The sequence below is a fragment of the Staphylococcus sp. GDB20D11A genome, from assembly GCF_016893255.1.
GTDB lineage: Bacteria > Bacillota > Bacilli > Staphylococcales > Staphylococcaceae > Staphylococcus > Staphylococcus aureus.
On the sequence record NZ_JAFEPJ010000026.1, the window covers coordinates 1 to 57,671 of the forward strand.

Genomic DNA, 57,671 nt, shown 5'->3' on the forward strand with positions numbered 1-57,671 from the left:
CACAATTATACGGACTTTATCCAACTAAAGTACAAACTAGCTTTTCATCTACTTTATTAGTTAGATTGTCTAAAAACAACTTGAAATAAGTCATTGAATTAAGTAATGCTTTTTCATCTTCATCTCTAAAATCTTTGTCTAGCTCTTTGGCTTCTAATATGTCTAAGTAGTAATTATCTGAAACAAAGTTCAATGATGCCACATCACTTTCCATTTGTTGTACAAAATGATTGTTTTCTTCTATCCAACTATTAATTAAGTGGATTACATTGTTAATTAAATCTTCATAATCTATGAAATTATTAAGATTAGATGTGCTGTTAATAATAGACGTTAGCGTATGTGTAATTTCATATATACTTTGCACTGCGTTATAATGTTTTTTTGTATTTAAAGGAGTAAAGCTTAAATTAAATATATTATCAATTAATGTCGCTACTTCTAGTTGTTTATCATGATTAATTTCGCCTTTAATTTTTGTCCATATAAAATCAGTTAAGTCATCAGCAAAAGTTATACTTTTATCTATAATAAAGTCGCTCATGTGTAAAGGTAAATTCGCAAAATATTTTGTAAGTGTATTAAAATCATAAATTTTTCTTGAAGAAAATTTTTCTACGTTTATCATCTTTATGTATGGATTTTTGTAGAAATTAGCTATAGCTGAAACAATGACGAATTCGTGGAAAGCTAATTTTTTATTATTAAATTTTTTGTAAATAGTTCCATTTGAAAGGGATTCTTTTTTGGAAGAATGTATATCATATGCTGAAAAATTTTTAACATCAGATAAATTGAAATGTATGTTATCATTCACAATCTCATAGAATTCATTGTCAATATACTTCATGATATTATTTAAGGCAAAAACAGATTCAGGATTGTATTCAAACGAATCTTTAACTGTTTCGTTATTATTTATTAAATTCATTAATTCGGGTAATTGTGGTTCTGTTATGTTTTGTATATCTCCATTAATAAATTCTTCAAGAATCTCTTGAATATCATCTTCATCTTTTTCATTGTCTTTAATCGTTTGATCTGAAAAATCAAAATATGGTGAAACAAAAGAATCACCAAAACTTTTGTTGATTTCAGTATGTCTCTGTATTCTTTCTTTTTTCTTCTCAATATCTCCCACTGAATGTTTATTCAAATAATCATATTCAAACATCATCTTAGGTAAAGTTAACGAATGTTTGTCAACAAATTTAGTTTTAAAAAAATTAAGTGTTGCTCTTTCAAAGTTATTCCATAAGTTTAATATGGTCTTCTTATCTAAATCATTTTCTAAAGCATCATAAAGTGAGTCTAAAACACGACGAATTAATAATTTATAAGCAACCTGTAAATTGCTGTTTTTGACCATAGACTTTATATCTTTATCACATATATAAATCATAATTCCGTTACAAATATATTCTTCAAAATGTTCCTCTTTTGTTAGCTGTTTTATAGAAATATATAAAGTTTTATTAACATCTAAAGTTTTTAATGACACTCTACAATAATCTAGAACATATCCTAAAAAGATATTTTTATTACTCTCAGTTTGTTTATATTTCAAATCCATTAAAATCACCTCTTAATATTATATAATGTCAATTTTTTTGCTCAAACTAATTATACTTTTCACGCTTAAAGTGGAATAGCGAGCCGATCCAAAGAAGGTATATTATTATCAACTTAAGTTTTCTGCTTGAGTAAAATTTTAAGGAGGTTTTCTAATTATGAAAACATTTGATAAGACAGAAAAATATATACAGGACGATGATGTTCATCACTTTGAAATTAAAACTATAATAGGTAACCAGTTTAAGTATACAACACAATTTACATTAACGAGTGATTGTAAAAATTTAATTTCGTTATTGATTGGTCAGGCTTTAATGTTACCACGTGAAACTGAGTTTTCAGTATATGACTTATTAGATATAGTTGGTGACGAAGTTTATGGAGATATTTATGATGATGAAATTTTTGCTGTTGATACTATTCTTGAAATGTATTTTGAGGAACATTTCATGCTATACGAACTACAACAACAAGAAGGTACGAGTAAAAAATTGAAAATTTTCAAGAGATAAATAATCAATCTAGGAGGACAAGAATATGCAAATAAAAACAGATACATTTTTAATTTCAATAGAAGGTAATAAAAGTTATGCATCAATTCACACCGACTTAAGTCAGTATGCGGTTGACGTGTTACATCAATTAATTACACAAGGAATACAGGCCCTACACGGAGAAGAGTTTTCATTTAATGACTGTTCAAATCAATTAGGATTGGATTTAATCAATGAATTTGAATATCAAATTGAATTTAAAATGGTTGATACTTTGTTTCATCTTTTCTTTTATGAATATAACGGCTGTTATCTTCAACCTGGAGCAGATGAAGATATTTTTATTCGAATGAGATGAGGTTGAAAAAATGAGTAGAGATTTGTTTATAAAGTGTAAGTTAGAAGCATTAAGTAAAAGAGCAAATGAAAACTTCACTATTAAAGAGTTATTGGTAGATATAGGTATAGAGCTACCAACAGTACAGTTAATAGAAAATGTAGAGTGTCGTTTTCGAAATTATGTGATGTTAAGTGAAACATCACAATTTGAATTAATTTACAGTGGAACACAGCGTATTTTTATAAGACTAACAGATTTTTACATTGTTGATTAAATTTAGCTAGTACTTAAAATTAAAATATCAATTTGGGGGTTAAAGTAGGATGAAATATGAAAATGACGAGTATTTAATTGATAAAAAAGGTTGTTTTAAAAAAGTGAATGGCAAAGATGAGAAGCTAGTTAAACTAGCTTCTCCAATTTTTATAGTCGCTAGATATAAAGATCCAATTCATAAAAAAGAGCAAATTATCATACAGGATCAAGACGGTGATGAGTACATTTTAGATTCAAGCATTTTAAGTTCCCGTAATTTGTTTAAATTAATAGAAATGGGTTTCTCCATTAATGAAAATCATATTAAGGAATTGAGTAATGCTTTACAAGATGCTAGAAATAGTACAGTTAAAAGCAGCTTTTATAAAGGTGTTGGTGTTATGTCTACTAACAAAGGTACAGTTATTGTGCTAAATGACCTTCATTTTAGTCCTTCAATGACCGAAGAGGATATGAGCCAAATTATTTGTGATAATAAATATGATTTAATGCCTAATGGCAACTTAAATGATTGGTTATCAATGTTTAAGGAACAAGTGAATGGCAATGTTGTTTTGGAATTAGTAGCTACCTTTGGAGTGAGTGCCTTAGTTACAAGGTACTTATTCTTTTTAAATGAAATTGAATTTACTGGCATAATTTATTCGTTGACAGGACAGTCATCAAGTGGAAAAACCACAGCGGCCATGTTAGCGGCATCAATTGCAGGAAACCCCAATAAAGGTGATAAGACTTTATTTTGTAGTTGGAACGCAACAAAAGTTGGAATTGAAAATAATGTAAGTTCCAATTTTGGTGTACCAGTAATATTTGACGAATTATCAACTTCTACTATTGGTAGTTTGACCAACTTGTTATATTCCATAAGTGAAGGACAGGGTAGAGAGCGTGCAGATAAAAATGGTAATACACGAGAAAAATTGAATTGGGGGACTTCAATAATATCAACGGGAGAGTATAGCATTTTTAATAATTCTGCGAAAAATGATGGGTTAAGAGTACGTATTATTGAAATAAATGATGCAATAACATCATCATCGTCGAATTCAGATGCTATCAAAAAAGTTGTGCGAAAGAATTATGGTCATGTTTTGCCAATAATATCCGATTACTTATTAAATAATGAAGAGCAATTAGTGGCTATGTATGAAGAACATAGAAAGTGGTTTGAAGCAGCATTAGCAAATGAAAAAAGTAAAACAGGAATTCGAATGATAAGTAGGTATGCTGTTATTTTAACTTCGGCAACAGTATTTGAATGTGCATTAGATTTAAATTTGAATAAAGAAGAAATGAAAAACTACCTTTTAAATTATCATGAAAATACAATATCAGAGCGTTCTTTAACCGAAAAAGCAATGGAAGCTATTATTCAATATATTGCAGTAAATACAGGTAAGTTTAGCCAAGATAGACCATTATCTAATATGATTGAAAACAACGGGACCATAATAGTTCAAAATGATTATGTTGAAGTAAAGATTATACGTTCTATTTTCGAACGTATATTAAAGGATAATGGATTTGAGGATGCGAAAAATGTAATCAAAGCATTGGATAATGACAATAAATTAGTTACGGATAAAGACAGAAAAACAAATCAAAGGAAGGTAAAAAATGATAATGATGAGTTGGAATCAATTGTTTTTTACCACATAAAAATTGATAAAAAATTTGCTGAAACGTTTAATTTAAATTTGAATTTTGGATAATAATTTATAATAAATTGCTTGTAAAATTAAATAAAGAAAGGCGAAGAATAATTTGAATAACCAACAAATTGAAGCATTTGTAGAGGTTCTAGTACCTATTGTAGAAGATCGAATCAATATAAGAAAATAAAGCAGTAATGCACTACGGATTTCGGTCTGTAGTGCACATATTTTAAAGTAGTGAAAGTGATAAAAAGAAACGTGCTTATAAATATATATTATCAATTTGATGTTATTAAGACCGACGGTCTATTAAAAAGGAGAGTAATGATATGAATAAGAAAATTGCACTATACTCAAGAGTGAGTACATCTGAACAATCTGAGCGTGGTTATTCAATACATGAACAGGAGCAAGTATTAATTAAAGAAGTAGGTAAAAATTTCCCGGGCTATGATTATGAAACTTATATTGATTCAGGTATTTCAGGTAAAAACATTGAAGAACGTCCGGCCATGAAACGTCTATTATGCGATGTTAAAAATAACAAAATTGAAATGGTTCTAAGTTGGAAATTGAATCGTATTTCTCGCTCAATGAGAGATGTGTTTAATATCATTCATGATTTCAAAGAACATGGCGTGGGATATAAATCGATTTCAGAAAACATTGATACATCAAATGCTTCGGGTGAAGTACTTGTTACTATGTTTGGCCTTATAGGATCTATAGAGCGCACAACTCTTATCAGTAATGTGAAAATGTCAATGAATGCTAAAGCGCGCAGTGGAGAAGCTATTACAGGTAGAGTGTTGGGCTATAAGTTATCACTTAACCCACTTACACAGAAAAATGATTTAGTCATAGAAGAAAATGAGGCTAACATTATTCGAGAAATATTCGATTTGTATTTAAATCATAATAAAGGACTTAAGGCGATTACAACGATACTGAATCTAAAAGGATATCGTACCATCAATAAAAAACCATTTTCAATATTTGCCGTCAAATATATTCTTAATAACCCAGTTTATAAAGGGTTTGTAAGATTTAATAATCATCAAAATTGGGCAGTTGAACGTCGAAGTGGTAAAAATGACGAAAAAGATTTGATTTTAGTGAAGGGAAAACATGAAGCAATCATAAGTGAAGAAATATTTGACCAGGTTCATGAGAAATTAGTAGCTAAAAGTTTCAAACCAGGACGTCCAATCGGTGGAGACTTCTACTTCAGAGGGCTTATCAAGTGTCCAGAATGCGGTAATAATATGGTATGTCGACGTACCTACTACAAAACAAAAAAATCAAAAGAACGGACAATGAAACGCTATTACATTTGTTCATTGTTCAATCGTTCCGGCAGTTTAGCATGCCACAGCAACGCTATTAATGCCGAGGTTGTAGAAAAAATCATTAACGTTCATCTTAATCGTATTCTTTCCCAACCAAATGTTATTAAGCAGATAGCGACAAATGTTATAGCTGAATTGAAACGAAAGCATAAAAATCAAGATAATATCATGATTAATATAGATAGTTTAGAAAAACAAAAATCTAAAATCAAAACACAACAAGAGCGATTATTAGAATTGTTCTTGGATGATCAAATGGATAGTGAAATGTTGAAAGAAAAACAGCATCAATTGAATAATCAACTTCAAACACTTGAAGAACAAATAAAAAAGGTTCAACAATGCAATCAAGTAGAAACAAAAATTCCAGATTTCGATAAATTGAAGAGTCGCTTAACCATGATGATTAGCCGGTTTAGTATTTATTTAAAAGAAGCAACACCAGAAGCAAAAAATCAACTTATGAAGATGCTGATTGACTCTATTGAAATTACTACAGATAAAAAAGTGAAGCTCGTACGGTATAAAATTGACGAAAGTCTTATCCCTCAATCTTTGAAAAAAGATTGGGGGTCTTTTTTTATGCCAAAAATTCATTTTGTAATTTATGGTACAGAAAAATATTCTATCGACAAAATTACCACTTTTGCCACTTAATAAACAGTGATAAAAGTGAGCGTAATGAAACAAAAAATAGATATATATTATTAATAAGATGTAGCCCATGTATACATCAAACAAATACACTAGGAGGTCATGACAATGACACTGGAACAACAACTCAAGCATTATATAACAAACTTATTCAATCTACCCAAAGACGATGTATGGGACTGTGAAACAGTCGATGAAATGGCTAATGATATTCTTCCTGAACAATACGTAAGACTTGGTCCATTAACCAACAAAACACTTCATACGTATACCTATTATTCCGAAATACTTCACCAAAGAAACATCTATCCTTTCATTCTCTATTTTCAAAAACAACTCGTAGCTATTGGCTATATCGATGAAAATCATGATATGGACTTCTTATTCCTTCATAACACAGTGATCACACTTTTGGACCAAAGACACTTACTACAAAAAGGAGAATCAGAAATATGAATAAATGGATACGTGTTGCACAAATCAGTGTTACTGTCATTACTGAAGTAATTACAATGATGAAAGATGTGGAAAAGGAGAAATCATAATGGAACTCTATATTACACGAGGTATTGCTACTAACTTACCAGTAACACTACAACAACAAATATGGAAATTAGTAGCTCAACGCGAACAAGAAGAATCAGAAGAAAATGAACAGGATATCGATTATTTTCATATATTTCAGTTCAACACTTACAAAAATCAATTATATATCAAACACAAACAAGAACGTCCAGAGTACGTCAAAATTCATAAAGGAAATTATTCAAAAGCGGTCAATATCAGTAAGGTCTATATTATCAGAGAAGATGACGTAGACCTTTCTTATTATGTCATGTTATTACCGAAAGAATATTAAAAAAGGAGCCATCAATTATGCAAAATATCCAAAGTATATTAGAAACTGAAGCGATTATTAGTGATGATAAACAACATCGTTACTTACTTAAGAAGACATGGGATAAAGAAAAGAAGGTATTAACTATCATCACAATGTATCCTCATTATGATGGTGTGCTCAATATAGACTTAACGACACAACTGATTATGAACAAAATCTCTGAAATGGATGGATTTGGTTCAATCCATTTTGTGAATCTATACTCTAATATTACAACACCTATCAATTTAAAACATTTAGAAAATAGCCATGATAAGCATACAGATATTCAAATTATGAAAGCAGTGAAAGAATCTGACGAAGTGATATTAGCTTGGGGCTCCTATGCTAAGAAGCCAGTTGTTGAAGCACGTGTCAATGAAGTATTAGAGATGTTGAAACCACATAAAAAGAAAGTGAAACAACTCATCAACCCAGAAACGAATGAAATTATGCATCCACTCAACCCTAAGGCACGTCAAAAATGGATTTTGAAATCATAGCAAATACATGGAGGTCAATATGGAAACAAAACAAATCAACATCGTTTCACTGCAAATGATTAAAATAGATACTTTGAGTTATCTTAAAAGACGAATTACGAGTCCCCACCAAATTGTAAAGTATTCAAATAGAGTTTTTTTAATAAGCATAGATGATACATTTATTTTACTTTAATTATAATTAGCTGAAAAATTATATACAAGAAAGGTTCAGTCACTAACTCATTTATAGTGTATGATGATGGAAAATTAATTAAGAATAAAAAAACGTTGACCAATATTGACCTTTAGTTTAGAATAAGCTTAATTATATGGCGAAGGGTGATAAAATGATTGTTGGTAATTACCATTACAATGAGGTTTATGATGAATATACTAGTTTGAAAGTTTGGAGGTACATGGAAAGTGAGGATGTTGATTTAGAAACAGCATTAAATCATCTAGGACTAGATTATATAGATGCATTACCAGATGAAGAAGATATTCCTGAACTTGAGAAGGAAAAACAAAAATTAATTGAACGAGGATACTAATAAATGCGGTTAGAGAAATGTTTCTCTAACCGCATTATGATTTATTTTTTTATTGCTGACTTGCCATTAATTCTGCTTGCTCGACAACTTGTTCCACAGCCATTTTTTGAAGATCTGGTGGATAGCCATATTTCTTTAATAGGCGTCTAACTTGAACTCTCATTTTAGCTTTAGCACTGTCTCGTTTAGACCAATCAACACTCATATTATCCTTAACTGTTTTAGTTAACTCATGTGCAATGGCTCTTAACTCTTTATCGCCCAAAGCTTCTTTAGCTGTTTCATGTGAAGCTAATGCATCATAAAAAGCAATTTCTTCTGTACTTAAACCTAAATCTTTTCCTCGTTGTTGCTCTTGATTAATTTCTTTTGCCATTTGTATTAATTCTTCAATAACTTTAGAAGCTTCTATAGACCGATTGTTGTATTTTTGAATAGATTTACCTAGCATCTCAGAAAATTGTTTAGATACGGTTGCGTTCGTTTTCATTAAAGACTTAACTTGGCCTTTAAGTAATTTATTCAATAATTCAACTGCTACATTTTTCTGTTGTAATCCTTCTACATCTTTTAAGAAATCGTCAGATAAAATAGAGATATCTGGGTTTTCTAAACCGAGTGTTTGATATATATCCACTACTTCTTCAGTTACAACGGATTTTGATATCAACTGATTAATTTCAGCTTCAACTTCAGCGGGAGACTTATTAGTGCCATCGTCTTCAGTTGGGGGCGCTAATAGTTTAACGATGCCTGCTTTAACAGCTTTTAAGAACGCAATTTCACTATTTAATTCTTGAGCTGCTTCTTCTGTTGCACATAAAGCGAATGCTTTACCAAGTTCAGTTACTGTATTCACAAATCTTTGTCTTTCTTCTTCGCCTAAGCCAATTACATAATCCATCGTACTTGAGATGACATTATATCGATCAGATTTTTTATCTGATTCGAAGTCAGAATAATCATAATTATATAACATATCTTGGATGATATCGTATTTCATTAACATAATTTCTAAAGCTTTATCTGTATCAACACCGGTTTGTTCTTTATCAGAATCTGTATACTCTTTTAAAGCTTCTTTAAGACTTTCAGCGATGCCTACATAGTCCACAATTAAGCCGCCAGGTTTGTCTTTAAATACTCTATTCACACGTGCAATTGCTTGCATTAGATTATGACCATGCATTGGTTTATCAATATACATCGTATGCATAGAAGGCACGTCAAAACCTGTTAACCACATATCTCTCACGATAACGAGTTGTAATTCATCTTCAACATCTTTCATACGGTTTTCCAGTAAGTTTCTTCTTTTTTTAGGGCCAATGTGTCTCTGAAAGTTTTTAGGATCGCTTGATGAACCTGTCATTACAACTTTGATAACACCTTGGTTATCATCATCTGAATGCCATTCGGGTTTTAGTCTTACAATTTCATCATATAAATCAACCGCTATACGGCGACTCATTGTGACAATCATTCCTTTACCTTTCATCGCCTTTTGTCTTGTTTCAAAGTGATTGATAATATCAGTTGCTAGAGAATGAACACGTTGTTCTGAGCCTGATAATGCTTCTATTCGAGACCATTTAGACTTTAATCGTGTTTTGACATCGTCTTCTTGTCCGGAAGTAATATCATCATAAGCTGCATCAATATCTAAATCTGTAGGTAAATTTAATGGTATGATTCGACTTTCATAATATATTTTAACCGTACTACCGTCTTCAACAGCTTGCGTCATATCATACACATCAATATAATTACCGAATACCATCTGTGTATTTTTGTCTGTTGAAGATACAGGCGTTCCAGTGAATCCAACAAATGAAGCGTTAGGTAAAGCATCTCTTAAATATTTGGCATAACCATATTTAATACCTTCACCTTTTTCGTCGTAAGATGCGCTAAAACCGTATTGTGTACGGTGTGCTTCATCGGCCATTACAATAACATTTCTACGTTCTGTTAAGGCATCCATAGTAACTTTGCCTTCTTCTGGTTCGAATTTCTGCATTGTTGTAAATACAATACCTCCAGATTCAACTGACAATAGTTCTTTCAACTCTTTACGAGAATCTGCTTGTTTAGGTGTCTGTCTTAATAATCCTTTACCAGAACGACCCTTAGATTTTACAAATGTACTATATAATTGATTGTCTAGGTCATTACGGTCTGTTACAACAACTAAAGTAGGGTTATTTAACTTTTGAATTAATTTTCCCGAAAAGAAAACCATCGTCAAACTTTTACCTGAGCCCTGAGTATGCCAAATAACGCCACCTTTACCGTCTCCCTGGTCAGAAGTGGCTTCTATTGCGCGATCAACGGCTTTATTAACCGCATAATATTGATGATAAGCAGCTAAAATTTTAACAATATGTCCTTTACCATCATCTTGAAATAGTATAAAATGGCGAATTAAATCTAGTAAAACTCCTTTATTTAACATACCGTGGATTAATACATCTAAACTCGCCATCGAAGATGAAGCCTCGGTCTTACCATCTTTTGTACGCCATGTCATGAAACGATCATAATCTGCAGTCATAGAACCTGCTTTGGTATTAATCCCATCGCTTGTTACCAATATAGCGTTGTGATTAAATAATTGAGGAATTCTCATTTTATAAGTTTCTAATTGATGATAGCCATCTTCTATACCCACAGATTCATTAGTCGAACTCTTAAGCTCAATCACAACAACAGGTAAACCATTAATGAATAATACAACATCTGGTCGTTTATTATAATCACCATGTACTACGGTCAATTGATTCACAGCTAGGAAGTCGTTATTCTCTGGATTATTAAAATCAAATACATGAACTAAATCATTGATTGTTTCCCCATCGTCATTATAATGTTCAACTTCAATACCATTTGTTATCATTTCGTGAAAAGTACGATTATTCTCTAATAAATTAGGTGATTTTTCTATGGAGATTTCATGTATTGCTTGTTGAATAGCATTATTGTGTAAATCTGGATTAATACGTCTCAAAGCGTTTTCTAAACGATTATCGAGCACAACATCCTTATCGTTTTCTCGTTCAGGCGTAATAGCTGTTTCACTAATTTCTCGGCCATTCTTAATTGTATAACCCAGTTCTCCAAACCATTCAAGCGCAACCTGTTCTAAATCATCTTCACTAAATTGAAAGCTCATCTTCATTCACCTCGATGTCATCAGGTATCTCAATTTCACCTGACATTAATTTTGGTAGTAACGTGTCACGAAGTTGTGTAAGTTTTTCAATCTCTACATTCAAATCACTAATTTTTTTTCCAAAATTTTCTAAGTATTTATTTATACTTTCATATAAATATGAATCTAGTTTGGGTAATAATAAATTAAAATTTTCAAAAGTTTTTTTTGTATAAAATTCTCTGGCTGAACCAGAGGTCTGGTTATATACTAATGAATTCACATATAATATTAATTGATAAATTAATGTGTTACTGATGTTGGATTTAATAGATCTAAATCGCCACATATTTTGATTTTGTAGCGATGGGAGGTTATTTTCTGTTACTAAACCTAAATTCCCAATAGATCCGCCCACAGTAACTAATAAAGTATCGAATAATTCTAAATTATACTTTTGATACTTATCCATATATAAATATTGATAAGGTACAAATTTAATATCGTTCATTGTAACTAATAAATTACTTTTAGAAATATTTAATGTACGTAAAACAGGTAATTGAATCTGTTCAATATATTCTGTAGACTTAAAAGCATAACCTGTACGTATATTAGCTATAGAACCTAATTTTACTAGATTCCAATTTATTGGTATTTCACCTAACTCACTGTCAACCATTTCTCCACCACTTGATTTATATGGATTACCATTTTCATCAGGGAATTCAAAATCAACAAACCAACGTTTGAATAGTGTTTGTGAGAGTTCTTCAAGGTTTGCTATTATTTTTTGATTTAATTCAATCTTCCAATCAATATTACTTAATACTTTTACTACATTTTTTTGTGTTTTAATATTCGGTATATCTATACTTATTTTGTATAACGTTTCAGTTCTTAAACTAGGTATTGTAGTTCCTTCATTATAATAATTAAAATCTATTTGACTTAATTTATAATATAAGTATTTAGGTAATACAAGATTTTCTTTAACCACCGTATAAAATAATGTATCTATTGTCCAAAATGGTTTTTCTATATATTTTACTTTGCCAATGCTTCCTTTTCGTCCGATTAAAACACTAGGTTTATCATATAAAAAATCATCAGCAAAATCCATAACTCCACCTGTGCCTAAAATTGGATATACACCATTAGAGTTTTTCACATTCTTTTGATTTTTACCATACTTAATTTCTACTAAATCTTTTAATTTATACTCCATAACCTAATCCCTCCAATGATTTTCGGATTTGGTCTTCGAGCTCTTTTGATTTCGCAAATTGTTCGCTTAAATCTGCTGTGATTCTTTCCATTTTCTGTTCAAATGGTTCTGAATCTTCTTCTACTTCTGCTAAGCCTACATAACGTCCTGGCGTTAAGATATATTCGTTATCTTTTATTTCTTCTGTCTTTGCTACTTTACAGAAGCCTGCTTTGTCTTCATATTGATTATCGTTTGTACCACGCCATGAGTGATATACATTTGCTATATCTTTTATTTCATCATCTGAGAATTCTTTTAATGTTCTTGATACCATACTTCCGATATTTCTAGCATCTATAAATAGTACTTCTCCACGTCGTTCATTCTTACCGTTTTTAGCTTTATTTTTTGTCACGAACCACAAACATACTGGAATTTGAGTTGAATAGAATAGTTGCCCTGGTAATGTAACTATACATTCAACTAAGTCTTGTTCAATTAAGTTTTTACGTATTTCTAATTCATCTTTACCACTTGTTGACATTGAACCATTCGCTAATACAAATCCTGCTGTACCACTTGGGGCAAGTTTAGAAATCATATGTTCAATCCATGCATAGTTTGCATTTCCTTTTGGAGGAATACCAAATTTCCAGCGGTAATCATCTAATAATTTTTCTTGTCCCCAATCACTTGCATTGAATGGAGGATTGGCCAATATAAAATCAGCTTTCAAATCTTTATGTAAATCATTATGAAATGTGTCTGCATGATGATCACCTAAATCATTATCTATACCTCGAATAGCCAAATTCATTTTTGCTAATTTCCAAGTTGTCGGATTAGATTCTTGACCATAAACAGCAATATCATCTATACGACCTTGATGTCGTTCGATAAAATGTTCACTTTGTACAAACATTCCGCCTGACCCACAACAAGGGTCATAAATTCTACCTTGATATGGTTCAATCATTTCAACAAGTAATTTAACGATTGAAGCTGGTGTATAGAATTCCCCAGCATTTTTACCCTCAGCGCTCGCAAATTTTGCAATAAAGTATTCATAAACACGACCTAAAACATCTTGTTTCTTACTTTCAGAGTCTCCGACTTTGAATGTAAATAGGTCAATAATATCGCCTAATTTTTCTTTATCTAATGCAGGTCTTGCGTAATCTTTAGGTAACACGCCTTTTAATGATTCATTTTCTTTTTCAATTACTATCATTGCTTTATCAATAATTTGACCAATTTCTGGTTTTTTAGAATTACCGTTAATATATTGCCAACGTGCTTCTTTAGGAACCCAGAAAATATTTTCTGCTAAATATTCATCTTTATCTTCTTGGTCTGCATATTCATCATTTTTCAATTCTTCATACTTTTCTTCAAAAGAATCAGAAACATATTTCAAAAATATAATACCTAACGCTACATTCTTATATTCTGCTGCATCCATACTTCCACGTAATTTATCTGCAGCTTGCCATAACTTTTCTTCGAATTCAATTGTCGCCATCTACAAAACCTCCTAAATAACTTCACATATTATTTATATTTTACCATTTTCATAGAGTTTTTGTTTAAAATGAAATAAAGACTAAATCAACGATTAAGTGTAAAATGTTATTGTGCTTTGATGGAATTAAGCAAAATACATTGATAGATAAAGCAAAGGAGGAGGTAAATGGCTAATGTATATGGGGGTATTCCTTGCAATATAATTTTATAGAAGCATTTAATAAGTTAAAAGGTGTTGAATGTATGTAAGATAATAATTTAAATATTGTGTAAAAAAGATCTATTCATTTACGAAATTTAAGTCAATAAAAGCAATTAAATAAAAATACGTGATTAATCAAGTAAATCAGAAACAAATTTAGAGGCTCCCAATTTGCAATTTGTAGAGATAACTACCTAAACTGAGGTTTTATATAATTAGAGAGAAATATTAAATATTTAACTTAATGGAGGTATAATATTTTGCGAAAAGAACATGTTATTGAGAACGGAAAATTTATATTTAGTGAAAATGAAAATAGTTTCAAAGAAGTATTGGACAGTTTTAAAATTGCTAATGAAATTATAATTACTACACACAACGTATCAAAAAGTGATGACTCTTTAATACAATCTCTGAAGGATTTGAATCAAAATCAACATGTTAAGTTATTTACAAATATTCCTGGAAGGTTCGACTCTTATTTTAAAAGTAATAATAAAAGTCAAGCAAAAAAGATGATTAATAATTATATCGAAAAATTAGATCCAAAATCTTTTAACTGTAACCTTGAGGTGTATTTCTCTTTCTCTAATCATTCGAAAATTATTGCTACCGATTCTGTAGCATATATTGGTTCAGCAAATTTTTCTAGTGAATCAAAGAATAATTTTGAAGCAGGAGTTCTTTTTAAGGATGAGCATTTTATGAACTATTTAAATAAAGAAGTACTACCTGGACTAATTGAAAAGTCTTTCGAATATTATTTGAAAGAGGAAGTAAAGAATGTAAGCTTAGTCTATTACTATTTAGAAACTATTAAGAAGGCATCGGAGGAGTTATCTGAGTCTTTTTACATGCCAATCGAAGTAGCTGGGCGAACTATAGGTAAATCGTTTAGATTAAAATTTTTAGATGGTTCATTGGTTAATATGAACACTTTCGAATATTATTTAAGTGAAATAGAAAATCTTTTGAATTGTTTTTTGGAAGATATGGTAATGTGTGAAGACTATGAAGATTCTTATATAGAAGCAGAATCAATATTGAGTTCACTTAATATAATTGATATCTTAAAATTACTTGATGAAAATTCTGATTTACATAAATTCATAAATGATAGTGAAGAAAAATTTATAGAAGATGCAATACAAAGTGAGATGGAAAATTATGGAGAAATTAACCCAGATAGTTTAAATGACCATGCGTACGAAATGTTGAGTGGATTTCTTAAAAATAAAGAAGAAGAGATAGAAAAAGTAATGTTGATGTTTGAACATCAAATTAGTAAGCTTTATCAAGATATTAATAAATTTTTAGATTTGTTACCCATTAATATGAAAACAAAAAGAACATTGAATCCACATATAGACAATACTTAAAAATGATATAAAAAAATTATAAAAATTTGTTGAGAAAAAAGAGATGATTTTTACTAATATAGGTAATGATAAATAAAAAATATGGTGATAACAAAATGAAATAGCTACATTTAATTAGAAGTATAGTAATTTTATCGTTTATACAATTTTAATAATATGAATTCATTTACTTAATGAGATTTATTTAGCTAAATCACTAACAAGGGTATCCAAATTGATAATGGCGATGCACATGCCATTTATAACTTCATCAACACTCACTCGAGTAAGGAATTGCACGAGATGGGTGAGCGCGCACATCAACTGTTTAAAGATAAATATACGAGAGAAATTAATACTATGAAGTATTACAATCTGTTGAAGTGAGGAGATAATTATGAAGCGATTATTCGATGTAGTGAGTTCAATATATGGTTTAGTAGTTTTAAGTCCGATTCTGTTAATTACAGCATTACTAATTAAAATGGAATCACCTGGACCAGCCATTTTCAAACAAAAAAGACCGACGATTAATAATGAATTGTTTAATATTTATAAGTTTAGATCAATGAAAATAGACACACCTAATGTTGCAACTGATTTAATGGATTCAACATCGTATATAACAAAGACAGGGAAGGTCATTCGCAAGACCTCTATTGATGAATTGCCACAATTATTGAATGTTTTAAAAGGAGAAATGTCAATTGTAGGTCCTAGACCAGCGCTTTATAATCAATACGAATTAATCGAAAAACGTACAAAAGCGAACGTGCATACGATTAGACCAGGTGTGACAGGGCTAGCTCAAGTGATGGGGAGAGATGATATTACTGATGATCAAAAAGTAGCGTATGATCATTATTACTTAACACATCAATCTATGATGCTTGATATGTATATCATATATAAAACAATTAAAAATATCGTTACTTCAGAAGGTGTGCATCACTAATGAGAAAAAATATTTTAATTACAGGCGTACATGGATATATCGGAAATGCTTTAAAAGATAAGCTTATTGAACAAGGACATCAAGTGGATCAAATTAATGTTAGGAATCAATTATGGAAGTCGACCTCGTTCAAAGGTTATGATGTTTTAATTCATACAGCAGCTTTGGTTCACAACAATTCACCTCAAGCAAGGCTATCTGATTATATGCAAGTGAATATGTTGCTTACGAAACAATTGGCACAAAAGGCTAAAGCTGAAGACGTTAAACAATTTATTTTTATGAGTACTATGGCAGTTTATGGAAAAGAAGGTCAGGTTGGTAAATCAGATCAAATTGATACACAAACACCAATGAACCCTACGACCAATTATGGTATTTCCAAAAAGTTCGCTGAACAAGCATTACAAGAGTTGATTAGTGATTCGTTTAAAGTAGCAATTGTGAGACCACCAATGATTTATGGTGCACATTGCCCAGGAAATTTCCAACGGTTAATGCAATTGTCAAAGCGATTGCCAATCATTCCAAATATTAACAATCAGCGGAGTGCATTATATATTAAACATCTGACAGCATTTATTGATCAATTAATATCATTAGAAGTGACAGGAGTGTACCATCCTCAAGATAGTTTTTACTTTGATACATCGTCAGTAATGTATGAAATACGTCGCCAATCACATCTTAAAACGGTATTGATCAACATGCCTTCAATGCTAAATAAGTATTTTAATAAGTTGTCGGTCTTTAGAAAATTATTCGGCAATTTAACATACAGCAATACATTATATGAAAATAATAATGCGCTTGAAGTTATTCCTGGAAAAATGTCACTTGTTATTGCGGACATCATGGATGAAACGACAACCAAAGATAAGGCATAAGTCATCTATTAAATAAAATCAACATACAAATCGTTTTATTTGGAGGTTATAGTATGAAGTTAACAGTAGTTGGCTTAGGTTATATTGGTTTACCAACATCAATTATGTTTGCAAAGCATGGCGTCGATGTGCTTGGTGTTGATATTAATCAGCAAACGATTGATAAGTTACAAAGTGGTCAAATTAGTATTGAAGAACCTGGATTACAAGAGGTTTATGAAGAGGTACTGTCATCGGGAAAATTGAAGGTATCTACAACGCCAGAAGCATCTGATGTTTTTATCATTGCCGTTCCGACGCCGAATAACGATGATCAGTACCGGTCATGTGACATTTCGCTAGTTATGCGTGCATTAGATAGTATTTTACTATTTTTAGAAAAAGGAAATACTATTATTGTAGAGTCGACAATTGCGCCTAAAACGATGGATGATTTTGTAAAACCAGTCATTGAAAATTTAGGGTTTACAATAGGTGAAGATATTTATTTAGTACATTGTCCAGAACGTGTACTGCCAGGAAAAATTTTAGAAGAATTAGTTCATAACAATCGCATCATTGGCGGTGTGACTAAAGCTTGTATTGAAGCGGGTAAACGTGTCTATCGCACATTCGTTCAGGGAGAAATGATTGAAACAGATGCACGTACTGCTGAAATGAGTAAGCTAATGGAAAACACATATAGAGACGTGAATATTGCTTTAGCTAATGAATTAACAAAAATTTGCAACAACTTAAATATTAATGTATTAGATGTGATTGAAATGGCAAACAAACATCCGCGTGTTAATATCCATCAACCTGGTCCAGGTGTAGGCGGTCATTGTTTAGCTGTTGATCCGTACTTTATTATTGCTAAAGACCCTGAAAATGCAAAGTTAATTCAAACTGGACGTGAAATTAATAATTCAATGCCGGCCTATGTTGTTGATACAACGAAGCAAATCATCAAAGCGTTGAGCGGGAATAAAGTCACAGTATTTGGTTTAACTTATAAAGGTGATGTTGATGATATAAGAGAATCACCAGCATTTGATATTTATGAGCTATTAAATCAAGAACCAGACATAGAAGTATGTGCTTATGATCCACATGTTGAATTAGATTTTGTGGAACATGATATGTCACATGCTGTCAAAGACGCATCGCTAGTATTGATTTTAAGTGACCACTCAGAATTTAAAAATTTATCGGACAGTCATTTTGATAAAATGAAGCATAAAGTGATTTTTGATACAAAAAACGTTGTGAAATCATCATTTGAAGATGTATCGTATTATAATTATGGCAATATATTTAATTTTATCGACAAATAAAATGTGTCAAACTAGGACATACATGATTAAGGAAAGATAAGCTGTCATGTGTTTGAACTTCAGAGAGGATAATGTTATGAAAAAAATTATGGTTATTTTCGGTACGAGACCCGAAGCAATAAAAATGGCACCATTAGTAAAAGAAATTGATCATAATGGGAACTTTGAAGCGAACATTGTGATTACAGCACAACATAGAGATATGTTAGATAGTGTGTTAAGTATATTTGATATTCAAGCTGATCATGATTTAAATATTATGCAAGATCAACAAACGTTAGCGGGCCTTACGGCGAATGCGCTTGCTAAACTTGATAGCATCATTAATGAGAAACAGCCGGATATGATTTTAGTACATGGTGATACTACAACGACTTTTGTAGGAAGTTTGGCAGCATTTTATCATCAAATTCCGGTCGGACATGTAGAAGCTGGACTTCGAACACATCAGAAATACTCACCATTTCCTGAAGAGTTAAATCGAGTCATGGTAAGTAATATTGCTGAATTGAATTTTGCGCCAACAGTAATTGCAGCTAAAAATTTACTTTTTGAAAACAAAGACAAAGAGAGTATCTTTATTACTGGAAATACAGTTATTGACGCATTGTCAACAACAGTTCAAAATGATTTTGTTTCAACGATTATTAATAAACATAAAGGCAAGAAAGTTATTTTACTAACAGCGCATCGTCGTGAAAATATTGGGGAACCGATGCATCAGATTTTTAAAGCAGTAAGAGATTTGGCAGATGAATATAAAGATGTTGTCTTCATTTATCCAATGCATCGTAATCCAAAGGTAAGAGCGATTGCCGAAAAATATTTATCTGGGAGAAATCGAATTGAATTAATTGAGCCATTAGATGCGATTGAGTTCCATAATTTTACAAATCAATCGTACCTCGTGCTGACAGATTCTGGTGGTATTCAAGAGGAGGCTCCCACGTTTGGAAAACCTGTGTTGGTATTAAGGAATCATACAGAGCGTCCCGAAGGCGTTGAGGCGGGAACATCGAGAGTAATTGGCACAGATTATGACAATATTGTTCGAAATGTGAAACAATTGATTGAGGATGATGAAGCGTATCAACGTATGAGTCAAGCGAATAATCCATATGGTGATGGACAAGCATCACGACGTATTTGTGAAGCAATAGAATATTATTTTGGATTGCGTTCAGACAAGCCGGATGAATTCGTACCTTTACGTCACAAATAATAAAAAACCCCTAATCATGAAGTTGGTTTAGACAACCAGCGGTGACTAGGGGTTTTTAATATGTTTATTTTTGATAGTGGTAGCCAATATCATATTTGAATACTTTATTTGATAATATTGGACTTTGCTGTTCATCGTCATCACTTTTTAAACGTACATTTTTATGAGCTTCTTTAAATACATCGGAATTCAACCAATTATTAAAGCTATCTTCAGATTCCCAAATAGTTAAGATTTTAACTTCATCTGTATCCTTGGTATTTAATGTTTTAGTGACAAACATTTGTTGGAAGCCTTCAATAGTTTCAATACCTTGTCTATTGTAAAAACGTTCAATCGTTTCTTCCGCACTGCCTTTTTGTAATTGTAATCTATTTTCTGCCATAAACATGGGCAATCACTCCTCTATTTTATTATTTGATTTGGGTAATGTTTTTACAAATGTAAAGAGTACAGCGGTTTGTATGATAACCATTATGATTAATCCTATACGGACTGCAAGAACATCCACCATATAAATTGAAAAACCTATTACAATGTATAAGCTAATTAAAATTTTAATTTTCTGTTGTAGCGTGTAGCCTCGATGTAAATAAAAGTTTTCTACATATTCTTTATAAATTTTTTGATTAATAAGCCAATTGTAAAAGCGATCTGAACTTCGAGCAAAACAAAAAACTGCTACGAGTAAAAAGGGGTCGTTGGCAGTAAAGGTAATACGGCACCTGCAATACCAAGCGCTGTAAATATTAAGCCAATGACGATTAAAATAAGTCGCATTGAAAAAACTCCATTCTAGTACTAATGCGCATGTAATATTGTTTTAGTAATATAAATCATGCTAAATATAATGTGTATGATAAGTGCAATGACTCAGTAAAATGAAACGTTGTTGAATTATCCTTGTCCCATTAACGCATTTTAAGCGCGACTTTCATAACAACCAAACTATTTAATGAGAATTGTTCTCAAGTATTATAGTTATATTATGTGTTTTATTTTTGAAAAGTGCAATATGTTTTCGAAAATAATATTATTTTTATGTGCAAAAACGACGCAAAAGTTTTAAAAATGAGACTTCTGTGAGCTGATTATTTTATAAAATGTAAACGCTTACTATATAATGTGAATCATATCGTTTAAAAGCATTATTAAATATGATGCTAAGAGATTTATATTATAGCCAATAAACAAAGGAGAGATAATATGGCAGTAAACGTTCGAGATTATATTGCAGAGAATTATGGTTTATTTATCAATGGGGAATTTGTTAAAGGTAGCAGTGACGAAACAATCGAAGTGACTAATCCAGCAACTGGAGAAACACTATCACATATTACAAGAGCAAAAGATAAAGATGTCGATCATGCCGTCGAAGTGGCGCAAGAGGCATTTGAATCATGGTCATTAACTTCTAAATCAGAACGTGCACAAATGTTGCGTGATATTGGTGATAAATTAATGGCACAAAAAGATAAAATTGCAATGATTGAAACATTAAATAATGGTAAACCGATTCGTGAGACAACAGCAATTGATATTCCATTTGCTGCAAGACATTTCCATTATTTCGCAAGTGTTATTGAAACAGAAGAAGGTACAGTGAATGATATCGATAAAGACACAATGAGTATCGTACGACATGAGCCGATTGGCGTCGTAGGTGCTGTTGTTGCTTGGAACTTCCCAATGCTATTAGCTGCATGGAAGATTGCGCCAGCCATTGCTGCAGGTAATACAATTGTGATTCAACCTTCATCTTCAACACCATTAAGTTTATTGGAAGTTGCTAAAATTTTCCAAGAGGTATTACCTAAAGGTGTTGTCAATATACTAACGGGTAAAGGTTCAGAATCAGGTAATGCAATTTTCAATCATGATGGTGTAGATAAATTATCATTTACGGGCTCAACTGATGTAGGTTATCAAGTTGCCGAAGCTGCAGCAAAACATCTAGTACCTGCTACATTAGAACTTGGTGGTAAAAGCGCCAATATCATATTGGATGATGCTAATTTAGACCTTGCAGTTGAAGGTATTCAGTTAGGTATTTTATTCAACCAAGGTGAAGTATGTAGTGCAGGTTCTCGATTATTAGTTCATGAAAAAATTTATGATCAATTGGTGCCACGTTTACAAGAGGCATTTTCAAATATTAAAGTTGGAGACCCACAAGATGAAGCTACACAAATGGGTAGTCAAACTGGTAAGGATCAATTAGATAAAATTCAATCATATATTGATGCAGCAAAAGAATCAGATGCACAAATTTTAGCAGGTGGTCATCGCTTAACTGAAAATGGGTTAGATAAAGGATTCTTCTTTGAACCGACATTAATTGCTGTGCCAGATAATCATCATAAATTAGCGCAAGAAGAAATATTTGGACCAGTTTTAACAGTGATTAAAGTGAAGGATGATCAAGAAGCAATTGATATAGCTAATGATTCAGAGTATGGTTTAGCTGGCGGCGTATTTTCTCAAAATATCACACGTGCATTAAATATTGCTAAAGCTGTTCGTACAGGACGTATTTGGATTAACACTTACAACCAAGTACCAGAAGGTGCACCATTTGGTGGTTATAAAAAATCAGGTATCGGACGAGAAACTTATAAAGGTGCGTTAAGTAACTATCAACAAGTTAAAAATATTTATATTGATACAAGCAACGCTTTAAAAGGTTTGTACTAGAATCAATATCATTTTTGAGGCGTGTTCGTAGGTCAGTCTAGCGGTAAGTCTTAACATGTTTACGGAGTTGTTTAGATTTTAAGCGAAACAAAATATTTAGGAACATGCATAATGATATTAGGATATAATGACTAAAATAATAGCAGTAGGATGGTTTTTAATTGCAAATCATCATACTGCTGTTTTTAATTATGCTAATTTGCGATGCCGCTATTATAAGGACAGAGTTGTTTATGAATTATGGTGATTTAGAAATATGAAGTTCAATATGCAAAGTCATCGTTTGTTTTAATATGCGGAACAATCATTAAAGTTATTGCGATTTTTTGAACTTAATGAAACTAAACAATAAATTTGAGATGCTTTTTTGTCATTTTTATGTAACTAACACAATAATCTCGTACATTATTAAAAATTTCTATATGATAGGGATAAAGCAAAGAGCGAGTGTGCTGTAAAAGTTTTTCCAAGGTGATATTACATAAAGGTATAAAGGGTAAAGATTAATGAGTTGTCATGTGAAGAACGATGGTGTATAAATCATGGTTAATTACGGAAGCATTAATATTAATCTGAGAAGCTATAAAGAATTATTTTTAAAAGCGACAATATTAAATACGACGCATTTATTTAGGAGTGGCAAACGTATGAATGGGAAAAAGGCGAATACGATAAACAGATACAAATATTTTCATCATGTCAATCATCAAAAAATTCAACAAAGTTCTAAAAAGACGCTGTGGGCATCACTTATCATCACATTGTTATTTACAGTGATTGAATTTGTCGGAGGTTTAGTATCTAATTCATTGGCATTACTGTCAGATTCATTTCATATGCTTAGTGATGTATTAGCACTTGGTTTATCCATGTTGGCCATTTATTTTGCAAGTAAGAAGCCGACTGCACGATATACATTTGGATATTTAAGATTTGAGATATTAGCTGCATTTTTAAATGGTTTAGCATTAATTGTCATTTCAATCTGGATTTTATATGAAGCTATTGTACGTATTATTTATCCGCAACCAATTGAAAGTGGCATTATGTTTATGATTGCTAGTATTGGTTTACTCGTCAATATTATTTTGACTATTATCCTTGTAAGGTCTTTAAAACAAGAAGACAATATCAATATTCAAAGTGCATTATGGCATTTCATGGGAGACTTATTGAACTCTATTGGTGTCATCGTTGCAGTTGTATTGATTTACTTTACAGGATGGCGCATCATCGACCCAATCATTAGTATTGTAATTTCACTCATCATTTTACGTGGTGGTTATAAAATTACGCGTAATGCGTGGTTAATTTTAATGGAAAGTGTGCCTCAACATTTGGATACTGATCAAATTATGGCAGATATTAAAAACATAGATGGCATATTAGATGTACATGAATTTCATTTGTGGAGTATTACAACAGAGCATTATTCATTAAGCGCCCATGTTGTGTTAGATAAAAAATATGTGGGCGATGATTATCAAGCGATTGATCAAGTATCATCATTGTTGAAAGAAAAATATGGCATTGCACATTCAACGTTGCAAATTGAAAACTTGCAATTGAATCCATTAGATGAGCCATACTTCGACAAATTAACATAAATAAAACATTGTAGCGCCTAAAACATTAATCTATGTCATAGGCGCACGTTTTGTTTTGGATTATGTTGCATCATTTAAATGATTTTCGTCAATTTCTTTGATGTTATCTACATCTAACACGACATCTTTAGGTTTCAAAATATGAATATGTTTTTTATCATTTGTATGTAAAATGCGTTCTATGATGTACCTTTGACCGGCCATTGTTTCTACAGCAATCTTTTTGTTTCTTGCTAAACTTGCTACGACGGATTCTTTATCCATTATGATAGCCCCCTATATATATGTTTATTTACTTATACCCTAACATTATTTTTATGCTCTTTGAAAATATATTTTACAGAATTTTATCTAAATATTTAAAAAAATCGCTCAATATCCTTGTAATCCGATAAGGATTGTAGTAATATTTTTTCAACCATTGTTATAGGAGGTCTTATTAATGACATTATTTTTATTAGAAGCTAACAATCTTGATTTTGCATCAACGAAAGAAGAACTAGAAGCAAAGGCAGCATCACTATCTACGAAGACAATTCCAACATTAATTGAAGTACAAGCTACTGAAAATTTAACTCATGGTTATTTTATTGTGGAAGCAAATGACGAAGCAGAAGCTAAACAATTTTTAACAAAAGCAGGTATTAGTATTCAATTAGTCAAAGAAGTACGCTTAGTTGGTAAAGATTTAGATGAAGTTAAAAATGGTGATGCACATGTTGATTACCTTGTAACTTGGAACATTCCTGAAGGTATTACGATGGATCAGTATTTAGCACGTAAAAAGAAAAATTCTATTCATTATGAAGAAGTACCGGAAGTTGAATTTAAACGCACATATGTATGTGAAGATATGTCTAAATGTATTTGTTTATACAACGCACCTGATGAAGAAGCGGTACGTCGCGCGCGCAAAGCAGTTGATACACCGATTGATGGCATCGAAAAACTTTAATAAGACAACAAGTTGATGAGATATATGTATATAGGTTTGGCGTGGTTTTAGATGGCAGTTAATTAGAATAGCTCAATGCTATAAATGTAAGTAGTTGATATGGCGAAACTAATGAACTATATGCAATTATTGGCTAAAACAATCATTTTATTAAATTTTGTAGAGCTGAAATTAATATAACGTCGTTAATTGAATAACGCTTATGTTATAAGAGCGCTCGCACCAAACCATAATCATCTATAGATATAACAATTCACGATTTAAGGGCTGTGTTTGGCATAGCCCTTTAGATATACATTTAATTCTTATTAAAATAGTAGGGATTAAAAGGGGGCTTGTCATGATTAAAATACAACAATTACAACATCACTTTGGATTGCATAAAGTAATTCATAACTTTAATTTGGACATTAGTAAGGGAGAAATAGTCACTTTTATAGGAAAAAGTGGTTGCGGGAAGTCTACTTTACTCAATATTATCGGTGGATTTATTCATCCATCATCTGGTCGTGTCATTATTGATAACGAAATTAAACAACAGCCGTCTCCAGATTGTTTAATGCTATTTCAACATCATAATCTGCTGCCATGGAAAACGATTAATGACAACATTAGGATTGGATTCCAACAGAAAATTAGTGATGAAGAGATTAACGCACAGCTTAAATTAGTTGATTTAGAAGGCAGAGGAAAGCATTTTCCCGAGCAACTGTCCGGAGGTATGAAACAACGTGTAGCATTATGTCGAGCGCATGTGCATAAGCCTAACGTTATATTGATGGATGAGCCATTAGGTGCATTAGATGCGTTTACACGCTATAAACTTCAAGATCAACTAGTGCAACTAAAACACAAAACGGAATCAACTATTATCTTAGTCACTCACGATATTGATGAAGCTATTTATCTTTCCGACCGCATTGTTCTATTAGGAGAAGGATGCAATATTATTTCGCAATATGATATTACAGCATCACATCCACGCAGTCGCAATGATAGCCACCTACTTAAAATTCGTAATGATATTATGGAAACATTTGCATTGAATCATCATCAAGTTGAACCTGAATATTATTTATAAGGAGTGAGTGACGATGAAAAGGTTAAGCATAATCGTCATCATTGGAATCTTTATAATTACAGGATGTGATTGGCAAAGGACGTCTAAAGAACCGTCTAAAAATGCCCAACAGCAGCAAGTGATTAAAATTGGATATTTGCCGATTACACATTCAGCTAATTTGATGATGACTAAAAAATTATTATCACAACACAATCATCCGAAATATAAATTAGAATTAGTTAAATTCAATAATTGGCCAGATTTAATGGACGCATTAAACAGTGGTCGTATTGATGGTGCATCTACCTTGATAGAGCTCGCGATGAAATCAAGGCAGAAGGGCTCGAATATAAAGGCTGTGGCATTGGGTCATCATGAAGGCAATGTCATTATGGGACAAAAAGGTATGCACTTAAATGAATTTAATAATAATGGCGATGATTACCGTTTTGGTATACCACATCGTTATTCAACACATTATCTTTTACTTGAGGAATTACGTAAACAATTGAAAATTGAACCGGGTCATTTCAGCTATCATGAAATGTCGCCAGCGGAGATGCCAGCCGCATTAAGTGAACACAGAATTACAGGGTATTCTGTAGCCGAACCATTCGGTGCACTGGGCGAAAAGTTAGGCAAAGGTAAGACTTTGAAACATGGTGATGACGTTATACCTGATGCGTATTGCTGTGTGCTAGTACTGAGAGGCGAATTGCTTGATCAACACAAGGATGTAGCGCAAGCATTTGTACAAGATTATAAAAAGTCTGGCTTTAAAATGAATGATCGCAAGCAAAGTGTAGACATTATGACGCATCATTTTAAACAAAGTCGTGACGTTTTAACACAGTCAGCGGCATGGACATCCTATGGTGATTTAACAATTAAGCCATCCGGCTATCAAGAAATTACGACATTGGTAAAACAACATCATTTGTTTAATCCTCCTTATACAATGACTTTGTTGAACCGTCATTGTATAAGGAGGCATCACGTTCATGACACGTCTCACAATTAATAAAATTATATTACCTATTATCACATTTATTATTTTCTTAGGCATTTGGGAAATGGTCATTATTATTGGGCATTACCAACCTGTATTGTTACCTGGTCCTGCTCTTGTAGGAAAAAGCATATGGACTTTCATTGTTACTGGAGAAATTTTCCAACATTTAGCAATTAGTTTATGGAGATTTGTAGCGGGCTTTGTTGTCGCATTGGTGGTTGCTATTCCATTGGGCTTCTTGCTTGGAAGGAATCGTTGGTTATACAACGCTATCGAACCGCTATTTCAATTGATTAGGCCGATATCTCCGATAGCTTGGGCACCATTTGTTGTTCTATGGTTTGGTATTGGTAGTTTGCCAGCGATTGCGATTATTTTTATCGCTGCTTTTTTCCCAATTGTGTTCAATACCATTAAAGGCGTTAGAGACATTGAACCTCAATATTTAAAAATAGCGGCAAATTTATATTTAACTGGGTGGTCATTGTATCGCAATATATTATTTCCGGGGGCATTTAAACAAATCATGGCTGGGATACATATGGCGGTAGGAACAAGTTGGATATTTTTAGTTTCTGGTGAAATGATTGGTGCACAATCGGGATTAGGTTTTTTAATCGTTGATGCACGAAATATGTTGAACTTAGAAGATGTTTTAGCAGCAATATTCTTTATCGGATTATTTGGTTTTATTATTGATCGATTCATTAGTTATATTGAGCAGTTTATACTTAGAAGATTTGGTGAATAAGGAGAGATGAAGATGACTTTAGAAACGCTTATCAAAGAACAATTAGATCCTCATTTAGTAGAAGTTGATGAAGGGACGTATTATCCGAGATCATTTATCCAACAATTATTTGTAGATGGCTATTTTGGTGAAGCGACACTGAGAAAAAATGCTGAAGTAATCGAAGCTGTATCGCAGTCTTGTTTGACAACAGGATTTTGTTTATGGTGCCAATTGGCTTTTTCAACGTATTTAGAAAATGCCGCGCAGCCACATTTAAATAAAGACTTACAACAACAATTGTTATCTGGTGAAATATTAGGTGCTACTGGGTTGTCTAATCCGATGAAGTCATTTAATGATTTAGAAAAGTTGAATCTTGAACACACTTATGTTGATGGACAATTGGTTGTCAGTGGACGTATGCCAGCAGTAAGTAATATTCAAGAAGACCATTATTTTGGTGCGATTTCGAAGCATGAATCATCAGATGAATTTGTCATGTTCATTCTACGTGCCAATCAAGATGGTATCACCCTTGTTGAAAAAACAAATTTTTTAGGGGTAAACGGCTCAGCAACGTATCAAATTACTTTGAATCAAGTCGTAGTGCCACAATCACAAATTATCACGCATGATGCGAAGCAGTTTGCGGCAACTATTCGCCCGCAATTTATTGCTTACCAAATTCCAATAGGATTAGGCTCAATTAAAAGTTCTTTAGAGTTAATTGATGCATTTTCAAATGCGCAAAACGGAATAAATCAATATTTAGAGTATGATGTTGAAGCTTTTAAAAAACGTTATCATCAACTTAGAGAGGAATATTATGCAATATTAGATGACGGTAACTTAACTTCACATTTAAATGAATTAATATCATTGAAGAAGGACATCGGCTATTTATTGCTAGATGTGAATCAAGCTTCTGTTGTCAATGGTGGCTCAAGAGCATATACACCATATTCACCACAAGTTCGCAAGTTAAAAGAAGGATTCTTCTTCGCAGCATTGACACCAACATTAAGACATTTAGGTAAACTCGAAGCAGAGTTGAATAGCTAACTGAATTAAGATGGTGCATAATTCTATTCGTCGAAAACTACTACCGTTTTATAGATGGTAGTAGTTTTTTACTGCGATTACGCATATAAAATTTAGTGCCTGAATTATAATACAACGTTCGGGCACATATGTGTTCACTTACGCAATTATTGATAAATTTCAATCATCTGGAATAATATATAATTAGAGAGTGGGACAGAAATGATAAAGAGCCACAAATGATTTATTATGTAGTGGTTCTTGGGAGTGGGACAGAAATGATATTTTCGTAAAATTTATTTCGTCGTCCCACCCCAACTTGCACATTATTGTAAGCTGACTTTCCGCCAGCTTCTGTGTTGGGGCCCCGCCAACTTGCACATTATTGTAAGCTGACTTTCCGCCAGCTTCTATGTTGGGGCCCACCCCAACTTGCATTGCCTGTAGAAATTGTTGTTCCAATTTCTCTATGTTGGGGCCCCCGCATCAACTACTGCTATATAGTCATAAATTAAATAAGTATTAAGAAGTTGAACGAGTATGTCTTGAGTGAAATGTACAATTTTTGTGAAAATACGTGAAAAATCAGGAGTCCATAAATATTGAGCTTGTTATACATGTCGAGTGAGGTGTAGACATCAATGAAGCGATTAAGTACAACATTGAAAGTACGATTAATTAGTAATTTTTTACAATTGATTATTACGACAGCGTTTATCCCATTTATAGCATTATATTTAACTGATATGTTAAATCAATCTATCGTTGGTATATATCTTGTTGTCTTAGTGATTTTGAAGTTTCCGTTATCTATTATTTCTGGCTATATTATCGAAATATTTCCAAAAAAGGCTCTCGTGCTGATTTATCAGTTGACGATGGTTGTTATGTTAGTGTTAATGGGCATATTTAGCTCTAACCAGCTATGGCAAATCATCTGCTTTTGCATTGCATACGCTATATTCACTATCGTTTGGGGCTTGCAATTTCCAGTTATGGATACATTAATTATGGATGCAATAACGGAAGATGTTGAACATTACATTTACAAAATGAGTTATTGGATTACGAACTTATCGGTTGCTATCGGAGCTTTGTTAGGTGGATTAATCTATGGTCATAGTATGTTGATACTTTTCTTAGTCGCGGCATGTATTTTTTTAATTGTACTGGTGATTTTATATATTTGGTTGCCAGAAGACCAAAATCAATCAGTACGAACTGTTGCTAATGCGCAAACGCCTTTTTATCAACAATTTCATATTTTGAAAGTGTTGCGTAGTTATAAATTAGTTTTAAAAGATCGAAACTATATGTTAATGATTTCAGGATTCAGTATTTTAATGATGGGTGAATTCTCAACATCTTCGTATATTGCAATTAGATTAAAAGATCAATTTGAGACCATGAGCATAGGTCCTTATGATATTACAGGGGCAAAGATGTTAGCAATTTTACTCATGACCAATACTGTTGGTGTCATTGTACTCACGTATTTTATTTCAAAAGTTGTATTAAAAATAGATTTTAAAATAGCTTTAGTGTTCGGTTTACTATTTTATATTGTCGGTTATAGTGGAATCACGTATCTCAATCAATTTAGCTTGCTCATCTTATTCATGATGATTGCTACTATAGGTGAAATCGTTTATTCGCCTATATTTGAAGAGCAACGCTTTAAAATTATTCCAGAAGATAAAAGAGGGACATATAGTGCTTTTCATGCATTAGGTATTCATATGTCGGAAACATTAGCGAGGTTAGGGATTGTCTTGGGTGTGTTCTTAACCTCCTTACAAATGGGGTTGTGTATGTTTATCTTGTTAGTAATGGGTGCTTTGTTACTTGTTATAGGTGTATTTAGAGGACGAAAGAAAGTAAGCATAGATTGAATTTGCTGAAACATTTATTTAACAAGTCTCTTTGTATTGAAAACCCATTAATTTGGTCGTGATTAAAATAGAGATAAATTTATTAAGAATTTGTTAAAATTTAAGGATAACAATTGTTTTATGCGAGTTGTTTGTTTAATATAAACTTGCTTCATGGATATTTTGTAACAACAATATTGAATTTGCAATAAGATATGAACAAGAGAAAGTGATTAACGAGTTGTAGTGTGCTATTTATCGAATATGTATGTAATTTACATTGAAAAATATACCAATTGTAACGATGATACAAGATGTATTTTAGGGTAGAATATATCGCTTATATGTTGCGAATGGTGTTTTATATTAATCATTACATAACGAGTTAATTAACATTTCGTCGGTTATCATATCATCATGCAATTTCAGTAAGTAATGAGTATTATGATATGAAAGAAGGACTTTTTATGATTATGGGTAATTTGAGATTTCAACAGGAATATTTTCGTATATACAAAAATAATACAGAATCAACGACACACCGTAATGCGTATTGGGTTAAACTCGCTAAAAATGTTGAAGCTACTAAAATGATGTATGCATTATCGACAATTGTGCAACAACATGCATCTATAAGACATTTTTTTGATGTTACTACCGATGACAATTTAACAATGATACTTCATGAATTTCTGCCTTTTATTGAGATAAAACAAATTCCATCTTCTTCCGCAAACTATGATTTAGAGGCTTTTTTTAAGCAAGAATTAAGTACTTACCATTTTAATGATTCACCTTTATTCAAATTTAAATTGTTTCAGTTCGCTGATGCTGCATATATACTATTAGATTTTCATGTGTCCATTTTCGATGGTAGTCAAATTGATATTTTTCTTGATGATTTATGCAATGTATATCGTGGCAATACTGTAATTAACAATACTCGACAGCATGCACATTTAAATAGAAATGATGATAAAGACAATCAAGATGCATCGCATATAGCATTAGACTCAAACTACTTTCGGTTAGAGAATAACTCTGACATCCATATTGATAGTTATTTACCAATTAAGCATCCATTTGAGCAAGCTTTATATCAAACGTATTTGATTGATGATATGACATCAATAGATATGGCATCGTTGGCTGTTAGTGTGTATTTAGCTAACCATATAATGAGTCAACAACATGATGTCACATTAGGTATACATGTACCATCACATTTACCAAATGATTTACACGGAAATATTGTGCCATTAACGTTAACAATCGATGCAAAAGATGTATGTCAACGTTTTACAACAGATTTTAATAAAAGTGTGTTGCAAAATATGTCGCAATTACAGTGCGCGAAGTCTTCGCTTTCATTAGAGACTATTTTTCATTGTTATCATCAAATGATGCCTTGTTGTAATGATGTTATTGAGGATGTACATCAAATACATGATGCACATACATCTTTAGCGGATATTGAAATTTTTCCACATCAACACGGGTTCAAAATTATATATAACAGTGCAGCATATGATTTGCTCTCAATCGAGACGCTGAGTGACTTAGTTCGTAATATTTATTTGCAAATTACTGAAGAAAATGGAAATAAACGAACAACTGTAGATGAACTTAATTTGATGACAGAACGTGATATTCAATTATATGACGATATCAATTTAAGTTTGCCTGAGATAGATGATGCGCAAACAGTTGTTACCTTATTTGAGCAACAAGTTGAAGCAACGCCGAATCATGTCGCTGTGCAATTTGACGGAGTGTTTATAACATATCAAACATTGAATGCACGCGCGAATGATTTAGCACACCGTTTGAGAAACCAGTACGGTGTTGAACCTAAGGATCGTGTCGCTGTCATAGCTGAAAAAAGTATTGAGATGATAATAGCGATGATAGGTGTGTTGAAAGCTGGTGGGGCTTACGTGCCAATTGATCCGAACTATCCAAGTGATCGTCAGGCGTACATTTTAAAAGATGCAACGCCTAAAGTTGTAATAACGTACCAAGCTTTATATGAAAATAGTAAACAAAATATTAATCACATTGATTTGAACAAGATAGCGTGGAAAAATATTGACAATCTTTCTGAATGTAACACGTTAGAAGATCATGCGTATGTTATTTACACGTCGGGGACAACTGGTAACCCTAAAGGGACACTAATTCCGCACCGAGGTATTGTTCGCTTGGTCCATCAAAATCATTATGTACCATTAAATGAAGAGACGACGATTTTGTTATCAGGAACTATAGCCTTTGATGCTGCTACATTTGAAATATATGGTGCATTGCTCAATGGTGGAAAACTGATTGTTGCTAAAAAAGAACAATTATTAAATCCAATAGTGTTAGAACAATTAATCAATGAAAATGACGTTAATACTATGTGGTTAACCTCCTCATTATTTAATCAGATTGCTAGTGAACGAATAGAAGTATTGGTACCGTTAAAGTATTTATTAATTGGTGGAGAAGTATTGAATGCTAAGTGGGTAGATTTGCTTAATCAAAGACCGAAGCATCCTCAAATTATTAATGGTTATGGACCAACTGAAAATACAACATTTACAACGACGTATAATATACCTAACAAAGTTCCAAATTGTATTCCTATTGGTAAACCGATTCTTGGTACTCATGTTTATATCATGCAAGGCGAGCGTCGCTGTGGCGTTGGTATTCCTGGAGAATTATGTACAAGTGGCTTTGGGTTAGCTGCAGGTTATTTAAATCAGCCAGAATTGACAGCAGATAAATTTATCAAAGATTCAAATATAAATCAGCTGATGTATAGAAGTGGTGATATCGTTCGTCTGTTACCCGATGGCAACATAGATTATTTATATCGAAAGGACAAACAAGTTAAGATTCGAGGGTTTAGGATTGAGTTGTCAGAGGTTGAGCATGCGCTCGAGCGTATACAAGGTATTAATAAAGCTGTTGTTATTGTTCAAAATCATGATCAAGATCAGTATATCGTTGCTTATTATGAAGCGATGCATACATTATCACATAATAAGATTAAATCACAATTACGTATGACCTTACCGGAGTACATGATACCAGTTAATTTTATGCATATTGAGCAAATTCCTATTACTATTAATGGGAAATTAGATAAGAAGGCATTGCCTATCATGGACTATGTCGATACGGATGCCTATGTAGCACCGAGTACAGATACCGAACACTTGCTATGTCAAATTTTTGCAGATATTTTACATGTGAATCAAGTAGGTATTCATGATAATTTCTTTGAATTAGGTGGCCATTCATTAAAAGCAACGTTAGTGGTGAATCGGATAGAGGCATCTACTGGGAAACGATTACAAATTGGTGATTTATTACAAAAGCCAACTGTATTTGAACTAGCACAAGCAATTGCTAAGGTTCAAGAACAAAACTATGAAGTGATTCCTGAAGCTATAGTTAAAGATGATTATGTGTTGAGCTCTGCACAAAAGCGTATGTATTTATTATGGAAATCAAACCATAAAGATACGGTGTATAACGTACCTTTTTTATGGCGGTTATCATCAGAACTTAATGTAGCTCAATTGCGACAAGCAGTTCAACATTTGATAGAGCGACATGAGATTCTACGAACACAATATATTGTTGTAGATGATGAGGTTCGACAACGTATTGTGGCAGATGTTGTAGCTGACTTTGAAGAAGTTATCACGCATTTTACGGATGAACAAGAAATCATGCGCCAATTTGTAGCACCTTTTAATTTGGAAAAGCCAAGTCAAATTAGAGTGAGATACATTAGAAGTCCATTACATGCATACCTGTTTATAGATACACATCATATCATTAATGATGGTATGAGCAATATACAATTAATGAATGATCTTAACGCACTTTATCAACATAAATTATTGTTACCACTTAAATTGCAATATAAAGACTATAGTGAGTGGATGTCGCATCGTGATATGACGAAACATAGACAATATTGGTTATCTCAATTCAAAGATGAAGTACCTATCTTAAGCTTACCGACAGACTATGTTAGACCAAATATTAAAACGACAAATGGAGCAATGATGTCATTTATAATGAATCAACAAACGAGACAGCTACTTCAAAAATATGTAGAAAAGCATCAAATTACTGATTTTATGTTCTTTATGAGTGTGGTCATGACGTTGTTAAGCAGATATGCTCGAAAAGATGATGTTGTTGTCGGTAGTGTAATGAGTGCGCGTATGCATAAAGGCGCGGAGCAAATGCTAGGCATGTTTGCTAATACGTTGGTATATAGAGGGCAACCGTCACCTGATAAAATGTGGACACAGTTTTTACAAGAGGTTAAGGAAATGAGTTTGGGGGCATACGAGCATCAAGAATACCCATTCGAATGTTTAGTAAATGACTTAGATCAATCACATGATGCCTCACGGAATCCATTATTTGATGTCATGTTAGTACTACAAAACAATGAAACGAATCATGCTCATTTTGGGCATAGTAAATTAACACATATTCAACCCAAATCGGTGACGGCGAAATTTGATTTATCTTTCATCATTGAAGAAGATCGCGATGACTATACAATCAATATCGAGTATAATACCGATTTATATCACTCAGAAACAGTTCGTCACATGGGTAATCAATGTATGATTATGATTGATTATATTTTGAAGCATCAAGATACACTACAAATTTGCGATATACCAAATGGCACGGAGGAACTTCTAAATTGGGTCAATACGCATGTTAACGATCGAATGCTTAATGTCCCGGGAAATAAATCTATCATAAGTTACTTTAATGAAGTTGTCTCACGACAAGGTAATCATGTTGCGCTAGTCATGAATGATTTGACAATGACATATGAAACATTACGCAACTATGTGGATGCCATTGCGCACATACTCCTATCAAATGGTGTGGGCAATGGTCAACGGGTTGCCTTGTTTACAGAACGTAGTTTTGAAATGATTGCGGCGATGTTGGCGACAGTTAAAGTAGGTGCATCTTATATACCTATCGATATTGATTTTCCGAAAAAGCGACAAGGCGCAATTTTGGAGGATGCTAAAGTAACTGCAGTCATGTCTTACGGCATTGAAATTGAAACGACATTACCAGTCATTCAATTGGAAAATGCTAAAGGTTTTGTTGAATCAAAGGAAAATGATCAATATGATGATTTACATGGCGATCAACTTGAAAACACAGCGATGTTAGATAATGAGATGTATGCTATTTACACATCTGGTACGACTGGGATGCCTAAAGGGGTTGCCATACGACAACGAAATTTGTTGAATTTAGTGCATGCATGGTCAACTGAATTGCAATTAGGCGACAATGAAGTATTTTTGCAACATGCAAATATTGTTTTTGATGCATCAGTTATGGAGATTTATTGTTGTTTGTTAAATGGTCATACGCTTGTGATTCCAGATAGAGAGGAACGTGTTAATCCAGCACAGTTACAACAACTCATTAATAAGCATCGTGTTACGGTGGCATCGATTCCATTACAGATGTGTAGTGTTATGGAAGACTTTTATATTGAAAAATTGATTACAGGCGGGGCAACTAGTACGGCATCCTTTGTTAAATATATTGAGAAGCATTGTGGCAGGTATTTCAATGCCTATGGACCATCTGAGTCAACAGTCATCACATCGTATTGGTCACATCAATGTGGTGATTTGATACCTGAGACGATTCCAATTGGCAAACCCTTATCTAACATCCAAGTGTATATTATGTCAGATGGTTTGTTATGCGGTATTGGTATGCCAGGCGAGTTGTGTATTGCAGGTGATAGTTTAGCGATAGGATATATTAACCGTCCAGAATTAATGGCTGATAAATGGCAAAATAATCCATTTGGTAAAGGAAAGTTGTATCATAGTGGTGATTTAGCACGTTATACATCTGATGGTCAAATTGAATTTTTAGGAAGAATAGATAAACAAGTGAAAGTTAACGGGTACCGTATTGAACTTGATGAAATTGAAAATGCAATATTAGCTATTCGTGGTATATCTGATTGTGTTGTCACAGTAAGTCACTTTGATACGCATGATATATTGAATGCTTATTATGTCGGAGAGCAACGAGTGGAGCAGGATTTGAAGCAATATTTAAATGATCATCTGCCTAAGTATATGATTCCTAAGACTATAATGCATATCGATTGTATGCCATTAACCGCGAATGACAAGGTGGATACTACGCGTTTGCCAAATCCATCACCTATACAACAGTCTAATAAAGTGTATAGCGAACCATCTAATGAAATTGAGCAGACATTTGTTGATGTATTCGGAGAGGTATTGAAACAAAATGATGTCGGTGTTGACGATGATTTCTTTGAACTTGGTGGTAACTCATTAGAGGCGATGTTAGTTGTCTCGCATTTAAAACGATTTGGCCATCATATTTCAATGCAGACATTATATCAATATAAAACCGTGCGACAGATTGTTAATTATATGCACCAAAATCAACAATCATTAGTTGCATTACCGGATAATCTTTCGGAATTACAAAACATAGTTATGACTCGTTATAATTTGGGTATTTTAGAGGATAGTCTAAGTCATCGACCTCTAGGAAATACACTATTGACTGGTGCTACAGGGTTTTTAGGTGCTTATCTGATTGAAGCACTACAAGGATACAGTCATCGCATTTATTGTTTCGTACGTGCTGATAATGAGGAAATAGCATGGTATAAGTTGATGACGAATTTAAATGATTATTTTTCAGAAGAGACGGTTGAAATGATGTTATCAAACATTGAAGTCATTGTTGGTGATTTTGAGTGTATGGATGATGTTGTTTTACCAGAAAACATGGATACGATTATTCATGCAGGTGCTCGTACAGATCATTTTGGTGATGATGATGAATTTGAAAAAGTAAATGTTCAAGGTACTGTTGATGTCATACGTTTGGCACTACAACATCATGCAAGGTTAATATATGTGTCTACGATAAGTGTGGGAACTTATTTTGATATAGACACAGAAGATGTGACATTTTCAGAAGCGGATGTCTATAAAGGACAACTACTAACATCACCATATACACGGAGTAAATTTTATAGTGAATTAAAAGTATTAGAAGCTGTAAATAATGGCTTAGATGGTCGGATTGTACGTGTTGGTAATTTGACGAGTCCTTACAATGGGAGATGGCATATGAGAAATATAAAGACTAACCGTTTTTCAATGGTAATGAATGATTTGTTACAACTGAATTGTATCGGGGTTAGCCTCGCTGAAATGCCTGTAGATTTTTCTTTTGTGGATACGACTGCCAGACAAATTGTCGCATTAGCACAGGTCAACACACCACAAATCATTTACCATGTGCTATCACCTAATAAAATGCCGGTGAAATCTTTGTTAGAATGCGTTAAGCGCAAAGAAATTGAACTCGTCAGCGATGAATCATTTAATGAAATTTTACAGAAACAAGACATGTACGAAACGATTGGATTAACTAGTGTTGACCGTGAACAACAACTAGCAATGATAGATACAAAATTAACATTAAAAATAATGAATCACATCAGTGAAAAATGGCCAACGATAACTAACAATTGGCTGTATCATTGGGCGCAATATATCAAAACAATATTCAATAAGTAAGTAGGGAAAGTTATGACAGTATTTGTAATGCAATTACAGAGTAACTTGAAAAGTATTGAAGAATTAATATCACAAAGTCGTTGGTCATATAAAAAACCGCGTACAGTCAACTATAGATACAATCAAGATAAACTCATGCACAGATTGGGAGATATTTTAGTGCAATATGGAATTCAACATGACACAGGGTTATTACCACATGAATGGCATTATCACATTTCGCCACGAGGTAAGGCAGATATAGTTCAACACAATCGTGATGGACAGCCCATCTATGTGAGCTTATCATATAGTTATCCTTATATCGTGTGTGTTGTCGATAAAGAACCAGTTGGTATTGATATCGAAAAGATATCACAACGTTTAGACTGGCGTACATTAGTGACGTGTTTCTCTACAAACGAAGCACATCAAATATGTAGTTTAAATGATTTTTATCAAATATGGACACAAAAAGAAAGTTTTACAAAATTGATTGGTGAAGGTTTAATCAAAGGATTGGACATTTATGATATGACACAATCACACTTTTATCAATCACGTGAAGTGAAGTTCAAACAATTTATTTTTGATCAGTTTATGGTACAGGTATGTTTCTTAGGAGAGGCTCCTTGGAGTTATAAAAAATTATCGGTATTCCAGCTATTAAGTAGTTAACATGGCGTCTAACAGTATCATTGCGCAGTGATTTTAAACTATGCTGCCTAAATGTTTACTGTTAGATGTTTTTTTATTGGAAAAATGAAAGGTGAATACACGATGGCATCATTCAAAATCATGACGAGATTAAAGTAAGTGATAAGGTGAAAATATACTGAGCAATATTGAAATTGCCAAAAATAATGGCTTGTTACGACGCATTTGAGACTTTAATGCTCACGTAAGTTGGCTGGAATCATATCATGTCAGTTAATAAAATAACGTGAGTATCAATCATCATACTCAAACGATGATTTAAAACTCACGTTACGATGTTTATATGAATTAATTTAATTTATAGCGATAGACAAAATGTTGTCGTACTAATTCAATAGTCATCATCCAGACGACATGTCCAAATAATTCTGATATGTGCTCTTGGAATGGTTGATCCCACACAGCAGGTACAGTATGCATAATCGGCATAATGATAAGGTGGAATAACACCCATATTACAATACCAAAAACAGCACCTTGTCCCATTGCTAAGTAAGCGTATTTTTTAACTAATATGCAGTAAATAATTGCAATGACGATAGAAAAACTAAAGTGGACAATAAAGCTTACCCAAGGCAATTCCATATTTGAAAATGTATATGTTTGATGCGTAAACTCACTACTAAATCCTAATTGTTGCAATAACTCTTGAGGTGGGTTTGTTGCATTTCGTTCTGGTGTACGAGGTGGAAACATGACCTCCCAACCTAATTTTACAATTCCAGATAACAAGCCACCGATAATTCCAGCATAAATGAATATACCCATTTGTCGTTTCGTCAACTTAAGGACTCCTCTCTATTTACTATCCTCATTATAGTATTTTGTGAAAATAATCACAATAAAAAGCTTTGCAAAACTTAAAATATTTTGATAAACAAATTTGTAAAAGGTTATTAGTTTTTTACATCTCATATTGTATCATATTGTATTCAAAATTATTAACGAGATGAACGGTAAATAAATGTTTCAGCGCAATGGATAAACGAACTGGAATCATCGCGTGTCAAAACTTGTTAGGCCTTAATTTCATAGTTATGAATTAAGTATTGTTGTCCCAACAAAATCATTATTGTAAATAGCTTCGATAATATTTGGCTTGTTTCCTGATGCAATGATAACTTTAGGACAGCCATTTTCAATAGCATTTTTAGCATCAAGCACTTTGGGAATCATACCTCCATAAATATCACCATGCTCAATATACTGATTAATATCAGCTAAGGGTAGTTGAGGTATAACAACATCGTTGATTAGCACGCCAGCAATATTACTTAGTACATAAATGGGTGCTTCTAATGATGCTGCAATAAAATAGGCGAGTGTGTCTGCATTTATGTTGTAAAATTCTCCATCATGGTTATTGAAACCAATCGAATTGATGATAGGTATAAATTTAGTACATAAATAAGACAATGAGTCTATATTTAAAGTGGTTGGAACCCCGACATATCCATATTGTTGATCAAAACGTTTAATTTCAAATAATTGAGCATCCAAACCACATAAGCCTATTGCAGAACATTGGCGCTGGTTAAATTGAGCTACTAATGCAGTGTTAACGTCTGCAATGAGCGTGTGTTTAGTAATAGTCATGGTTGCTTTATCAGTCACTCTTAGGCCATTAACAAAGTGTGGCTCGATTTGCTGGTATGATAATGCTTCATTAATAAATGGGCCACCGCCATGAACGATAATGGGGTAGATGTTGTTTGATCGTAAATACTTAATGTTGTTAATAATTGATGGATGCATGTCACTTAGTGTACTGCCACCAATTTTAATGACAATAAATTTCATCTAACCAACACCACCTTATGTTCGATATGATGCGTTAATACGCACATAATCATAGGATAAATCACAACCGTATGCAGTCGCTACAGCGTTACCTAAACCAAGCTGAACGTCAATTGTGACATTTTCATGAGTTAATGTATTCGACATAGCTTGCTCATCAAATAGTACAGCCATACCTTTATCCACGACAGGTATTTGGTTCAGTTGAACATATGTGCAGTTAGGATCAATTTCACATCCGCTGTAGCCTATAGCTGTAATGATTCGACCAAAATTGGCATCTTCGCCAAAAATGGCTGATTTTACTAGATTTGAACTTACGATAGTTTTACCGATTTTTCTTGCGTCTGATATTGATTTAGCGCCTGAAACATTGACACTGATTAACTTTGTTGCGCCTTCGCCATCTCTGGCTATAGCTTTAGCTAAAAATGTACAGACAAAATTGAATGCATCAACAAATATTTCCCATTGTGGATGGTCTTGATTAAGTATTTGGTGTTCAACTTGCTGATTTGCCATGACTAATACCATGTCATTTGTACTTGTATCGCCATCAACAGTAATCATATTAAATGTATGGTCAGTCGAAGATTTTAATAATTGATGAAGTGTATTCGATTCAATTGATGCATCGGTTGTTATAAAAGCAAGCATGGTAGCCATATTTGGGTGAATCATACCTGATCCTTTAGCACTGCCACCAATTGTAATGGTTTTACCATCAATATTTAGTGATACAGCGATATGCTTTGTACATGTATCAGTTGTTAAAATTGCCTCGTTAAACGCACCTGGTGTTGTAAAATTAGCATCATTAATATGTTCTGTACCAGTTTTAATTTTATCCATTGGCAAATATTCTCCAATGACCCCAGTTGAAGCAACAGCAACATGCTCAGATGGTATTTGAAGTTGTTGAGCAACCCATGTTTGAGTTTGTTGTGCATCATCGATACCTTGCTGACCTGTGCAAGAATTTGCATTAGCTGAATTAACAACAAGTGCTTGTAATTTCCCTTTAGACTTTTGTAAAGTGTCTTCAGTGACAATAAGTGGTGCAGCTTTAAATTGGTTTAAAGTATATACGGCAGCTGAACTTGCTAAAGACGATGAGTAAATCCAGCCAAAGTCTTTTTTGTTAGCGCGTAAACCGATGTGCATACCACCGGCCGTGAAGCCTTGAGGTGTACTGATATCGCCATGTTTAATAATTGAAAAGTTATATTGTTGTGATGTCGTTTCTTGATGTTTCATTCTAACACCCCTTATGGATAAACTGGTGATTGTTTTAGGCCAGTCGTAACTTCAAAATCATATAATATATTTAAGTTTTGAATGGCTTGACCACTTGCCCCTTTGACAAGGTTATCAATCACTGATACTAAAATTGCTGTTTGCGTTGTTTCATCTACATAGATACCGATATCGCAGTAGTTACTACCGAGTACTTCTTTTGTGGTTGGAAAAGTCCCAATATCTCTAATTCTGACAAATGGCTGATTAGCATAATAAGAGGTCATTAATTTATGTAATGATTCAGTCGTATATTCAGATGATAATTTGACATATATTGTTGATAAAATACCTCGTGTCATTGGTACTAGATGTGGTGTAAATATGACTGATACATCTTGACCCGCAATGATAGATAAATATTGCTCGATTTCCGGTTTATGTTTATGGTTTCCGATTGCATAAGCGCTTAGATTTTCATTCATTTCTGAAAAATGAACACGTTGTGATAATGAACGTCCAGCACCTGACACGCCGGTCTTAGCATCAATAATAATAGATGACAAATCTATAATTTTTTCGCTAATAAGTGGATGTAATGCTAATAACGTTGCTGTAGGGAAACAGCCAGGGTTAGAAATGAGTTTCGTTCCATTGTTATCTAAAGATTGCCATTCTGAAATGCTGTAAATAGCATGATCCAAATCAACTTGTGCTGCAGCAGTTTCTTTGTAATATGCTTCATATATTTCACGATTCTTAATTCTAAATGCGCCAGATAAATCGATAACATGAATACCTTTTTCTACTAAGGGAGGGATACATGTTTTACTTACGGGTGCTGGTGTCGCAAAGAAAATTACATCACAGTCATTATTGTCCACTGTAAGTGCTTCGAAATGTTGCATAATATGTTGTAAATGTGGAAATGTTAATTTCAACGGTTCATCTACTTTTGAATGTGAGTAGATGTGTGCAATCGTTACATGAGGATGTGTTTGTAATAATCGAATTAATTCAATTGCGCCATAACCGCTACCGCCAACGATACCTACTTTAATCATCATGAATCCCTCCTATATCATATATAAATGATTAATTGTTAATTTTTAAAAACGTCTTGAAAAGCTGCAACAATTTGATTGATTTCCTCTTTATCAATGACTAGAGGTGGTGACAATCGAATGATAGTACGATGCGTGTCTTTGCATAAGATTCCACGTTGAATCAGTTGATCCACAAAAGGTGCAGCATCTGTGTTAAGCTCTATGCCTATAAATAAACCACGGCCTCTAATTTCTTTAATACTAGGATGTTTAAGTTGTAGCAACGCTTTTAATAAAAATGAACCTAAGCGTTCTGATCGTTCAACCAGTTGTTCATCTTTAAGTACATCAAGCGCTGCCGTCGATATTGCAATGGCTAAAGGGTTACCACCAAATGTTGAACCATGTGTACCTGGTGTTAGAACACGCATGACATCATTATTTGCAAGTACAGCAGATACAGGGTATAAGCCGCCACCCAATGCCTTACCTAAAATATAAATGTCTGGAACAACTTGCTCCCATTCCATAGCAAACCATTTCCCAGTTCTACCAAGACCAACTTGAATTTCATCTGCAATCAATAATATTTGATGTTTATCACATAGTTGACGCACAGCTTGAATATATCCTTTCGGTGGTATATTAACGCCACCTTCACCTTGAATTGGTTCCAAAATAATTGCTGCTGTATTCGGTGAAATAGCTTGTGTTAATTGTTCAATGTCTCCAAAATCTACTGTTGTAGTGCCTTGAAGTAGGGGGTGAAATCCTGCTTTATATGCGTCGTGGTTAGATAGTGATAATGAGCCAAGTGTACGACCGTGAAAATTGTTATTCATAGCGATGATTTCAACTTGTCCGTCAGTAATGCCTTTAACTTCAGAGCCCCATTTTCTAGCAATTTTAATGGCTGCTTCAACAGCTTCAGTACCAGAGTTAAGGGGGAGTACTTTGTCTTTCTTAGCAAGATGACAAATTTTTTCTTCCCATTTCCCGAGATTGTCACTATAAAGGACACGTGAAATGATAGACAACTTTGAAGCTTGTTCTGTCATCGCTTTAACAATTGTTGGATGACAATGGCCTTGGTTTGCAACTGAAAAACCCGAAATGCAATCTATATATTGTTTGCCATCAGTATCCCAAACTTTGACACCTTTACCTTTAGTAATTACAAGCTTAAGTGGTGCATAATTATTAGAACTATAATAACCAGTTAATTCAATGATTGAATTCATCGGTCTCCCTCCTTTATATTTATACAATTTAAAGAATTAATATTAATATATTACAGTTGTTCAATATAAGTGTCAAATGTAAATTTAATAATATAAAGATAAAGTTGTGTATGTATTAATGTGGTTCGTAAAATGAAAGTACTAATATTTTTCGTGGATAATCATTAATATGTATGTATACGAGTGCAGTTTAATGTAGTATGAATAAAAAATGCCACAAGCATATGTTTAACATATGACTGTGGCATAGTATTATGCTTGTGGAATTTTACGATGCTTAATTTTATAAATAATGAAGCCGATAATGAAACCAATCAAACTGAGAACAACCCAGCCCATACCAATGTCTGATAATGGTAAATATTTTTGGCTGAAATTAATCAAAGTTTGTGAGAATGATGTGCTTGAAATGAACTCTGGACTAGCTTTTAATCCATCTACTAATGCAGCAATCATTGTAAAGAAAATGGTACATTGATAAATAATTTTTGAATGATGGAATTTGCTACTAAATAATGTTAGTACAATCAAGGCAATTGCTAATGGATATAAGAACATTAACACTGGGACTGAGTACATAATAATTTTAGTTAAGCCAACATTCGCGAATAAGAATGAGATAAAGCTCACAACTGTTGCAATCGCTAGGTAATTCATTTTAGGGAAAAGGTGTTCAAATGTTTCTGAAAATGCCGTAATTAAACCGATAGCTGTTTTTAAACAAGCAACCATAACGATGAGTGATAACAAGACGATACCGTAGTTACCTAAGTAGTATTGCGTAATTTGCGCTAAGGCAATACCACCATTTTCACTAAGTTTGAAATGACCAATACTTAATGTACCCATGATTGCTAGTAGGGTATAAATGATCCCCATCATAATGATACTGATAGTACCAGACTTAATTGTTTCTTTAGCGATATCAGTTGGATTTTCGATACCTAACTTTTTAATCGTTGCAACAATGATGATACCAAATGCCAATGACGCTAGCGCATCTAAGGTATTGTATCCATCTAAAAAGCCGTTAAATAAGGCGTTTGATTGATATTGTTTACTAATAGGTGCATCAGATATGCCACCTAATGGATGGATAAAAGCAAATAATAAAATAATTGCTAATAATACTAAGAATACTGGATTTAAAAATTTACCGATATATTCTAAAATTCTTGATGGCTTTCTCGCAAAAAACCATGCAATCACAAAGAAGACGAAGCTAAAAATAAATAAATATAAAGTGATTTGCTTTGGTGATAAAAATGGCGAAAATGCAATTTCAAATGATGTAGTTGCCAGTCTAGGTAAGGCGAAAAATGGTCCGATAACTAGATATAAGGCAATCGTGAAAATATAAGCATATGTTTTATTAACACGCGATGCAATTTCAAATAAACCAGATGTCTTTGAAATGCCAATAGCAATGATACCTAGAAATGGTAAGCCAATTGCTGTAATTAAAAATCCTAAGTTAGCGATAAAAACGTTAGAACCAGCAGCTTGACCCAAGTGTATTGGGAAGATAAGATTGCCGGCACCAAAGAATAATCCAAATAACATAGAACCTATAAACATGTTTTCTTTAAATGTTAGTTTCTTCTTCATATATGTATTTGTTCTCCTTTTTAGAACTTATAAAAATCTACTTAATTAAGATAATATCAAAAATTAAACCTAAAGTGATACATAATTTTGTAATAAATACTAAATTTTTTGAAAATTCCGGAATAAACACTGTTTTTATGTAGTAGGGGCGTAGGTTAAGAACGGTTTAACAGATATAGAATATGTTAAATATAGAAGGTTAGACAACCCGACGTATTAATACTTTGTAAAATAAAGATACCCCCTTCAATATGATCGAAGGGGGTAAGTGTATGCTTAGTTCAATATATTTAGTAAGTCGCTTGTGGTTACTGTTTGCCCCATTATAGGGAATAAATTATCTATTGGGAATTGATGTAGCGTTTCGTTTTGAGCGCTCATCATGTCAGTAACAAAATACTGATCGTAGTTTAATTGATAGGCGTCTCGTGCTGTCGTATCTACACCAACATGTGTTGCTACACCGCCAAGAACAATCGTATCAATTCCTCGACGTCTCAACTGTAAGTCTAAATTCGTTCCTACAAATGCACTAAATTGTCGTTTGTCTATGACAAAATCTCCATCTCTCTTGTCTAATAAATGATGGAAACGACTGTAGTCGTCGCATTCTTTTGGTGGTAATGATACCATCGAATTTGGTTTCAATGCATCTTTACCATCATAGAATTTAACACGAACGAATACGATAAAACCATTGTTTTTTCTGAAAACATCTATTAATTTATTAGCGTTTTGAACGACATTTTCAGCAGTGTATGGGGCATAATCCATTTTAAGAATACCTTCTTGCAGGTCGATTAACACTAAAGCGGTTTTATTAAAATTAATCATCTTATATCAGAGTCCTTTTCGTTTAATAAAGTATCTGTTAAAGCTTATACCCTGTATAAGATGAAATTATTTATTTTGTTGCGAAAAAGCTTTAGCGATATCGATCAGTTTCTTTGGTGCATCTTCGACAGACATTTTGACTTCGACAAAATGCATCACATCGGGATGACCATTAATTGCATTAAACGTGTCTTGTAAATCTTTTGATGATTCAACGTCATGAATTTCAACATTTTTACCACCACATACAGCTGGTAAAGCTTTATAATCCCACATGTGAATTTCATTATAAGGTTCATACATGCCGTGAATAAGTCGTTCTACCGTATAACCGTCATTATTAATCACAAATAATACCGGTTTAATATGCTGTCTAATCATAGTTGAAATAGCTTGAACAGTTAGTTGCAATGAGCCATCACCAATTAATAATAAGTTACGACGATCTTTGTCTGCTAATTGTGAACCTAATGTTGCAGGTAATGTATAGCCGATAGAACCCCATAACGGTTGCCCTATAAAAGTATTGTTTTTGTATAATGCTAAATCATAAGCACCAAAGAATGACGTACCTTGATCAGCAATAATGACATCATTTGGTTTTAAGAAATTTTGCATCATTTTAAAATAAGTTTGTTGTGTTAATGGCTCTGTGCCAACAGTATAATCGGGTGATGTTGGACGATGATAAGCAGGGAACGCTGCGTTATTCGTATATGATATATCGGTCAATTGTTGTAGTAATGATGGTAGAGATATTTCATCATTTGTAACATCATCAATTTTGATATTGTGATGATTTAACATAACGACATCATCGATATTGAATTGGTATGAAAATCCTGCTGTTGCTGAATCTGTTAATTTGGCTCCAATATTTAAAATTAAATCGCTGTTGTCCACATAATCTCGTATTTTATCTTCGGCAATTTTCCCATCGTAAATACCCATATAATATGGATTTTCCTCATTAAAAGCACCTTTTCCTAATGAAAGTTGTGCTACTGGTATCTGTGTTTGATTTACAAAATCTTCTAATTCTTGATGGAGGTGAAAACTGTTAATTTCATGTCCAGTAATGATGATAGGCTGCTTCGATTGATGCAATTTAGATGCTAATAACTCTATATATGTTGACGCATCAGTATCTTTGGCTGCTGTTACTTCGAATGGTGTCGGTATTTCAATTTCAGAGATTGCGACATCGATTGGTAAATGTAAATGAACTGGGCGTCTTTCGGCGATTGCTGTATTAATTAAACGTGGTATTTCGGTTGTTGCATTTTCAGGTGTGATATAACCTTGTGCAACGGTTATATGTGCAAACATTTTTCGGTAGTCGTCAAATGTACCTTCACCAAGTGAGTGATGTACATATTTACCGGCTTGTTCAACAGCACGTGTCGGCGCACCTGTAATCGCAATGACAGGTATGCGTTCAGCATACGAACCTGCGATACCGTTGACGGCACTTAATTCGCCAACACCAAATGTAGTAACTAATGCAGCGAGTCCATTAAGACGGGCATAACCGTCCGCTGCGTAACTTGCGTTTAATTCATTTGTATTTCCTACCCAATCTACATTGGGATTACTGATAATATCGTCTAGAAAAGCGAGATTAAAATCACCAGGAACACCAAAAATTTTATCGACGCCTGCTCGATGAATAGCGTCAATTAAGTAAGCTCCAATGCGTTGTTTCATAAAAAAACCACCTTTTCTCTATATTTACACTTAAAATGATAGCCTCGAATATAGTGTAAGGTCAAGGAAGTTGACTTTGTTGTGAAAACGCTAACAATAGTGAGCAATTAATATTTTTTAGGAAATGAGTATGAAGGGGGATTTAATTGATGATCTTAAAATTCAAAATTTAAGGGGAGAGCGAACTATCAATGATGCTGCAAAACACAATAGCAATGAAAAAACAGGCGCGTCACCTTATGAAGGTATACGCACCTGTTTATAGTAAGCATTATTTAGCTTCAAATAATTGATCGCCAAATGAAATGTTGCCATGTTCACCTTGTTTAAAATCAAGGTTTGTAATGTTTCCTTGTGTAACGATAATAGGCGTAATATCACTCTTTGCATGATTGCGGATGTAGTCTAAATCAAAGTTGATTAATAAATCACCTTGTTTAACTTCTTGACCTTCCTCAACATGTAAAGTAAAGCCTTCTCCGTTTAATTTAACAGTGTCTAAACCGATGTGGATTAATAGTTCTAAACCACTATCTGATACAAGACCAATTGCATGTTTTGTTGGGAAAATCATTTGTACTTTACCGTTGAATGGTGCACGAACTTCACCTTGTGAAGGTTTGATAGCGATACCGTCACCCATCATTTTTTCGCTGAACACTTGATCAGGCACTTCTGATAATGGTGTTACTTCACCAGTTAATGGTGCATGAACGATATGGCTCAATTCGCTTGTTGCAGATTTATCTTCTGCAACAACAACAGTTTCGTCTTTATCGTCTTCCATAGTAGTAGGGTTTTCTACTACTTGACCATTCATAATCTGTTGCATTTCATGTTTGATTTGGTCAGATTTAGGACCAAAAATTGCTTGCATATTATTGCCGACTTCTAATACACCAGATGCGCCTAAATCTTTCAAACCAGGAACATCAACTTTAGATTTGTCGTTAACTTCAACACGTAGACGTGTGATACAAGCGTCTAAATGTTTAATGTTTGCTTTGCCACCCATAGCTTCTAATACTGCATATGGTAATTCAGTTGCTGAAGCAGTAACAGCTTGTGATTGCTTATCTTCACGACCTGGTGTTTTGTATTTTAATTTTACAATTAAGAATCGGAATACGAAGTAGTAAATGACTGCGTATACAAGACCTACAGGAATAACTAACCACCATTGTGTCTTATTAGGTAGTACGCCAAGTAAAACGTAGTCGATGAAACCACCTGAGAATGTATAACCTAGATGAACATCCAATAAGTACAATGTTAAGAATGATAAACCATCAAGTACTGCGTGAATAAAGAATAATAATGGTGCTACGAATAAGAATGAGAATTCTAAAGGTTCTGTAATACCAGTTAAGAATGATGTTAAAGCAGCAGAACCCATTAAACCTGCTACTACTTTCTTGTTTTCAGGTTTAGCTGAGTGATAAATTGCTAAAGCTGCTGCAGGTAAACCGAACATCATAACTGGGAATTCACCTTGCATGAATTTACCAGCTGTCAAATGTGCGCCTTCACGAATTTGTTCGATAAAGATACGTTGGTCACCGTGAATAATTTCACCAGCTGCATTTTTCCATGAACCAAACTCGAACCAGAACGGTGCGTGGAAAATGTGATGTAGACCGAATGGAATTAATAAACGCTTAATAAAACCAAATAAGAATACGGCAACACCAGTATTTGAGTCTAATAATCCTGTGCTGAATGCATTTAATCCTGTTTGGATTGTTGGCCAGATTAATGCCATTGGGAATGCTAAAATAAATGATGTTGTAGCCATCATAATAGGTACGAAACGCTTACCAGCGAAGAAACCTAAATAAGATGGTAAGTTAATGTTATAGAACTTGTTATAACACCAAGCTGCCAGGGCCCCGATAATAATACCGCCGAACACACCTGTTTGTAATGTTGGAATACCTAAAATGCTAGCGTAACCACTCGCTGGATCAGTAACATTTTTAGGTGTAACTTGTAAAAAGTCACCCATTGTTTTGTTCATGATTATGTAACCGACAAATGCTGCGATAGCTGCTACGCCATCACCGCCAGCTAATCCGATTGCGACACCTAATGCGAAAATCATAGGTAAGTTTTCAAAAATAATACTACCGGCTGCTGTCATTAATTTAGCGACATTTTGAACGCCACCATTTTGTATAAAAGGCAAGTAGTGTTGTAATGCTTCGCCTTGTATAGCTGTACCGATAGCTAATAACAGACCCGCTGCTGGTAAAATTGCAACAGGTAACATTAGTGCCTTACCAATACGTTGCAATTGACCGAAAAGTTTCTTCCTCACTTGTCCAACCTCCAAAGTTGTATTTATTATTTAAGATTCAATAAAAAAGACACGAGCAAATAGACTGTGTTGGTAACCATCACAGCTTAATTTAACTCATGCCTAATCTTACTTAGTAACACGTTGGTGTATGTAATTAATGTAAAAGAAGCAATTGACTAAGTAGTATATAAAACTGATACGTTAGTTTATCTAGCTTACCATCACATCTTATTGAATCTTATTTGTTTGCGACTCCTATTTTAGCATGGTGAAGTATGCGTTTTCAATACAATTATTAAATTCAATTTCAAATCTCTTAATTGTTCACAGATTATTATTAAAACATAATATAAGATAATCCTGAATAAAATGTATAAAAGTTGTTGTAATAATCCAGCAGTAGCAGCTATTATCAGCACTTAAAAGAAAAGGATAATCTTTGATGGTATAATAATTAACTTGTGACAGAAATATGTAAGATTATTACAATGAACAGGCTTCAACTGATTAATATTGTAATGTGTTTTCTCTTATAGTAAAATGTAAGCGATTACACAACTCAACTATATTTTCCTAATAATTATATTGTTAAGGAGGGCTACTTTGACAGGCTTTTCAGTGTATTTAGGACAACCTTTAGATGAAGCGTATATTAAGCGAATGATTAAACAAGGTTACCAAATGATTTTTACATCTGTACAAATACCAGAAGAAGATGACGAGACAAAATATCATTATTTCACAAAACTACTCAATTTATTAAAACATGAACAAGTGACTTACCTCATAGATGCTAATCCATCTATATTAACACCATCTTTTTATGAGCATCTTCGACAATATGATGCACAATTTATGATTCGTATCGATCATAGTACATCAATTGAGGCAATCGAAGCGATAATGGCACAGGGTTTAAAGTGCTGTTTGAATGCAAGTATTATTTCCCGGGAATTGTTAACAAGCTTACATCAACAATTGAATGATTTTACATTACTTTCATTTTGTCATAACTATTATCCAAGACCAGATACGGGATTATCTGTTGACTTGGTCAATAAGAAAAATGAACTCATTTATCAATTTAATCCAAAGGCACAAATATATGGTTTTATTGTAGGGAGTGGTTTGCGAGGTCCTTTGCATAAAGGCTTGCCAACAATTGAAGCAACGAGACATAGTCATCCTGTCGTTGCAGCTAAATTATTACAAGAAACTGGTGTATCTGAAGTGTTAGTTGGAGACTCATTGATTGAAATGAGGCAGGCAAAACAACTTATAGATTTTTGCAAGCATAGGCATTTCACGTTATGTATTGAAGAAGTGTTTGATACGACAGTGACTTACCTTTTCGATATGTGTCATAAAGTACGTCCGGATAATCCGGAAAATGTCATTCGTTCGGAAACGTCAAGACAAATATGTCCACATTCGATTCAACCACAGTTTACAACGCAACGACGCATTGGTTCGGTAACCGTTGATAATTTGAATAACGGACGTTATCAAGGTGAAATGCAAATTGTGAGACAAACGCTTAGTGCACATGACAATGTGAATGTTGTTGCACAAATTATTAAAGAAGACTTACCACTGTTAAGTTGTATCGAGCCGAATGATACATTTGATTTTCAAAAAACTAGGGAGTGTAAGAAGTGATGGAAAATAGTACGACCGAAGCGCGTAATGAAGCGACGATGCATCTTGATGAAATGACTGTGGAAGAGGCTTTAATTACGATGAATAAAGAAGATCAGCAAGTCCCGTTAGCAGTTCAAAAGTCAATACCACAATTGACAAAAGTAATTAAAAAAACAATTGCACAGTATAAAAAGGGTGGACGATTGATCTATATCGGTGCAGGTACAAGTGGAAGATTGGGTGTCTTAGATGCAGCGGAGTGTGTACCTACATTCAATACTGACCCTCATGAAATTATAGGTATTATTGCTGGTGGACAACATGCTATGACAATGGCTGTAGAAGGTGCGGAAGATCACAAAAAATTAGCGGAAGAAGATTTGAAAAATATAGATTTAACATCAAAAGATGTCGTTATAGGAATTGCCGCGAGTGGCAAAACGCCATATGTTATAGGCGGTTTAACATTTGCTAACACAATCGGTGCTACAACAGTATCTATTTCATGCAATGAACATGCAGTTATAAGTGAAATTGCGCAGTATCCAGTAGAAGTTAAAGTTGGTCCAGAAGTATTAACTGGTTCAACGCGTTTAAAGTCTGGTACAGCACAAAAATTAATTTTAAATATGATTTCAACCATCACAATGGTTGGGGTCGGAAAAGTTTACGATAACCTCATGATTGATGTTAAAGCAACCAATCAAAAACTGATCGACCGTTCAGTGCGTATTATTCAAGAAATATGTGCTATCACATATGATGAAGCAATGGCGTTATATCAGGTATCTGAGCATGATGTGAAAGTTGCGACAGTTATGGGTATGTGTGGCATTTCTAAGGAAGAAGCAACAAGACGGTTATTAAACAATGGTGACATTGTTAAACGAGCAATCAGAGATAGACAACCTTAGGAGGGATTTAAATGACCAAAGAACAACAACTTGCAGAACGAATTATTGCTGCAGTAGGTGGTATGGATAATATAGATAGTGTCATGAACTGTATGACACGTGTGCGTATTAAAGTGTTAGATGAAAATAAAGTAGATGACCAAGAACTAAGGCACATTGATGGTGTCATGGGTGTTATACACGATGAACGCATTCAAGTTGTGGTTGGACCTGGTACAGTCAATAAAGTGGCTAATCATATGGCGGAATTAAGTGGTGTTAAACTAGGTGACCCAATACCACACAATCACAATGATAGTGAAAAAATGGACTATAAATCATATGCAGCTGATAAAGCAAAGGCGAATAAAGAAGCACATAAAGCAAAACAAAAGAATGGTAAGTTGAATAAAGTATTGAAATCAATTGCCAATATCTTTATACCGTTGATTCCTGCATTTATTGGAGCTGGATTAATTGGTGGTATTGCAGCAGTACTGAGTAACTTAATGGTGGCAGGCTATATTTCAGGTGCTTGGATTACGCAACTTATAACAGTATTTAATGTCATTAAAGACGGTATGTTAGCATACTTAGCTATTTTCACTGGTATTAATGCGGCTAAAGAATTTGGTGCGACACCAGGACTTGGTGGCGTGATTGGTGGTACAACGTTATTAACGGGTATTGCTGGTAAAAATATTTTAATGAATGTCTTCACTGGAGAACCATTGCAACCTGGGCAAGGAGGGATTATTGGCGTTATTTTTGCTGTTTGGATTTTAAGTATTGTCGAAAAGAGATTGCATAAAATTGTGCCAAATGCGATTGATATTATTGTAACGCCGACTATTGCATTGTTGATTGTAGGACTATTAACTATCTTTATCTTTATGCCATTAGCAGGTTTTGTTTCAGACAGTTTAGTTTCAGTAGTTAACGGAATTATTAGTATTGGTGGCGTATTTAGTGGATTTATCATTGGTGCAAGCTTCCTACCGTTAGTTATGTTAGGACTTCATCATATTTTTACGCCAATTCATATAGAAATGATTAACCAATCTGGTGCTACTTACTTATTGCCAATAGCAGCGATGGCTGGTGCTGGACAAGTAGGTGCCGCATTAGCACTTTGGGTAAGATGTAAACGCAACACAACATTACGTAATACTTTAAAAGGTGCATTGCCAGTTGGTTTCCTAGGTATTGGAGAACCATTAATCTATGGTGTGACTTTGCCATTAGGTCGACCTTTCTTAACTGCTTGTATTGGCGGTGGTATTGGTGGCGCTGTAATAGGTGGAATTGGACATGTTGGTGCCAAAGCAATAGGCCCAAGTGGTGTGTCACTATTACCATTAATTTCAGATAATATGTATTTAGGTTATATTGCAGGATTACTTGCTGCGTATGCTGGTGGATTCGTTTGTACATATTTATTTGGAACGACAAAGGCGATGCGACAGACAGATTTGTTGGGTGATTAATGATGACAAATATTTTATATCGCATTGATAAGCAGTTGAGTGATTTTACGAAGACAGAAAAGATAATCGCTGATTACATTTTAAAGAATCCACATAAAATCATTGATATGACTGTGAATGATTTGGCAGATGTTACGAATGTTAGTACAGCATCAATTGTTAGATTTAGTCGGAAAATGACACATCAAGGTTTTCAAGAGCTAAAGATTGCGATATCTCGATACTTACCCGAAGATATTGCAACCAATCCACATTTAGAATTGATTGAAAATGAATCTGTAGAAACTTTGAAAAATAAAATGATTGCTAGAGCAACGAATACGATGCGATTTGTAGCTACTAATATTATGGATGCGCAAATTGATGCAATTTGTGATGTGTTGAAAAATGCCAGGACAATATTTTTATTTGGATTTGGCGCATCGAGTTTGACTATTGGTGATCTTTTTCAAAAGTTATCTCGTATTGGCTTAAATGTCAGGTTATTACATGAAACACATTTACTTGTGTCAACATTTGCGACGCATGATGATAGAGATTGTATGATTTTTGTGACGAATCAAGGTAGTCATAGTGAATTGCAGTCAATTGCACAGGTGGCCACACATTACAGTATTCCCATCATAACTATATCTAGTACAGCTAATAATCCAGTGGCTCAAATTGCAGACTATGCATTGATTTATGGCAGAACTGATGAAAATGAAATGCGTATGGCGGCTACAACGTCACTATTTGCACAGTTATTCACGGTAGATATATTGTACTATCGATTTGTAGCATTAAATTATCATGCGATTCTAGATTGTATAACCCAATCGAAAATGGCACTTGATAATTACAGGAAGCATCTTGCGACGATAGATTTTAAACATTAGATATTGTGTGCGTTCTAATATAAAGTTAGTTGCAACGTAAACAATTGAAGTTTTTGATGTGATTCAGTTGCTTGATGAAAAATTGTTGATACAAGTTTGTAAAACTGGCATAGAGGCTATTTTGAAAATGATAAAGGCGTGACAAATTAAAGCAAAGTTCAGATTTGAGCTTTGCTTTTTTCATAGTATAGAAATTAAATGCTGTTATTAAGGGGGAATTAATTTGGAACTTAACGAGATGATTAATTTTGTAAAAGAAAACAATAAGATAATTGTTACTTTATCGCTAACAATTTTCACGTCTGTAATATTTCCTGAGTTAAAAAGTTGGTATTCAAAAATCATTAATACTGAAAACAAATATAGAATATTCGATAGGGCAATTATTATGATTGGCACAGTGTTACCAATGTATTTTCTTTTAGGATTTTTGAATTATAAAATATATATTAAACTGCTAGAAAGACCTCATAGTGAATTTATTAATACAATATGGTTTTCATTAATAGGCATAAGTTATGGATTAATCTTATTTATAGCTATTTCAACTTACCGAAATTATTTAGCGATTGTTAATAGATTTCAATTATATAAAATGTGTGGAAATTGTGATTACATACATCCCTATAGGTTTGTTGTAAATAAAGAAAGTACATTAATTAAAGATTGTTTTAAAGTTGGCAATAATGACCTTTACGAACCTGGATCAAACTACAAAATAATTAACCTAAATCAAACCATATATGGACACTATGAAAAAGTTGAAAGTTTTTATCAAAATAAAAACGACAAAATATTCCATATCATTACGCTAAATAGAAAAAACTTAATAAGAAGTTGGCTTTTTATAAATAATTGCTCTATTATTTTATGTCGTTTTACAATGCCGATAGTGTTCACTTTATTTATTTTTTCTTTATCCTATTTTGATAATGGCATTTATAATGCTTTTATTCCAATTGTGATATACATTTTCACTTTTGTTTTTCAATCAATCATATTCAATAAAATATATACAGAGAACAAACAATTGAGGACGCAATATATTCAAAAGTTGAACTCTGGCATAGAAGTATAAAAATATAAAGAATAGTGTGTGTTGGTGTTTTTAGGATGTCACTTACCTCAAAGACAAATATTAAAAGATAAGACAATAAAATTAGAATAAATTTACGTTTGAAGATAAAAAACAAACATTTTTCATTAAAGTTTATGATATATTTAGAGCAATAGAAAGTGTACGGAAGGGGATATGAATGGCATACCAAAGTGAATACGCATTAGAAAATGAAATGATGAATCAACTTGAACAATTGGGTTACGAAAGAGTAACGATACGTGATAATAAGCAATTGCTTGATAATTTTAGAACGATTTTAAATGAGCGTCATGCGGACAAATTAGAAGGCAATCCCTTAACAGATAAAGAATTTCAACGTCTGTTAACGATGATTGATGGGAAAAGTATTTTCGAGAGTGCCCGTATTTTACGTGATAAATTACCACTTAGACGTGATGATGAGTCTGAGATTTATTTGTCGTTTTTAGATACGAAAAGTTGGTGTAAAAATAAGTTTCAAGTGACGAATCAAGTATCGGTCG

The 57,671-nt window shown here is 33.2% G+C and carries 44 protein-coding genes and 5 pseudogenes (1 of these 49 running past the window's edge); 33 read left to right on the forward strand and 16 right to left on the reverse strand.

The window, feature by feature from the left end; translation table 11 throughout:
* Nucleotides 1–16: 16 nt before the first annotated feature.
* Entirely contained in the window at nucleotides 17–1,573 is a 1,557-nt protein-coding gene (locus JV528_RS12745) for a hypothetical protein (protein ID WP_204254842.1), read from the reverse strand.
* 157 nt (nucleotides 1,574–1,730) lie between these two features.
* On the opposite strand from JV528_RS12745, the gene JV528_RS12750 reads away from it, so the two are divergent.
* The 10 genes and pseudogenes from JV528_RS12750 to JV528_RS12795 all read left to right on the forward strand — a co-directional run bounded on the left by JV528_RS12750 (nucleotide 1,731) and on the right by JV528_RS12795 (nucleotide 8,259).
* Nucleotides 1,731–2,087: a hypothetical protein gene (locus JV528_RS12750; protein ID WP_071564429.1), complete on the forward strand. Its 357-nt coding sequence runs from the start codon at nucleotides 1,731–1,733 to the stop codon at nucleotides 2,085–2,087.
* Between the two features lie 25 nt (nucleotides 2,088–2,112).
* On the forward strand, nucleotides 2,113–2,427 hold the full coding sequence (locus JV528_RS12755) for a hypothetical protein (RefSeq protein WP_204177520.1): 315 nt from the start codon (nucleotides 2,113–2,115) through the stop codon (nucleotides 2,425–2,427).
* Between the two features lie 10 nt (nucleotides 2,428–2,437).
* Nucleotides 2,438–2,683: a hypothetical protein gene (locus tag JV528_RS12760; RefSeq protein WP_204177521.1), complete on the forward strand. Its 246-nt coding sequence runs from the start codon at nucleotides 2,438–2,440 to the stop codon at nucleotides 2,681–2,683.
* 49 nt (nucleotides 2,684–2,732) lie between these two features.
* Nucleotides 2,733–4,397 (forward strand): cassette chromosome replicative helicase, encoded by a 1,665-nt coding sequence (cch1, locus tag JV528_RS12765; protein ID WP_204177522.1) that lies wholly within the window; start codon nucleotides 2,733–2,735, stop codon nucleotides 4,395–4,397.
* A 272-nt stretch (nucleotides 4,398–4,669) separates the two neighbouring features.
* Nucleotides 4,670–6,346: a cassette chromosome recombinase CcrC gene (ccrC, locus tag JV528_RS12770; RefSeq protein WP_204177523.1), complete on the forward strand. Its 1,677-nt coding sequence runs from the start codon at nucleotides 4,670–4,672 to the stop codon at nucleotides 6,344–6,346.
* 105 nt (nucleotides 6,347–6,451) lie between these two features.
* Nucleotides 6,452–6,799, forward strand: a complete 348-nt coding sequence (locus JV528_RS12775; RefSeq protein ID WP_069827665.1) for an SAUGI family uracil-DNA glycosylase inhibitor — start codon at nucleotides 6,452–6,454, stop codon at nucleotides 6,797–6,799.
* Between the two features lie 88 nt (nucleotides 6,800–6,887).
* On the forward strand, nucleotides 6,888–7,202 hold the full coding sequence (locus JV528_RS12780; RefSeq protein ID WP_204177525.1) for a DUF960 family protein: 315 nt from the start codon (nucleotides 6,888–6,890) through the stop codon (nucleotides 7,200–7,202).
* Between the two features lie 17 nt (nucleotides 7,203–7,219).
* Complete coding sequence (locus tag JV528_RS12785) at nucleotides 7,220–7,726, forward strand: DUF1643 domain-containing protein (RefSeq protein WP_204177527.1); 507 nt, start codon at nucleotides 7,220–7,222, stop codon at nucleotides 7,724–7,726.
* Nucleotides 7,727–7,745: 19 nt separating this feature from the next.
* Nucleotides 7,746–7,833, forward strand: a pseudogene (locus JV528_RS12790) (JAB domain-containing protein); the annotation flags it as partial.
* Between the two features lie 204 nt (nucleotides 7,834–8,037).
* Nucleotides 8,038–8,259: a hypothetical protein gene (locus JV528_RS12795; RefSeq protein ID WP_226956100.1), complete on the forward strand. Its 222-nt coding sequence runs from the start codon at nucleotides 8,038–8,040 to the stop codon at nucleotides 8,257–8,259.
* 49 nt (nucleotides 8,260–8,308) lie between these two features.
* On the opposite strand, the gene JV528_RS12800 is transcribed toward JV528_RS12795, so the two are convergent.
* From JV528_RS12800 to JV528_RS12810, 3 genes are read right to left on the reverse strand one after another with little or no spacing between them, the layout of a single operon-like run.
* Complete coding sequence (locus JV528_RS12800; RefSeq protein ID WP_204177528.1) at nucleotides 8,309–11,431, reverse strand: type I restriction endonuclease subunit R; 3,123 nt, start codon at nucleotides 11,429–11,431, stop codon at nucleotides 8,309–8,311.
* A complete protein-coding gene (locus JV528_RS12805; protein WP_204254843.1) occupies nucleotides 11,415–12,638 on the reverse strand; it encodes a restriction endonuclease subunit S in 1,224 nt (407 codons plus the stop codon). The genes JV528_RS12800 and JV528_RS12805 overlap by 17 nt, the downstream gene beginning before the upstream one ends.
* Entirely contained in the window at nucleotides 12,628–14,142 is a 1,515-nt protein-coding gene (locus tag JV528_RS12810) for a class I SAM-dependent DNA methyltransferase (RefSeq protein WP_204254844.1), read from the reverse strand. Before JV528_RS12810 ends, JV528_RS12805 begins: the two co-directional genes overlap by 11 nt.
* Before the next feature lie 464 nt (nucleotides 14,143–14,606).
* Between JV528_RS12810 and JV528_RS12815 the strand changes: the two genes are divergently transcribed.
* The 6 genes and pseudogenes from JV528_RS12815 to cap8P all read left to right on the forward strand — a co-directional run bounded on the left by JV528_RS12815 (nucleotide 14,607) and on the right by cap8P (nucleotide 20,084).
* The gene (locus tag JV528_RS12815; RefSeq protein ID WP_204177446.1) at nucleotides 14,607–15,725 is read left to right on the forward strand and encodes a phospholipase D-like domain-containing protein; all 1,119 of its coding nucleotides are present in this window, start codon (nucleotides 14,607–14,609) and stop codon (nucleotides 15,723–15,725) included.
* A gap of 204 nt (nucleotides 15,726–15,929) precedes the next feature.
* A pseudogene (locus JV528_RS12820) lies at nucleotides 15,930–16,091 on the forward strand (glycosyltransferase WbuB); the annotation flags it as partial.
* A gap of 10 nt (nucleotides 16,092–16,101) precedes the next feature.
* Nucleotides 16,102–16,659 (forward strand): type 8 capsular polysaccharide synthesis protein Cap8M, encoded by a 558-nt coding sequence (gene cap8M, locus JV528_RS12825; RefSeq protein ID WP_000825098.1) that lies wholly within the window; start codon nucleotides 16,102–16,104, stop codon nucleotides 16,657–16,659.
* On the forward strand, nucleotides 16,659–17,546 hold the full coding sequence (capN, locus tag JV528_RS12830) for a capsular polysaccharide type 5/8 biosynthesis epimerase CapN (RefSeq protein WP_001230689.1): 888 nt from the start codon (nucleotides 16,659–16,661) through the stop codon (nucleotides 17,544–17,546). Before cap8M ends, capN begins: the two co-directional genes overlap by 1 nt.
* Nucleotides 17,547–17,599: 53 nt before the next feature.
* Entirely contained in the window at nucleotides 17,600–18,862 is a 1,263-nt protein-coding gene (gene cap8O / locus JV528_RS12835) for a type 8 capsular polysaccharide synthesis protein Cap8O (RefSeq protein ID WP_000779500.1), read from the forward strand.
* Between the two features lie 76 nt (nucleotides 18,863–18,938).
* On the forward strand, nucleotides 18,939–20,084 hold the full coding sequence (gene cap8P, locus JV528_RS12840; RefSeq protein ID WP_000723459.1) for a type 8 capsular polysaccharide synthesis protein Cap8P: 1,146 nt from the start codon (nucleotides 18,939–18,941) through the stop codon (nucleotides 20,082–20,084).
* Between the two features lie 64 nt (nucleotides 20,085–20,148).
* Here cap8P and isdI read toward each other — a convergent pair whose 3' ends face one another.
* Together isdI and JV528_RS12850 are read right to left on the reverse strand one after the other, a co-directional pair.
* Nucleotides 20,149–20,475 (reverse strand): staphylobilin-forming heme oxygenase IsdI, encoded by a 327-nt coding sequence (isdI, locus tag JV528_RS12845; protein WP_000480604.1) that lies wholly within the window; start codon nucleotides 20,473–20,475, stop codon nucleotides 20,149–20,151.
* Between the two features lie 6 nt (nucleotides 20,476–20,481).
* Nucleotides 20,482–20,864, reverse strand: a pseudogene (locus JV528_RS12850) (YbaN family protein).
* 426 nt (nucleotides 20,865–21,290) lie between these two features.
* Here JV528_RS12850 and JV528_RS12855 point away from each other — a divergent pair.
* Nucleotides 21,291–22,778: an aldehyde dehydrogenase family protein gene (locus JV528_RS12855; protein WP_000290388.1), complete on the forward strand. Its 1,488-nt coding sequence runs from the start codon at nucleotides 21,291–21,293 to the stop codon at nucleotides 22,776–22,778.
* A gap of 647 nt (nucleotides 22,779–23,425) precedes the next feature.
* A complete protein-coding gene (locus JV528_RS12860; RefSeq protein WP_001013482.1) occupies nucleotides 23,426–24,385 on the forward strand; it encodes a cation diffusion facilitator family transporter in 960 nt (319 codons plus the stop codon).
* A gap of 60 nt (nucleotides 24,386–24,445) precedes the next feature.
* On the opposite strand, the gene JV528_RS12865 is transcribed toward JV528_RS12860, so the two are convergent.
* Complete coding sequence (locus JV528_RS12865; RefSeq protein WP_204177447.1) at nucleotides 24,446–24,649, reverse strand: hypothetical protein; 204 nt, start codon at nucleotides 24,647–24,649, stop codon at nucleotides 24,446–24,448.
* Nucleotides 24,650–24,827: 178 nt separating this feature from the next.
* Between JV528_RS12865 and JV528_RS12870 the strand changes: the two genes are divergently transcribed.
* The 8 genes and pseudogenes from JV528_RS12870 to ausB all read left to right on the forward strand — a co-directional run bounded on the left by JV528_RS12870 (nucleotide 24,828) and on the right by ausB (nucleotide 39,360).
* Nucleotides 24,828–25,340: a DUF4242 domain-containing protein gene (locus JV528_RS12870; protein WP_000171924.1), complete on the forward strand. Its 513-nt coding sequence runs from the start codon at nucleotides 24,828–24,830 to the stop codon at nucleotides 25,338–25,340.
* 340 nt (nucleotides 25,341–25,680) lie between these two features.
* Nucleotides 25,681–26,421 (forward strand): ABC transporter ATP-binding protein, encoded by a 741-nt coding sequence (locus JV528_RS12875; RefSeq protein ID WP_000590836.1) that lies wholly within the window; start codon nucleotides 25,681–25,683, stop codon nucleotides 26,419–26,421.
* 13 nt (nucleotides 26,422–26,434) lie between these two features.
* Nucleotides 26,435–27,408 (forward strand): annotated as a pseudogene (locus tag JV528_RS12880) (ABC transporter substrate-binding protein).
* Nucleotides 27,405–28,166, forward strand: a complete 762-nt coding sequence (locus JV528_RS12885) for an ABC transporter permease (protein WP_000197558.1) — start codon at nucleotides 27,405–27,407, stop codon at nucleotides 28,164–28,166. Before JV528_RS12880 ends, JV528_RS12885 begins: the two are co-directional and overlap by 4 nt.
* Before the next feature lie 12 nt (nucleotides 28,167–28,178).
* The gene (locus JV528_RS12890) at nucleotides 28,179–29,210 is read left to right on the forward strand and encodes an acyl-CoA/acyl-ACP dehydrogenase (protein ID WP_000171637.1); all 1,032 of its coding nucleotides are present in this window, start codon (nucleotides 28,179–28,181) and stop codon (nucleotides 29,208–29,210) included.
* A 620-nt stretch (nucleotides 29,211–29,830) separates the two neighbouring features.
* Entirely contained in the window at nucleotides 29,831–31,081 is a 1,251-nt protein-coding gene (locus JV528_RS12895) for an MDR family MFS transporter (RefSeq protein ID WP_000826843.1), read from the forward strand.
* A gap of 446 nt (nucleotides 31,082–31,527) precedes the next feature.
* Nucleotides 31,528–38,703, forward strand: coding sequence for an aureusimine non-ribosomal peptide synthetase AusA (gene ausA / locus JV528_RS12900; RefSeq protein WP_204177454.1), 7,176 nt, complete (start codon nucleotides 31,528–31,530; stop codon nucleotides 38,701–38,703).
* 12 nt (nucleotides 38,704–38,715) lie between these two features.
* A complete protein-coding gene (gene ausB, locus JV528_RS12905) occupies nucleotides 38,716–39,360 on the forward strand; it encodes an aureusimine biosynthesis 4'-phosphopantetheinyl transferase AusB (protein ID WP_000215723.1) in 645 nt (214 codons plus the stop codon).
* Between the two features lie 327 nt (nucleotides 39,361–39,687).
* On the opposite strand, the gene JV528_RS12910 is transcribed toward ausB, so the two are convergent.
* From JV528_RS12910 to JV528_RS12945, 8 genes are all read right to left on the reverse strand, one after another.
* A complete protein-coding gene (locus JV528_RS12910; RefSeq protein ID WP_001803646.1) occupies nucleotides 39,688–40,167 on the reverse strand; it encodes a YagU family protein in 480 nt (159 codons plus the stop codon).
* A 267-nt stretch (nucleotides 40,168–40,434) separates the two neighbouring features.
* The gene (argB, locus tag JV528_RS12915) at nucleotides 40,435–41,199 is read right to left on the reverse strand and encodes an acetylglutamate kinase (protein ID WP_000668901.1); all 765 of its coding nucleotides are present in this window, start codon (nucleotides 41,197–41,199) and stop codon (nucleotides 40,435–40,437) included.
* Nucleotides 41,200–41,214: 15 nt separating this feature from the next.
* Nucleotides 41,215–42,456 carry a bifunctional glutamate N-acetyltransferase/amino-acid acetyltransferase ArgJ gene (argJ, locus tag JV528_RS12920; RefSeq protein ID WP_000682616.1) on the reverse strand — a complete coding sequence of 414 codons (1,242 nt, stop codon included), beginning with the start codon at nucleotides 42,454–42,456 and terminating at the stop codon, nucleotides 41,215–41,217.
* Between the two features lie 11 nt (nucleotides 42,457–42,467).
* Nucleotides 42,468–43,499, reverse strand: a complete 1,032-nt coding sequence (gene argC, locus JV528_RS12925; protein WP_069993944.1) for an N-acetyl-gamma-glutamyl-phosphate reductase — start codon at nucleotides 43,497–43,499, stop codon at nucleotides 42,468–42,470.
* A 38-nt stretch (nucleotides 43,500–43,537) separates the two neighbouring features.
* Complete coding sequence (rocD, locus tag JV528_RS12930; RefSeq protein ID WP_204177450.1) at nucleotides 43,538–44,722, reverse strand: ornithine--oxo-acid transaminase; 1,185 nt, start codon at nucleotides 44,720–44,722, stop codon at nucleotides 43,538–43,540.
* 252 nt (nucleotides 44,723–44,974) lie between these two features.
* Nucleotides 44,975–46,330: a branched-chain amino acid transport system II carrier protein BrnQ1 gene (gene brnQ1, locus JV528_RS12935; RefSeq protein ID WP_000728178.1), complete on the reverse strand. Its 1,356-nt coding sequence runs from the start codon at nucleotides 46,328–46,330 to the stop codon at nucleotides 44,975–44,977.
* Between the two features lie 276 nt (nucleotides 46,331–46,606).
* A complete protein-coding gene (locus JV528_RS12940; RefSeq protein ID WP_014532541.1) occupies nucleotides 46,607–47,164 on the reverse strand; it encodes an isochorismatase family protein in 558 nt (185 codons plus the stop codon).
* 66 nt (nucleotides 47,165–47,230) lie between these two features.
* Nucleotides 47,231–48,871, reverse strand: a complete 1,641-nt coding sequence (locus tag JV528_RS12945; protein ID WP_204177451.1) for an alpha-keto acid decarboxylase family protein — start codon at nucleotides 48,869–48,871, stop codon at nucleotides 47,231–47,233.
* 191 nt (nucleotides 48,872–49,062) lie between these two features.
* Between JV528_RS12945 and JV528_RS12950 the strand changes: the two genes are divergently transcribed.
* The gene (locus JV528_RS12950) at nucleotides 49,063–49,164 is read left to right on the forward strand and encodes a hypothetical protein (protein WP_000979527.1); all 102 of its coding nucleotides are present in this window, start codon (nucleotides 49,063–49,065) and stop codon (nucleotides 49,162–49,164) included.
* Here JV528_RS12950 and ptsG read toward each other — a convergent pair.
* Nucleotides 49,143–51,188 carry a glucose-specific PTS transporter subunit IIBC gene (ptsG, locus tag JV528_RS12955; protein ID WP_001227713.1) on the reverse strand — a complete coding sequence of 682 codons (2,046 nt, stop codon included), beginning with the start codon at nucleotides 51,186–51,188 and terminating at the stop codon, nucleotides 49,143–49,145. The two genes, JV528_RS12950 and ptsG, sit on opposite strands and share 22 nt — an antisense overlap.
* 585 nt (nucleotides 51,189–51,773) lie before the next feature.
* Here ptsG and mupG point away from each other — a divergent pair.
* The 6 genes and pseudogenes from mupG to JV528_RS12985 form a co-directional block, all read left to right on the forward strand.
* On the forward strand, nucleotides 51,774–52,829 hold the full coding sequence (gene mupG / locus JV528_RS12960; RefSeq protein ID WP_000145570.1) for a 6-phospho-N-acetylmuramidase: 1,056 nt from the start codon (nucleotides 51,774–51,776) through the stop codon (nucleotides 52,827–52,829).
* Nucleotides 52,829–53,725 carry an N-acetylmuramic acid 6-phosphate etherase gene (murQ, locus tag JV528_RS12965; protein WP_204177455.1) on the forward strand — a complete coding sequence of 299 codons (897 nt, stop codon included), beginning with the start codon at nucleotides 52,829–52,831 and terminating at the stop codon, nucleotides 53,723–53,725. Before mupG ends, murQ begins: the two co-directional genes overlap by 1 nt.
* An 11-nt stretch (nucleotides 53,726–53,736) precedes the next feature.
* On the forward strand, nucleotides 53,737–55,191 hold the full coding sequence (locus JV528_RS12970) for a PTS transporter subunit EIIC (RefSeq protein WP_000159756.1): 1,455 nt from the start codon (nucleotides 53,737–53,739) through the stop codon (nucleotides 55,189–55,191).
* A 2-nt stretch (nucleotides 55,192–55,193) separates the two neighbouring features.
* The gene (gene rpiRb, locus JV528_RS12975) at nucleotides 55,194–56,069 is read left to right on the forward strand and encodes a pentose phosphate pathway transcriptional regulator RpiRB (protein WP_000181832.1); all 876 of its coding nucleotides are present in this window, start codon (nucleotides 55,194–55,196) and stop codon (nucleotides 56,067–56,069) included.
* Nucleotides 56,070–56,292: 223 nt separating this feature from the next.
* Nucleotides 56,293–57,147, forward strand: coding sequence for a hypothetical protein (locus JV528_RS12980; protein ID WP_204177453.1), 855 nt, complete (start codon nucleotides 56,293–56,295; stop codon nucleotides 57,145–57,147).
* A 178-nt stretch (nucleotides 57,148–57,325) separates the two neighbouring features.
* A pseudogene (locus tag JV528_RS12985) lies at nucleotides 57,326–57,671 on the forward strand (type I restriction endonuclease subunit R); its annotated part runs 2,258 nt beyond the window's last position; the annotation flags it as partial.

Excerpts from the sequence above, each read along its gene's own strand:
- JV528_RS12810 (WP_204254844.1), bottom strand. The coding sequence starts at position 14,142 with ATGGCGACAATTGAATTCGAAGAAAAGTTATGGCAAGCTGCAGATAAA.
- JV528_RS12785 (WP_204177527.1), top strand. The coding sequence starts at position 7,220 with ATGCAAAATATCCAAAGTATATTAGAAACTGAAGCGATTATTAGTGAT.
- JV528_RS12800 (WP_204177528.1), bottom strand. The coding sequence starts at position 11,431 with ATGAGCTTTCAATTTAGTGAAGATGATTTAGAACAGGTTGCGCTTGAA.
- JV528_RS12855 (WP_000290388.1), top strand. The coding sequence starts at position 21,291 with ATGGCAGTAAACGTTCGAGATTATATTGCAGAGAATTATGGTTTATTT.
- murQ (WP_204177455.1), top strand. The coding sequence starts at position 52,829 with ATGGAAAATAGTACGACCGAAGCGCGTAATGAAGCGACGATGCATCTT.
- JV528_RS12870 (WP_000171924.1), top strand. The coding sequence starts at position 24,828 with ATGACATTATTTTTATTAGAAGCTAACAATCTTGATTTTGCATCAACG.
- JV528_RS12750 (WP_071564429.1), top strand. The coding sequence starts at position 1,731 with ATGAAAACATTTGATAAGACAGAAAAATATATACAGGACGATGATGTT.
- argJ (WP_000682616.1), bottom strand. The coding sequence starts at position 42,456 with ATGAAACATCAAGAAACGACATCACAACAATATAACTTTTCAATTATT.
- JV528_RS12895 (WP_000826843.1), top strand. The coding sequence starts at position 29,831 with ATGAAGCGATTAAGTACAACATTGAAAGTACGATTAATTAGTAATTTT.
- JV528_RS12970 (WP_000159756.1), top strand. The coding sequence starts at position 53,737 with ATGACCAAAGAACAACAACTTGCAGAACGAATTATTGCTGCAGTAGGT.
- JV528_RS12950 (WP_000979527.1), top strand. The coding sequence starts at position 49,063 with ATGATGCTGCAAAACACAATAGCAATGAAAAAACAGGCGCGTCACCTT.
- cap8P (WP_000723459.1), top strand. The coding sequence starts at position 18,939 with ATGAAAAAAATTATGGTTATTTTCGGTACGAGACCCGAAGCAATAAAA.
- isdI (WP_000480604.1), bottom strand. The coding sequence starts at position 20,475 with ATGTTTATGGCAGAAAATAGATTACAATTACAAAAAGGCAGTGCGGAA.
- JV528_RS12760 (WP_204177521.1), top strand. The coding sequence starts at position 2,438 with ATGAGTAGAGATTTGTTTATAAAGTGTAAGTTAGAAGCATTAAGTAAA.
- ausA (WP_204177454.1), top strand. The coding sequence starts at position 31,528 with ATGATTATGGGTAATTTGAGATTTCAACAGGAATATTTTCGTATATAC.
- JV528_RS12745 (WP_204254842.1), bottom strand. The coding sequence starts at position 1,573 with ATGGATTTGAAATATAAACAAACTGAGAGTAATAAAAATATCTTTTTA.
- JV528_RS12805 (WP_204254843.1), bottom strand. The coding sequence starts at position 12,638 with ATGGAGTATAAATTAAAAGATTTAGTAGAAATTAAGTATGGTAAAAAT.
- JV528_RS12795 (WP_226956100.1), top strand. The coding sequence starts at position 8,038 with ATGGCGAAGGGTGATAAAATGATTGTTGGTAATTACCATTACAATGAG.
- cap8M (WP_000825098.1), top strand. The coding sequence starts at position 16,102 with ATGAAGCGATTATTCGATGTAGTGAGTTCAATATATGGTTTAGTAGTT.
- ccrC (WP_204177523.1), top strand. The coding sequence starts at position 4,670 with ATGAATAAGAAAATTGCACTATACTCAAGAGTGAGTACATCTGAACAA.
- JV528_RS12865 (WP_204177447.1), bottom strand. The coding sequence starts at position 24,649 with ATGGATAAAGAATCCGTCGTAGCAAGTTTAGCAAGAAACAAAAAGATT.
- ausB (WP_000215723.1), top strand. The coding sequence starts at position 38,716 with ATGACAGTATTTGTAATGCAATTACAGAGTAACTTGAAAAGTATTGAA.
- cap8O (WP_000779500.1), top strand. The coding sequence starts at position 17,600 with ATGAAGTTAACAGTAGTTGGCTTAGGTTATATTGGTTTACCAACATCA.
- JV528_RS12890 (WP_000171637.1), top strand. The coding sequence starts at position 28,179 with ATGACTTTAGAAACGCTTATCAAAGAACAATTAGATCCTCATTTAGTA.
- JV528_RS12755 (WP_204177520.1), top strand. The coding sequence starts at position 2,113 with ATGCAAATAAAAACAGATACATTTTTAATTTCAATAGAAGGTAATAAA.
- JV528_RS12945 (WP_204177451.1), bottom strand. The coding sequence starts at position 48,871 with ATGAAACAACGCATTGGAGCTTACTTAATTGACGCTATTCATCGAGCA.
- JV528_RS12910 (WP_001803646.1), bottom strand. The coding sequence starts at position 40,167 with ATGGGTATATTCATTTATGCTGGAATTATCGGTGGCTTGTTATCTGGA.
- capN (WP_001230689.1), top strand. The coding sequence starts at position 16,659 with ATGAGAAAAAATATTTTAATTACAGGCGTACATGGATATATCGGAAAT.
- cch1 (WP_204177522.1), top strand. The coding sequence starts at position 2,733 with ATGAAATATGAAAATGACGAGTATTTAATTGATAAAAAAGGTTGTTTT.
- rocD (WP_204177450.1), bottom strand. The coding sequence starts at position 44,722 with ATGAATTCAATCATTGAATTAACTGGTTATTATAGTTCTAATAATTAT.
- rpiRb (WP_000181832.1), top strand. The coding sequence starts at position 55,194 with ATGACAAATATTTTATATCGCATTGATAAGCAGTTGAGTGATTTTACG.
- JV528_RS12775 (WP_069827665.1), top strand. The coding sequence starts at position 6,452 with ATGACACTGGAACAACAACTCAAGCATTATATAACAAACTTATTCAAT.
- argC (WP_069993944.1), bottom strand. The coding sequence starts at position 43,499 with ATGATTAAAGTAGGTATCGTTGGCGGTAGCGGTTATGGCGCAATTGAA.
- JV528_RS12885 (WP_000197558.1), top strand. The coding sequence starts at position 27,405 with ATGACACGTCTCACAATTAATAAAATTATATTACCTATTATCACATTT.
- argB (WP_000668901.1), bottom strand. The coding sequence starts at position 41,199 with ATGAAATTTATTGTCATTAAAATTGGTGGCAGTACACTAAGTGACATG.
- JV528_RS12780 (WP_204177525.1), top strand. The coding sequence starts at position 6,888 with ATGGAACTCTATATTACACGAGGTATTGCTACTAACTTACCAGTAACA.
- JV528_RS12875 (WP_000590836.1), top strand. The coding sequence starts at position 25,681 with ATGATTAAAATACAACAATTACAACATCACTTTGGATTGCATAAAGTA.
- brnQ1 (WP_000728178.1), bottom strand. The coding sequence starts at position 46,330 with ATGAAGAAGAAACTAACATTTAAAGAAAACATGTTTATAGGTTCTATG.
- JV528_RS12860 (WP_001013482.1), top strand. The coding sequence starts at position 23,426 with ATGAATGGGAAAAAGGCGAATACGATAAACAGATACAAATATTTTCAT.
- JV528_RS12940 (WP_014532541.1), bottom strand. The coding sequence starts at position 47,164 with ATGATTAATTTTAATAAAACCGCTTTAGTGTTAATCGACCTGCAAGAA.